Raw genomic sequence first — 50,031 nt, 5'->3', positions numbered from 1 at the left:
GCATGGGCGGGGTTGTGACGCGTACGACGTCGATTGGCAAGAAACTGGCGCTGGCGGACGAGATTTATAAGCCCGGCACTGCAATGAGGCTTGTGGGCGCGGGAGCCGCGGCGATCAACGCGGTCTCGATGCTGCACCAGTACGATGAGCTCAAGAAGCTCGGAGATCAGGCAAGCGGGTATCAGTGGGCGCAGTTCCTCACATCGGCCGGCTCGATGGGCGTGGGCATCGCGGTAGCCAAGTTGCGGCCGGAGAAACCGCCGCAAGGTAGCGGCACCGAAGTGACGTCCGCCCCGGTAACCGGTGGCAACGCAGCGGGCAGTCGCACCGGTCAGGGCGGCGATAGCGCAGGCAACGAGGTCCCGACACCGAACGGCGCCGCAGCCGCCGCAACCACCGTTGCGAACGCCGCGTTTACGTCGGACGGCTCGGGCAAGTCGGCTACCACGACCGGCGCGACCGGCACGACCGGCACCGCGCCGAGTCAAGGCGTAACGAACAACACGAACCTGGACGGGGCGGCTACCGACCCCGCAGCCGGCGAGCCCCAAACGGCGGCGCTCAACTTTGCGACGACGAACCCCGGCAGCGCTCTTCAAAACATTAACGGCGATTCGACCGTGATCGCCGACGGGCCCGAGGAAGGAGACAGCGCCGCTGGCAAGATCGTGATGCCCCCCTTGTCCACTGCGTCGAATCCGGTTCCACCATCTGGCGGAACGAGCGGTTCGGGTGCGAACACGGCCGTGCCCGCTACCGGTACGAGCGGTGGCACGGGCGCAAGCGGCGGTGGTGCAGGAAACCAGGGAGGACAGACGGGTGGATCCGGCACCCAACAGACTGGCGCCGGGCAAGGCCCCGCAAGCGGGACCGGCACGCCTGCATCGGGCGTTGCCGGTCCGAACTCGAACTCGCAGCAACAGGCAGGGGCGGCCCAGGCCGGCGGGCCACAGACAAGCGCAGGCACCGCATCGGGAACAGGGCAATCGACGGTCGGAGGGGCGGCCCAGGGCAACGGCACGGGCGGAGGCCAAAATCAGAGCGATCCCAACGACCCGAGCTCCATACCTAACGGATTCGATGGCACAGGCCCGAACTCGAGAGCCGTAACATTTGCGGCATTCAGCGGCCAAGGTGAGGCACCAACTGTGCCTTCGGGAAAGACGACCGCGACGGGTACGCCCGTTGGCGGCAGCGCCGATGCGCCTGAAACGCAAGCCGCGAGTCCTTCGACCGCGGGGACTAATCCCATGCCTGCAGGAAGCACGAGCGGTTCAGCGGAAGGGGCCGCCCCGGCCGGGGAAGGGAATGTGTCGGCGGCGCCGGGAAATGAATCCGCTGCGTCGGCGTCGCCGAATCAGGCTACGGGCGGACGCCCGCTGTCCGCGTCGAAGAGTGGGCCGCAGTCCGCCAACGTTGGTGGAGCGGAGCCCGGCAGCGCTGGGCAAGGTTCGGAGGTCAATGGCGGCAACACGAACCAACCGGCTGCGCCCGCACAAGTCACGACGGCCGGTGCACAGCCCCGGGTTCAGTCGCACGGCGGGAACGGTGGAACAGAGCCCGTCACGGGGCGGCAAAGTGCGGATGGCAGCGGCGGCCAGACGGAACAAGGCGAGCCGAGTGTGCCCGCCGCGGCAGCGGCACACGCCGCGCCCGGCGGCGTGACGGGTACGCCGCGTCCTGCCCAGGCTAAAGGCGCGGCAGGGGCGACGACCGCAGATTCTGGCAAGCTTGCCGGCGAAGGCGCGAACGAGCAGCACGGGTCGGCCGCGAGTGGCAACGCCGAGGCGAACAAGGCAGGAGAAAGCGCGCCTGCAGTCCTGCCCGAACGTGGTGGACAGAATATGGCGAGCGGTGCGGACCGCGGCAATGGCCTGCCCTCCAGCGGTCAAACCACCGGTAGCCATCCGGCCGCTCCGGCCGTGAGCACCGCGTCCCGGGGGGCCGGCGCCGGCACGGATGAGACTGCGCCCTCCCAGCAGCGGCAGGGCGTGATAAGTGGTGCCGGACAGAACCCGCAGAAGCCGAGTTCGGGGCAGCCCCAACGTGTGACTGGGGGGGCTGAGCAGGGTGAAGGGCGGCGCAGTTCGAACGGCGATGGCGGTAAAGCACAAGTAGGCCAGTCGAGTGCAGCGGCAACCGCGGTGCCTGGCGGCGGAACGGGCGTGCCCCAGCCTGCCGCGCATCAAGACTTGTCCCGTTTTGTGACCAAGAACCCCGGTGAGGTCGATATCCGCAGCCCCGGTCAACAACACCGAGCGTCTGCGAGCAGCAACTCCGACCCGAACAAGGCGGCTCAAAGCTCGCCTGCGCCGCAACGGCAGAGCGGGCTCGGCACCACACAGCGCGGTCAAAGCCAGTCCTCCAGCGGTCAACACCGCGGTAGCGATCCGGCCGCGCAAACTCAGGCAACGCCGACCGGAATACCCATCGGCAGTCCGGCAACCGCGGCGCGGCAAGGCTCGGCCCCCGGCGCTGGGCAGGACCCGCAGAAGCAAGGTTCGGGCGAGCCGCAACGTGCGACGGGCGGCCCTGACCAGGGTCAGGAGGAGCGACGCTCACGTGGGGGTGCCGGCAACACGGAACAGGGCAAATCGGCGACAGCGGCAAAGCCGAATGCGGTGCCCGGCAGCGGAACGGGCGCGAACCATGGTGTCCCGGCCCAAGGCCCGGTGAGCTTTCTGACTGCGGATCCCGGCAAGCTCCCCAACCTCGGAGGTGCAAGCCCACAACAGCCGGCGACCGCGAGCGGCAACCCCGACGCGAATGCGGCGAGCTCGTCTTCGCTCCAAGGCCATTCTCAGAGCGCACCCGCCGCGACGACCACTTCGGAACACGGCAATGGCCAGAACGCCGGCGGCCAGAACGCCAATGGCCAGAACGCCGAAGGCGGAAACGGCCGCAAGAACCGCGGCGGCAAGAACCGGCGTGCCAAAGTTGCACCGGCCGCCGCGGCGGCATCGGGCTCTTCAAGCGAGAGCAACCAGGCTGTTTCGCCTGTCAGTGCTGCAACAGCCCCGGCCAAGCCTGACCCGGCGACGCTATCCACTACGGCAGCCAGCCGCCAGCGGATCGTCAGCATCGAATGGCTGAAAAACTACGCCTCGAGTAGCCGCAAGCATGTGGTCTACGTGAGCGGCTTCTACAGAAGGGGTTACGCACAGCCGGACGCCGCGGCCGCCGATGTGCTCGCCAAGCTGACCGACATCGTCAACCAACACGGTGCGCAGAACGTGCTCGTCGTGTCTCGCGCAAACGACGGTATCGGGTCGATGGTGTACGACGCCGCCCATTCATTGGGCGTCGAGACGGCCGGCTTGGTCCCGGATCAAGTCCGCGGCAGCATCACCGCCAAGAGCAACTACGTCGTGCGCGTGTCGGGCGACGCCGCGCCGGCGCACATCTCCGACATCGCCGATCAAGCGCTGTACTTTGGCGGCGACGACAATGCGGTGCAGGAAGTGCAGGCCCTGGGAGCAAAGCACGTTCCGGTTCGCACCGACACGTCCTACGAACCCGATCCGGTACTCGCGGGCGACCGCGCGCGGCGCACACCGGGCTTCGACCCGACGCCGCTGCGCACCTACGAAACACAGCAGGCGATTGCGAAGGCCGAGGCCGAGGAAGCGGCGGCAGTGCAAGCATCGCTTGACGGCTTGCTCGGCCGGGTGCTGAAGGCGAGCGCCTCGTCGCCCGACGACGTCCATGCTCTGATGCGTCAGTCGTCCAAGGCGCCGTCACGCAAGGCGCGGGTCGCCGGCATCTCGCCCAAGCGATACCTGCGCAACCTTTATAAGCTTTCGCAGTATCGTCCAGACGGTGCAGAGGCTACGGTGCTAAGGCCGAGCGGTGAGCGCCAGCCGTTTTTTTCCAGTCTCGACGCTAAATTGTCCAAAGACCCATCGCTGGGTACGGCGGACTATCGTTTGAGCCGTCGCACGGCAGTGAGTCCGACGCCGCGAGCGATCGGACATCGGATCTTCGTCAACCCACGCCCTGAACACGTTCTCGATGTCGCCAAGCATTTGGTCGGTGTGGTCGATAGCAACCCGCTGGACCACCCGGGTGTAGCCGATCTGACGGTCGCGGGCCCCACGTCACTCGCAGCGCGCACGGACAGACTCTCGGTTTCCGTTGTTACGCCCGAAGACCGCGACCGCGTAATCGACGCTTTGCACGAATATCAGCAAGCGCATCCCGATCATTTCGACGACGTTCAACCGCCGATGGCTGCGCCGCACATGCGCGGCGTATCGAGCATCGAAGAGCCGACCGACGAGCAGATCGCCAAGGCACAAGAGCTTCTTGCCGGCCTGGCCGAGACGGACCCGGACCGTGTTGCTGCGCTCGGGCCCGTCGGCGATCACGGTGACGTAAGCGGGCTTCACTTGCGGGCATTCGCGATCGCACTTGCGCATCAGGATGCGCTGGCCGATGTCGCAGCGGCGGGACCCGATTTCGATGTGGCGGGTGCGTTGCGCACGCATACGAAAACGCGGCTGGGCGAGTTGGGGATCGACTCATCCAACCCTTCACGCAACGCGGATAGTCCTTTGCCGGATAAGGTAAATCCGGACGACAGCAAGCCCTATCGGCGAGTCAGCCCGGACGGCGAGCCGGAGTTTGCTAGGTTCGCGGACGCTCCTAGCCTGTTTTGGCGGGCGAACGGCGATGACCACGTCGTTATCGGAGCGAACGCTTGGTCCACGGCTCGGTCGATGCTCTATGTCGGCGATTTGAACGAACCGGCGGACGCCTATGTGTACGTGGTGCAGGTGCCGAGCAAGAAGGCGGGCGATGTGCTCACTATCGCCGACGGGGACGTCATCGCGCACGGATGTATCCCCGCGGGTGCGCGCGAGGTGGACTGGCGCAGCGGACGTCCGACACAAGTTTCCGACCCGATCCATCGGGACGAACACTTTGGCGCCGCACCGGCCGGCTACGAACACGCTGTCGTCGTTTCGACGCGCCCGCGCGAGGATCTCGCCAACGGCGACACATTCACCGCTCGCCATTGGTATCTCGACTATCACGAACTGCCGAAACCTCCGGGCGCCGAGTACGTCGACCCCGAGTACGCGAACCACGACAATGAAAATCCGGATCTGCGCTATAGGGCGCTCGGGTTGTTGAAAACGGTAATGGACCTGAGCGACAGATTCGGATCGAAGAAGGACCCGGGCATCTACCCGAACAAGAACGTGCTGGACAACTCGCGCCGCGTGGACATACCGATGACGGACGCCGCGGAGGGGCGCGAAGACGCCGTCATGGGCCACGAGCACTGGCAGACGTTCGCCAAACTAGCTTCAGGCGGGCCGGAAGCTTATTGGAAGAGATCGCGCATCGGAGCGATGGACCCGTCTCTTGTAACCGGGAAGACCCGCATCCGGAAAAGGCTGGTCGGGCTACCTTACGGCACGAAGAACTTGTCGGGCAATCAGGCTGGTTACACCAAACACAGCGCCCTGGATGTTTCCCCGACGCTGGCACAAGACGAGAAGCTACTGCACGAAATCTACAACATGCCGGAGGAACAGCGCGCGGATTTCATCCCATGCCTCTCGGGTCTCGAGCCTGCCGCCTATGGGCGTGTGAAAACGAAGGACGGCGTGACCCTTTCGGTCTCGCAATATATTGCGAGGTTGAAGCTGAAATATCCGGACCTTCACTTGGAGGGCGGCGAGGTCAACCCTTGGGCCAAGGAGGTGATGTTCGCGTTGCGAGGGCGCCCACGGCGGCGCTTTTGGAGACCGGTCGGTTATGGTGAAACGGGGATGGACGGTCGGCGTCCGGCAAGCATCAATTTGATGAATGGCATCCGCGATGCTGGCCTTCACACCACTGTACATTGGGACGCGGGAGATAACGAATTCGGAAGCGACGCACATCCGATTAGGTCGCCGAGCGGTGTGCACCACATGTCGGAAGCGATCAAGATGTTTATGCGCGTGGGGGCTTACGACCTGACCGGTTATGACCTCGATAACCCGGACTTCGTCCTGACCGACGCCGACGTACGTGCGATTATCAATGACCCCGCGCGACGTCAGATTCCGGTTCCCGTTACCTGGGCTCACTTTTTCGGCCTGGGCAATTGGGGGGAGCAATTCAAACTGCACATGGAGTTCGTACAGTGGGTCTCGACGCATCCGCTGCTCGGCCACGTCGGGATGGATGCCTCGTGGGCGCCCGCTCAAGCCGATTTCTTCAGCGATCCAAAGGCTGCTGCGGAATTGATCGCGATGGGGATCGGCGGGCAGGGCGGCGATACCTTGAACATCCAGACGCATGCCCAAATGGTGGCCCCTTGGTACGGCCCTGAGCACCAGGCGATGCTGCGCGAGTTGCACAAAATCGATATCGAAGCGTTCAACCGGTACGCGGGGGGCTATTTCGCGGATATACATGAAAACACGAAGCCCGCGCAGGATTGGTTTACGTACCGCATGGCGCATAGCGATGACCCGGTTCTTCAGCAGCACATCCAAGAGATGACGGACGTCGAGCGGAATCGGTTGGACGCATGGGTCGCAAATTACGAGCTTATGCACCCCGGCGTGACGCCCGATGGTCCGCCTCCGTCGGATGTCTATTCGGGGAACGACATTGCGCGCGGCAAACTGTGGGTACCGCCGGGCGCCAATACCGGCCATCGATTTGCCCAACCGGCCGAATCGCTGCCTCGCAGCCTGCAGTTGCAGTCATCGTCGCTGGATCTCGCTCTCTTGGCTATGCGCCTGGAGAAGGGCCGGTCCGTGTCGCCGGTGGACGTGGCGAAGGCGTCCGGCCAAGATCGCACAGGGTCGCTCGTCGCCAGTAAATACGGCGTCGACGAGGCCGACCCTCCAGCCGCTGTCAATGCGCCGGCAAAATCGAGCGCGGCTGGGCCCGATCCGGTGACGCAAACGGGCGCGCAGAACGTGGCCAACGTTGGCACTTATCTGGAGCAAGCGCGCGCCAAAGCGCAGGAGTGGTTCAATGGACCGGCCCTGTCACGCGCGGATCTGGAGCGGATAGCCGAGCAGCAAGCGGCAAATGGCGGCCTCGTGTTCACGGAAGGTGCGATGCAGCAGGGGCTGCAAGCAGCGAATATCGGTAAGACACGGGGGCAGCAGCTTTGCGAGATGAGCGTCCGTACGCTCATCGACAGGCGCCAGGCGGACAACGAGGCGTTCAAGAATGCTCGAAACACAAAGCGCAACGTGATGATTGCGGCGACGAGTATGGTTGGCGCCGCCGCCAGTTGGGTGGCCATGACGGCGCTTGCGGCGGCCGGTGTACATAATGAAATGATCATTCCGGCAGCGAGCACCGTTGCGCTGTTATTGCGCGCGGTCTACTCGACTGGACGCGTCGGGAGTACGCAACTGAACCGGAAGGCGGTGGAATTCACGCTCGAGCAAATCCTCAGTAACAGCAGCGTATTCAAACTGCAATCGCAGCGGTTCAAGCACGCGGTGACGGCGTCGGGGGCGATCAACTCGGCCCGGCTCGAAGGCCCTACGGGCACCAAAACCGTGTTTGGCCGAGCGGGCGCGGATATGGACTTCCTTAGGAACATTACGGTTAACTGGATGGTGGGCGAGTCCGGTCAGATGCGCCAAATGAAGATCGCCGGTGCCACGGCCAACACGATTGCGAAGTCCGATCAGGCGGCGGGAGGCGCGGTCGCTTCGTTCGAGCTAACCAATCCGATGACTTATCCGGGGGCCGTGGCCTCGCTGCTCACGTCCGCGGCTTATAGCGCTAGCGTCTTATCGTCCTTACATGGCATCGGGCAAGACCCCTTGACCCATCTTTACGGATTCCCGCTGATATTCGGCAATGGTCTGTTCGCGGGCTACCAATTACTCGCAGGCTCGAGTGGCCTATTCGGCAAGAACCTTGCCGAAGCGCAGGGCGTACGCGAGTTTATGAACTACGGCGCCTGGCCGAGTATTGCAATCGGTAATCTGATGCTTGCCGGGCAGTCGGTATACAACCTGGCGACCGGTACGGGTTCGATCTTGGCCGATGCCGTCTTGACGGTCGGAGCGGCCGTTACAGGCGCCGCATCTACCAAGATCGCCTGGACCGCGGTGGGCGCCGAGTCCGATTGGTGGAGCGCGAGAAAGGTGGTGCCGATCAGAGTCAAGACCGCATCGATCCTTGCCAAAGGCGCGGATCTCATGGGAGTGAAGAATGCGGCGCAGTCCAAACTCGTGAAGAAGGTCGGGGTTAAGGACAATAACCCCGTCTATGCCGAAGGGCTTGGTGCGCCGCGGAGCATTCCGAAGGCGACCTTGTTGGCCGCGGCTGGTCTTGCGACGCTGTCGCTGGGGACCTGGTTGGCTGCTCAGAACCAACCTAAGAAACATCCGCCGCAGCGGCCCGCCACAGGGCCCGGCAACGCGCCGTCGACGACACCGACGAACTCGCCCGGGTCATCGGTGAGCGCTTCGCCATCCGCAACGCCTACGCCGTCGGCGAGCGCTTCGCCATCTGCGACTCCATCGCCGTCTACGACCCCGGCTCCCGGCTCGTCCACGCCCCCAACTCCGTCGGCAAGCCCGACCACGGTCACAGTGAAGCGCGGCGATACGCTCGCTGGGATCTTCGACGAGTACGAAAGCACGATCGTCAAGGAGATCGACACATCGGGCATGGATGCGGTCCAGAAGGACGAGCGTGCCTGGAAGCGCTTCGAGCTGCTCAACCCGGAGTTCGACTTCAGCTCGCTCGATGGCGGCACCCCCGAACCCGGCGCGACTGGCGACCCGAATCTCATCTATGTAGGGGACGTGATCCGAATCGGCTGACGGCGCGCAAGCGTGACTGAACGCCGCCCTTGGCCGAGACAGCGGCAAGCGAATCGCAGCCGTCCACGAAGATGGCTGCGATTCGTCACGTCTGCCGCCGGGAAGGGAGGGGTACAAATTTTTTTGATGGCCGAATTTTATTTTTCTAGCTCGCTTACTCGCATTCCCCCATCGAGAATCAATCCCAGCAAACATGGGTAAGCAACCGTGCGCCGGCGGTCCGTCCGGCGACGGCTCAGATGATGGGGACGCAACGATGAACGACGCAACGCAACAAGGCAGCTCGATGGGCAACGGCGAATCGGGCAACGGCAAGTGGCAGTTCTGGGTGGACCGTGGAGGCACGTTCACGGATATCGTCGCCGTCCGTCCCGACGGCCGGCTCATCACGCACAAGCTGTTGTCGGAAAACCCGGACCGCTATCAGGACGCCGTCGTGCAAGGCATGCGCGATCTGCTCGGATTGAGCGCGGACGAGCCGCTCCCGCAAGAAAAGATCGACGTCATCAAGATGGGCACCACGGTGGCCACGAATGCGCTGCTCGAGCGTAAAGGGGCGCGCACGCTGCTCGCCATCACGCGCGGCTTCGCCGATCAACTTCGCATCGGCTATCAAGAGCGTCCGGATATTTTCGCGCGCCACATCCAACTGCCGTCGCTGATGTACGAGCGTGTCGCCGAAATCGATGAACGCATCGATGCGCACGGCCGCACGCTCAAGCCGCTCGACGAAGCGGCCACACGCAACATGCTGGAGCAAGCGCGCGCCGACGGCATCACCTCGATCGCGATTGTGCTGATGCACGGCTACCGTTACCCCGCGCACGAGTTGCGCGTCGCCGAGCTTGCGCGCGAAGCGGGTTTCTCGCAGATTTCGGTGAGCCATCAAGTGAGCCCGCTCATGAAGCTCGTGGGTCGCGGCGATACGACCGTCGTCGATGCTTACCTGTCTCCGGTTCTGCGCGACTACGTCGGTCGAGTGACGCGTCAGACCGGCGGCGTGCGCCTCATGTTCATGCAGTCTAGCGGCGGTCTCGCCGATGCCGATCGCTTCCAAGGCAAGGACGCCATCCTGTCCGGCCCGGCGGGCGGCATCGTCGGCGTCGTCAAGACCTGCGAGGCGGCAGGCGAGCGCAAGGTCATCGGCTTCGACATGGGCGGCACGTCCACCGACGTCGCCCACTACGACGGGGCCTACGAGCGCGTGTTCGAAACGAAGGTGGCCGGCGTACGCGTGCGCGCCCCGATGATGGACATCCACACGGTGGCGGCCGGTGGCGGCTCGATCTGCAGCTACGAGAACGGTCGTCTGAAGGTCGGCCCCGAGTCGGCGGGGGCCTATCCGGGCCCGGCATGCTATCGCAACAACGGCCCGCTGACCGTCACCGACTGCAACGTGATGCTGGGCCGAGTGCAGCCCGCTCACTTCCCGCACGTATTCGGGCCGAACGGCAATTTGCCGCTCGATGCCGCGATCGTGCGCCAGAAGTTCGAGGCGCTGGCGAAAACCGTGCGCGAGGATTCGGGCCGCGAGATGAGCCCCGAAGCATTGGCGGAAGGCTTTCTCGCCGTCGCCGTCGACAACATGGCGCAAGCGATCAAAGCCATCTCGGTCGAACGCGGCCACGACGTTGCCGACTACGCGCTCGGCGCGTTCGGCGGTGCCGGCGGCCAGCACGCTTGCGCCGTCGCCGAAGCGCTCGGCATGCGCCGCGTCGTGCTGCATCCGTTCGCCGGCGTGCTCTCGGCGTTCGGCATGGGGCTCGCCGATCAGCGGGCCGTGCGCGAGCGTGCGGTCGAAGCGCTGCTCGATACGGCCGCGGTCAACGATTTGCGCGCCGGCTTCGAGGCGCTCGAACGCGAGGCGACCGCGGAAATCCTGAGCCAGCGCGTGCCGCGCGAGCGCCTGAGCGCCTACCGTACGGCACGACTCAAGTACAAGGACACGGATTCGACGCTCGAAGTGGCGTTCTCGGATGCGGCGGGCATGACCCACGCGTTCGAGTCGCTGCACCGCAAGCGCTTCGGCTTCGTCATGGAGAACCGCAGGCTCGTGATCGAATCGATCGCGGTCGAAGCGGTCGGCGCGACGCAGCAATCGGCCTCGCTGCCGGGCGTGGCATTCGCCGCCTCGGCGACGCCGTCGCGCGGCGATCGCGGGATGGCGCACGAGGACCGCGTCCGAATGTTCTTCGACGGCCATGCGCGCATGGTGCCGCTGTTCGTGCGCAAGGATCTGCGCCCCGGCTCGACGATCCACGGCCCCGCGCTGATCAGTGAAGACATCTCCACGATCGTGCTGCAGGCCGACTGGAGCGCGAATATGCTCGACGACGGCTCGCTGATCCTGCAGCGCAGCGAGGCGGAATGGATCGATTCGGCCAAGCGTCCGCGGCTGACCGAGTCGATCACGACCGAGCGCCACCCGGTGCACCTCGAGATCTTCAACAATCTCTACATGTCGATCGCGCAGCAGATGGGCACGACGCTCGAGAAGACGTCGTACTCGGTCAACATGAAGGAGCGGCTCGATTTCTCGTGCGCGATCTTCGATCGAGCCGGCAATCTGATCGCGAACGCGCCGCATATCCCGGTGCATCTCGGCTCGATGAGCGACAGCGTCACCTGCGTCATCAATCAGCACGGCGGCACGCTCAAGCCGGGCGACGTGTTCATGCTGAACGTGCCGTACAACGGCGGCACGCACCTGCCCGACATCACGGTCGTCATGCCCGTGTACGACCGCGCGGGTTCGGAGCTGCTGTTCTACGTGGCCGCGCGCGGCCACCATGGAGACGTCGGCGGTATCACGCCGGGCTCGATGCCCCCGAACAGCACGACGATCCTCGAGGAGGGCGTGCTGCTCGATAACGTCAAGATCGTCGAGGGCGGCGGTTTCCTCGAAAGCGAGGTGCGCAAGCTGTTCCTAGCCGGCCCGTACCCGAGCCGCAACGTCGATCAAAACATCGCCGACCTCATCGCTCAGGTCGCCGCGTGCGAATCGGGCGCGGCCGAGTTGCTGCGCACGGTGGACCGCTACGGCGCCGGCGTGGTCCTCGCCTACATGCAGCACGTGCAGGACAACGCGGAAGAGGCCGTGCGCCGCGCGATCAGCAAGCTGGCCGACGGCGAGTTCAGCTACGAGATGGACGATGGCGCCGCGGTGCGTGTCAAGGTGACGATCGATCGCGAGCTTCGGCAGGCTCGCGTCGACTTCACGGGCACGAGCCCGCAGCGTCAGACGAATTTCAACGCGCCGCGCTCCGTCTGCAAGGCTGCCGTGCTCTACGTGTTCCGCACGCTGCTCGACGAAGACATTCCGATGAACGAAGGCGTGTTGCGCCCGATCGATCTCGTCGTGCCGCACGGCTCCATGCTGAACCCCGCGTATCCGGCGGCGGTCGTGGCCGGTAACGTCGAGGTGTCGCAGACGGTCACCGATGCGCTCTACGGCGCGCTGGGCGTGATGGCGGCCTCGCAAGGCACGATGAACAACTTCACGTTCGGCGACGACACGCATCAGTACTACGAGACGATCGCCGGCGGCTCCGGAGCGGGTGCGGACCACCCCGGCACCTCGGCCGTGCAGACGCATATGACCAACTCGCGGATGACCGATCCCGAAGTGCTCGAATGGCGCTTCCCGGTGCTCGTCGAACAGCATGCGATCCGCCCGGGCAGCGGTGGCATCGGCAAGCAAAGCGGCGGGGACGGCGCCACGCGCCGCATTCGCTTCACCCGCCGCATGACGGCCAACATCCTCGCCAACCGCCGTCGCGTCGCGCCGTTCGGTCTGGCGGGCGGTAAGAGCGGCGAAGCCGGTCGTAATTGGGTGGAGCGCGCCAACGGCGCGATCGACCGGTTCGGCGCGACGCACACGACCGTGGTCGAGGCCGGCGATGTATTCGTCATCGAAACGCCGGGAGGCGGTGGGTATGGTTTCGCGGAGTGACGTGAGTTCGCTCCATGAGGGGTAGGTCGTTCATTTTGTCGTTCGAGCCAATGGCTGGCCGGATGCGACGCATATCGCACCGGCCAGATGAACAGGAGGAGATCAAACCATGCATACAGGGGTCAATTTATATCCGTTGATCGGCGTCGCCGTGATCGTCGTGGGCTTCGTGTTGCGCTTCAATCCGATGTTGATCGTGGCGGTATCGGCCATCGCCACGGGTGCCGCGGCCGGTTTTCCGGTTCAGGCGATCCTCGCCGCGCTGGGAACGGGCTTCATCAAGACGCGCATGATTCCGCTGATCATTTTGCTGCCGTTGGCCGTCATCGGTCTGCTCGAGCGGCACGGGCTGCGCGAACGTGCACAGATGTGGATCGGCAGCATCAAGGCGGCTACGCCGGGGCGCTTGCTGATCGTTTATCTGTTTGCGCGGGAAATTACGGCCGCGTTGGGCCTGACGGGCCTGGGCGGCCATCCGCAGATGGTCCGGCCGCTCGTCGCACCGATGGCCGAGGGCGCGGCGCAGTCGCGCTTCGGGCCGCTATCGGACGCCGTGCGCTATCGCCTTCGCGCGTTCGCGGCGGCAACCGACAACGTGGGCTTGTTCTTCGGCGAGGACATCTTCGTCGCGTTCGGCGCCATCGTGCTGATGGTCACGTTCCTGAAGGAAGCGGGCGTCGTCGTGGCGCCGATGCATGTCGCGGTGTGGGGGATGCCGACGGCCTTGGCGGCGTTCATCATCCATGCCGCGCGCCTGTACCGTCTCGATCGCTCGCTCGCCGCGGAACTCGGCGGACGCACCGCCGGTAAGCCCGATGCGCCGCCGAGCCCGACGGCTCAATCTTCGGCCGTCGCCTCGCAAGGAGAAAACGCATGACGCTCACCATCACTCACTTCTTTTGGATCGTCGGCCTCTTTCTGCTCGTGGTCGGTGGGATGATCGTCACCGATCGCGCGCATCCGAAGCGCTTGCTGGCGGGTGGCTTCTGGATTTTGTATGGCCTCGTGTTCCTGATCGGCGACTGGTTGCCGGCGCCCGTCGTGGGCCTGGCGGTCATCGTGATGGCGCTCGTCGCCGGCTTCGGCGGCGTGACGAGCGCCAAGCCGGTCCAGCGCAGCGAAACGGATCGCCGCGCCAGCGCCGCGCGTTTGGGCAACAAGCTGTTCCTGCCTGCGCTGACGATTCCGCTCGTCACCGTCATCGGCACGCTCAGCGCGAGTCATCTCGTGTTCGGCGGCAAGCCGCTCTTGCAGCCGAGCTCGACCACGCTGGTCGCGTTCGGCATCGGCTGCATCGTGGCGCTGATCGTGGCCTGCGTGCTCACGCGTGACTCCGTCGGTCAATCGATGAAGGAAGGACGGCGGCTCGTGGACGCGCTGTCGTGGGCCGTCGTTTTGCCGCAGATGCTCGGCATGCTGGGCATCGTGTTCGCCGACGCGGGCGTCGGCAAGGCCGTGGCCCATCTGACGACGTCCTACATCGACCTCGACTCGCGGTTCGTGGCCGTCGCGGTCTATTGCATTGGCATGGCCCTATTTACGGTGATCATGGGTAACGGGTTCGCCGCCTTTCCGGTCATGACCGGTGGGGTAGGGGTGCCGGTGCTGCTCGGCGTATTTCACGGCAATCCGGCGCCGATGGTGGCGATCGGCATGTTCTCGGGTTACTGCGGCACGCTGCTCACGCCGATGGCGGCCAATTTCAACATGGTGCCGGCGGCGCTGTTGGAACTGCCCGACAAATACGGCGTGATCCGTGCCCAAGTACCGACCGCGATCTTGCTCTTGACCGTCAACATCGTTTTGTTGAACATCTTCCTGTTCTTGTAGCATGGCCGAGCGCCGGCGGTTTTTCGCCGGCGCCGCGCCGGTGAGGCCTACGCAGGGGAAGCGCAATGAATCTGAGGTTCTTGGAGACGTTCATCTGGGTCGCCCGGCTGCGTAGCTTCAGTCTTGCGGCCGACAAGCTCCACTCCACGCAAGCGGCGATCTCCAGCCGCATCTCCGTGCTCGAGCAGGAGCTCGACGCCAAGCTCTTCATCCGCGATCCCAAGGGCGTCGTGCTCACGCGCGAGGGTGAGCGCGTGCTTCACTACGCGGAGCACATCGCGGAGACGATGACGCGCCTGCGCACTTCGATCCGCGACGAAAAGCTCGCATTCGGCACGATCCGCATCGGCGCGATGGATAGCGCCGTCCATTCGTGGTTCATCGATTTCGTGACCGATGTCACGCGGTTGTATCCGAATCTGGATATCGAGGTCACGGTCGATACGGCCTTGAACCTGAACGAGCAGTTGCGCCGCGGCATGCTCGACATGGTGTTCCAAACCGATCTTTTGCGCGACGAGACGATCCGCAGCATCGAGCTGCTGCAATTGCCGTACGGCTGGATCTCGGCGCCCGAGCCGCTGGCCGCCCTGCAACTGGGCGACGCCGCGGCGCCCGTCACGCTGCGCTCGTTGGCGCGGGGGCGGATCATCACGTTCTCGCGTCATTCACGGCCGCACCAGGACCTCATGCGGATGCTGGAGGCGCAGGGCATCAGCGAGGCATGGATCAGTTGCGTCAACTCGGTCGCGGCGATGACCAAGCTGACTCACGACGGCTTTGGCGTGGCGGTCATGCCGCTCGCGCTCGTGCAGAACCTGGTGCTCGACGGATCGCTGCAAGTCATCAATTGCCCCGACGTGCCGCCGCCGATGCCTTTCGTCGCGGCGTGGCGTTCGAGCGTGGAAGTCGCGTGGCCGCAGCGGCTCATCGAAATCGCAACGGAGGCCGTGGGCAAGTACGTCGACGGGTTGCAGAGCGCAATGGACCGAAGCTTCGGCTTGCGCGGGGGCATGGCGGCGCCCGAGCGTTGCGCCGCCTACGCGGTCCATCGAGAGGCAAAGGACGCCGCTCAGCCCACGCCGCGGCGCGATGCGGCCGCCACGAAAGCGCCGCGAACGGCGGCGAGCCGAACGGACGGGCTCGTGACGACGCCCGAGACGGACACCGGTAGCGATTAGGGCGATTAGGGCGAGCAGGCCCTAATGCAATATCTTGATGGAGCCGTTGTTCCGCAGTCCGTCGCTTTCGCAATCGGATATCACGACGATCCCGGGCGAGCAGCGCGACCGCCCGGGCCCGCGCGACAGGGCCAGCGCCGTATGAGTGCTCTTGCCCCCGGCCGCGCGCGCATCGTCCGTGCTGCCACGCGAGGCCGCCGGCCGCCCCGGCGAGCTGCCTCGCGCAAGCGGGATCGGGGCGACCTCCGTGCTGACGTCGGTACCCGCATGGTCGACTACGCGCTCGACATAGCCTTGCGTGAAGCCGGTGGAAAAGTTGCCGCTGTAGTAGCACGAGATCGCCTTGCGAAGCGCGGCTTGTTCGTTCACGTCGACATGAACGGCGCGGGTGAAACATTCGCTGAGGATCGCGGCGGCTGCGCGTAGATTGGCGCACGGCTCGAAGATCGTTTCGACCGTCTCGCCGTAGCGTGCCAGGTTGTAGCGGTTCACTTGCGCGAGCCCGAGGCTGAAGTTGTAATTCAGCCGCGTGAGCATCCGGACGGTGGCCAATGCCTCGGCTTCGCTCGCCGGTTGCCGCACGAGATGACCGCCGACCACGCCGATCGCATAGGGGTTATAGCCCGACTCCACGCTGACGATGGCCGCCATCGTATGCGGGTCGACCTGCGGCGCGCAACGCTGCGCCAGCGAAAGAAAATCGGCGGCATGCGCGGCACCGGCAAGGAGCGTCGCCTGCAATGCGAGCAACCACAGCCATCGACGCATGGTCCACTCCTCTCGTCAGTGATACGACATCACCAGCCCGTGCACGAGCAGCGACCAGCCGTCGAGCATCACGAACAGCAGCAGCTTGAACGGCACGGAGATCGTGGTGGGCGAAATCATCTGCATGCCGAGCGCCAGCAGCACGTTGGCGATGATGAGATCCGTGACCACGAACACGACGTAGATCACGAAGCCGATCTGAAATGCGCGTGTGAGCTCGGATAGCATGAAGCTCGGCACGAGCACCATCATGTCGTCCGATTTGAGCGTTTCCGCGCGCGCGGAGGGCCAGATGGCCGTCGCCGAACGTTGAAAGAAATTGCGTTCGGCCGGCACCGTATGCTGCTCGAGGAATTTCTTCAAGGGCGGGCCGATGGCCTGACCGATGGACAGGACGTCGTCGACACTCATCGAACTACCCACTTGCACGTGCTGCTGTTGCATGTTGTCGAAAATCGTCGAGGCAACGGGCGACATGATGTAGATGGTCAGGATCAGCGCGATACCGTTCAACACCGTGTTCGGCGGTACCTGCTGCAAGCCGAGCGCCGTACGAAGCAACCCTAGGACGACGACGAGCTTCGTATAACTCGTGACCATGAGCGCCGCGAACGGCGCGATGCCGATCGCGACGATCAGCGCGATCATCGAGACGGGACTCGGCAGACTACTCATCTTTGCCCTCGGCGAAGCTGGCGATGCGAATGCCGAGGCGATTGCCGACGGCGATCAGGTGGCCATGACCGACCAGCGCGCCATTGGCGCGGATATGCACGGTGCTTTGATTCAGCGGTTGATCGAGTTCGAGCACGTAGCCGCTTTTGAGCGCCTTCAGCTCGCGTAGGGACATCGAGCGCTCGTCCAGTTCGAACGTGACGCGCACCTCGAGACCGTCGATTCGAGTCAAAACCGGCGGCGCCGCGGCAGCGGGCGGTGCCGCCTTGTCTGCCGCGGCGGCCTGGGCCGCCACGGCGGAGACCGGCGTTGCAGCCGGCCGGCGCGGTGCGGCGGCATCGCCCTGCGGGTTGTCAGCCACGGAATTCTCCTCGATGTGTTCAATGACGATGCGTGTGCCGGCCGCCTTGCCGGACAATGTCATGCGCCCGTCCGGCGTCGTGGCGGTGCAGCGCAATCCCGCTCCGGCGGCACTCCACTTCTCGATACTGACGATGTCGCCGGGGGCAATCACGCACAATTCGCCCACGGTCAGGACCGAACTGCCGATACTGACGCGAAGCGCAATGGGCAGATCGTCGAAATCGTCGGCTGCGAGCGCCGGTTGCGGCGGATCTTGCGGGCAGGCGATCCCGAGATAACGTTCGTCCGCGAAGCGCAATGCACCGTGGCAACACCAGTTGCCGCCGATTTTCGTCACGCGAAAACGCAAGGCCGCGCGCTCGTGCGACACGTCGTCGACGACGGACTCGTCCGCCACGCCGATATCGAGCGTCTGCCGCGTCATGCGCTCGAGCGCATCGATGACGGGGGCCAGCGCATCGGCCATCAGCGCGGCGCGGACGCCGGCCGGCACGCGGTCGCTCGCGGCCTCGCCGATCAATTCGCGCTCGCCGATCGCATCGAGCACGAGCCGGCCTTCGGCGGGGCCGAACGTGAACGGATACACGCGCGCGGGCCCGTTCACTTGCGCTTCGGCATCCCATCTGAGCTCGTAGCGGCCCTTTTCGAGCGTCAGCGCGAACGGGGAGGGCCACGCATAGGCGCGATTGAGCGCATGCGCGGCTACCGGCGCGACGCGCGGCAGCGATGCGGCATTGGTCAACGACTGCGCGGCGCTTGACGAGGCATTCGACTGAGCGGGCGCCGCACGCGGCGAGTGAAGCGCGGTGGCGGACACGATCGGTCAGGCGACGAGCAAACGCCCGGCAAGATACGCGAGCTGTACGCGGTTGAGCACGCCGTACTTCTTGCGGATCTGCCGCATGTGGTAGTCCACGTTGCTGATCGACATGTTCAACTGGGTGGAGATTTCGCGGTCGCTCATGCCGCTTGCCGTAAATTTCAGGATGCGCCGCTGCACTTCCGAAAGAGCGGGCTCTTTTTCGGCTTCCCATACTTTCCCGGCTAGGAACGCATGAATGCCGAGCCCGACCGCATAGGCCTGGCCGACCGTGTGGTCGTTGATCCATCCGCGCGTCGGGTTGGCCGAGCTGAAGATCATCACGCTGTGTTCGCGGCTGCCCGGATCGACGAGCCCGAACGCGATGCCGCTGCGCATACCGCTTTCCTGGAGGTCGTCGAGAAACTGCTGCAAGCGTTCGCCTCGCTCGTCGGCGCCGCCGTCGTGCGCCAGCATCGTATGGTCCCAGACGAGCGGCCAGTCGTGCCGGCAAACGAACGCCATGCGTGGATCGATTTCGAAGTAGCGCTTGTCCACATAACGCTGCGCCCAGCCGGGCGGGGAGCAGGGGTGGAAATATTGCACGCGGTTGACGAGCTCGCCCAGCCGTGTGAGGCGGCAGTAACAGAGCCAATCGAAGCCGATCGTGCGCAAGGCTACGTGAATCAACTGCCTTCGCTCGTCGGGCGACATGGCGCCGGCGAGGTCGTTCGCAATCTCGGACCCGCGGTCCCCGCCGGACGGCTCGCCGGGTGGGCTGACGGCCTCACTGACCAAAAGCTGGCAATCCTCGAGCTCGATGATGTCGATCCCTCGTCTGACTGCCCGCTCATCGCCGACCTTCGATACGCCTTTGCGGGGCACGGGACGCGACATGCGGATCTCCTCTATGGAAGTGCGTAGTCGGGAGGATGGAGCGCCCGGTACGCGGCAATTTGCATGGCAACCACTATATCTGTCCCTTCGCGGCCCTAAAACCGGCCAGTTCAGTAGTCTTCACCCTACTCATTTGCGTGGATGCGTCGTTGCACTACGAGACTCGCGCTTGAGACAGGGAGTAGCGAACTTTTAAACTGACTGTCGAATATCCACGAATGTTCAGGGCAAGGGCGAGCTATGGCGGGGCTTCAAAAACGGTTGCTGCAGTGGTGGCCGGGCGCGGTCGGCGGCGCCGACGACGTGCGTCGTCCTACGAGGCCCTACGATCTTGCGTTGGCGGCTTTCGTTGCGATCGTCGTCTCTTTGTTCGTCTTGCCGCTGCCGACCGCGGTCATGGACGGGCTGATTTCCTTGAACCTAGCCGTCAGCATCGTTCTGCTCACGGTTTCCACGTATCTGCCCTCGGCCGTCAGCTTTTCGTCGTTTCCGGCGCTGTTGCTCTTCACGACGCTGTTGAGGCTGTCGCTGAACATCGCATCGTGCAAGCTGATCTTGCTCAACGCGCAGGCGGGCCACGTCATCGATGCATTCGGTCACCTCGTCGTCGGCAACAACATCGTCGTGGGCGGCGTCGTGTTTCTGGTCATCGCCATCGTCCAGTTCGTCGTCATCGCGAAGGGCTCGGAGCGCGTGGCCGAAGTCGGCGCCCGCTTTTCGCTCGATGCGATGCCGGGCAAGCAGATGAGCATCGACGCCGATCTGCGCGCGGGCATCATCAATTCGGATGAGGCCAAGCAACGACGCGAGCGGCTCGAGCAGGAATCGCAGTTGCACGGCGCCATGGACGGCGCGATGAAGTTCGTGAAGGGCGATGCGATCGCCGGCGTCATCGTCGCGTTCATCAACATCCTGGCCGGTATCGCGATCGGCACGTTGATGAAGGACATGAGCATCGGCGATGCGTTGCATCGATACGCGATTCTGACCGTCGGCGATGGCATGGCATCGCAGATTCCGTCGCTGCTCGTTTCGATCGCCGCCGGTATCGTGACGACGCGCGTGGCGACGCGCGATGCCAGCGAAAGTCAGCTCGGCGAGCAAATCGGCAAGCAGATCACGGCGCATCCGCGCGCCTTGCTGATTACCGCGGCGGTGCTGCTTGCGTTCGCGGTCGTGCCGGGCTTTCCGACGTGGTCGTTTCTGGCGTTGGCGGCGGCGATCGGCGGTGGCGGCGCATTGCTGTTGCGCCGGCGTAAAACGATGCCGCCGCTGAAGTTGATCTCGCTCGCGGAGCCGCCTGCCGACGACGGCGAGGAAGCGAGAATCGATCTTCACACGTCGGGGATTACCGCGCCGCTGGCGATTACGCTCGCACGCGGGCTCTCGTCGCATATCAATCTGGTGCGCTTGCAAGAGGCGTTTGCACAGGCGAAGACGAGCGTCGACGCGGATATCGGGCCGATTCTGCCGCGGGTTCACGTGAGCTTCGATGGGTCCCTGCCGGAGAACGCTTACCGCGTGTTCGTGCAGGACGTGTTGGCGTCGTCCGGTTATGTGCGCCCCGACAAACGGCTGTGGGACGGGGTAACGCCGCTTCCCGAACACATCGAGCGCGAGCCGGGCGAGGCGTTCGGGCCGTTCCAGCAAGTCGTGTGGTTGCCTGCGCAGGCACTGACGGCGCCCGCCAAGGGTAAGGCCGGCAGGGGCGCGAGTGCCGAGGGCGCGTCATCGACCGACGAGATCGGGGCCGCCGGGCTTCGTTCCGAGACGATCATCGCCGAGCACGTGGAGAGCGTCGTGCGTAAGCACGGGGCCTCGCTGATCGGCATTCAGGAGGCGCAGCAACTGATCCGCCTGGTGCGCCGCGATCACGCCGAACTCGTCAGCGAGTTGACGCGTGTCGTTCCGCTGCAGCGTGTGACCGAGGTACTGCGTCGTCTGTTGCAGGAAGACATTCCGATCCGGAACCTGCGCATCATTTTCGAAAGCATGATCACCTGGGCCCCCAAGGAGCCCGACGACACGATCGCACTCGTCGAACTCGTGCGCGTCGACTTGAAGCGCATGATTTCCGATCGCTATGCGGGTAGCGGCCGCAAGCTCGACGTGATTCTGTTCGAGCCGAAGCTGCAGACGCGATTCGAAGAGGCGGTCGTGCGCACGCGCACGGGCAACGTCCTCGGGCTCGCGCGTGGGATCAAAGAGAACGTCTGCCAGCAGGCACGCACGATTTTCAACGGCCGCGCGGGCCTCAGCGAAATGCGGCCGCGCGGCCGTAAGGCCGACGGTGCGGCCGATCGCGTGGCGGTGGTGGTATCGCTCAACGTGAGGCGTTACGTGCGCACCACGCTCGCGGCCGTGTTGCCCGACGTTCCCGTGTTGTCGTACCAGGAGCTCGAGGAAGACGTGCAGCTCAACACGATCGGCTGGGTGTCGAACCCGGCTGAATGAAGCCCGCGGCGCGGGCCGGACGCAAGCTCGAACTTAAGCATCGAATGACTACTGAGACGATTCTCGACATCACTCGCCAGGCATTGCTGCTCGTGTTGATGCTGTCGTTGCCCGTGGTGCTCGTGGCCGCTTGCGTGGCGCTCGTGACCGCGGTGGCGCAGGCGATCACGCAAGTGCAGGACCAGTCGATCGGGATGGCCGCAAGAATGATCGCGGTGATGGTGACGTTGATTTTGGTGGGCGGCTGGATCGGCCGCTCGGTGTTGCTGTTTGGTCAGCAGTCCTTTGCGAGGTTGTTTTGAGAATAAGAACACTTGCTGTGCTGGCAAATCTCATGCGCGCCACGCTGCCGCGGCACGTTGCGCTCGTGCCGCTCGTCGTCTGTGCGGCGAGCGCTTTCACCAGCACGAACGCCGCCTGGGGGGCGGAGCTTCAGTGGCGCGAACGGCCTTATACGATCGTCGCGGATGGCAAGAAGGTGTCGGACTTCATCCGCGAACTCGCCGCCGCGCAAGGCGTGACGGCCGTCATCGACGACAAGGTGGAAGGCACGATCAGCGGCAACTTTTCGGGGACGCCGCTTGCCACGCTGCGCACCGTGTGCGCGACTTACGGGCTAACGTACTACTACGACGGTTCGCTGCTCTACATCGGCCGCGCGACCGATGCGCAGACGCAGGTGTTTCCGATTCCGAGAGGCAGCGCGGGGGAGCTCTCGCGCACGCTGCAGGCGATGCGGATTCCCGACAAGCGTTTCCCGCTCATCATCAGCGATCGGGAAAATACGATCTACGCGTCCGGCCCGCAGCGCTATATCGAACTCGTGAGGCAAGCGATCCAGACGTTGGCGGACCCCTCGCGCGGGCTCGATCGTGCGGAAATCCATGCCTTCCCGCTGCGCTATGCGTTTGCGTCGGACTTCGATATCAATCGCTCGGGCAAGGCGGTGAAGATTCCGGGGATCGCGACGATTCTCTCGCAGCTCTACGGCAAGAACGGCGGCCGCAACGGCCTGCCGGGGGGCGGCCGGATAACCGACGCGACGCGTCAGGTCAAGCTCGCTTCGGGCGACACCATCGGGGTGCCTCGCATCGGTATGGGTGGCGCCGCGGGTAGCGCCATGAGCAACGGCGGCTATGACGGCGGCGTCGCGGGGGACGATACGTCGAGTTCGACCGGCGGCTTGAGCTTGAGCCCGTCTTATGCGGGCGCGCCGGTATCGCTGCCGCAGATCGTGGCCGATTCCGGGACGAACTCGGTGCTGATCCGCGACGTGCCCGAGCATATGCCGCAGTACGCGCAGTTGATTTCGACGCTCGACGCCCGCCCGCGCCTCATCGAGTTGAGCCTCACGATCATCGACATCGACGAAAACGCGCTCGATTCGGTCGGCGTCGACTGGCGCCTGCACACGAAACATGGCGACCTTCAATTCGGCAACGGCACGAACCCGCCGCTCACGTTCAACAACACGACGGAAGCGGGACAAACGGGCGCGACCGTGCCGGCGGGCCTCGCGTTGACGGCCTCGGTGGGCGGGTCGATGCTCAATTACTTCCTCGCCCGCATCAATGCACTGGAGAACAAGGGCCAGGCGAAGACGTTGTCCAAGCCGCGCGTACTCACGCTCGACAACAACGAGGCCATCCTCGAAAACTTGACGGAATTTTACGTTCAGGTCGCGGGGTACCAGGACTCCTCCCTCTATGGGATCACGACCGGCACGAGCGTGAAGATCACGCCGCGAATCGTGACCGATGCGGGTCGTCCGAGCGTGATGATGTCGATCAACATCGACGATGGCCAACTGAACCCGAATATCACCGTGACGAACGTCCCCGCGGTGACCGAACGTAACATCGTCACCAAAGCGATGATCGACGAAGGCAAGAGCTTGCTCATCGCCGGCTTCAACAACGAGGACGAAAACGTCACCAAGAGCGGGATTCCGTTCCTCAAGGACATCCCGTGGGTGGGCAATCTGTTCAAGTACACCACGAAGACCGGCGATCGCACCGACCGCTTCTATCTGTTGACGCCGCGCGTCGTGGAGTTGGCGAACGCCTACGAGCCGGGCGCCGCGCCGCTCGACGGGCAGACGACCAATCCGGGCGCGCCGTACAACCCCTCGGCGTCGCCGGGCGGCGGCGTGAACGATCGCACCGTCGTGCCCGGTGCGTTGGACGATACCTCGCCGGGCGCAGGGACGGTACCGGGCAGCGCGCCCGCTCGAGGCAAGGCGCCGGCGGCCCGCCCGCAAGCGCCCGTTTCCGCCGCACCGAATCGCCCGTCCGCAACCGCGGCGAATGGACCGCTTGGGAACGGCGGGCCGAGCGCGCCGGTCTCGCCGGTCACGCACACGCAATTGGCCGATGCCGACGTGCGTGAGCCGCGGGTCCCGGCGGTGGGGCGTTGACGAGGACGACATAAATGGACACCCCGGCCCCTTCCGCGAGTCCCCTCAAGGCCCCATGGAGCCTCTCGTTCCTGAGCGGCCCGCTATACGGCCGCACGATCGCGCTGAAGCTCGGCGACAACTGGGTGGGGTCGGGGGCCGACTGCGATGCGATCGTGGCCGACGGGGAAATTTCGCCGCGGCAACTGCGGCTCTCGGTGGGGCAAATCGCCGTCACCGTGCAGAACGTCGGCGAAGCCGAGGCGTCGCTCAACGGCGCACCGCTCGACAGCGCCCGGCGCGCGTTGAGGCATGGCGACGTGATCGAAATGGGCTCGATACGCCTCGGGATCGTGCCGGCGCAGCAACCGCGCGAATTGCCGCCCGAGGCGCCTGCCGCGAAGCGCGGCGGCGCGCTCGCGCAGTTGGCCCAGCACCCCTGGACGGCCTGGGCGGCGAGCCGCCGCGTACTGGTTACGTTGGCCGCGCTTTGGGGCGTCATGGTGCTGGCCGGCGGAGCGTATCTGGCGATCGGCGCGACCAATCCGTTCTGGTTCCAGGCGAGCGCGACCGAGCGGCTCGACCAAGTCGTCGAGGCGCTGCACGACTACCCGGAGGTGAAGGTCGTGCCGACCGGAGAAGGGTTCGTGGTGTTCGGCTATGTGAATTCGCTGTCGGATCGAGATCGTGTCCAACGTCTCGTGCAGAGTTTTCCGCAGACGACGGTCGGCGACGTGTACGTGATCGACGAGTTGCTCGGATCCGCGCGCCTTTACTTCAGCGATACGCCGCTCACCGTCGCCTACGCGGGGCACGGCAAGGTCGTCGTCGGTGGCACGGGGGCGCGGTCGTTGCAGCAGCGCGTCGCGAATTTTTCGAAGGACGCGAAGCCCGCGTTGCAGGTCATCGATCGCGTGGCTTACGAGGATACGGGAGCAGCCCCGCGCAAGCCGAAGCCGAGTGCGGGCGAAGTGCCGGACATCGTCGGCGTATACGACGACGGTACGGGTACGCGCTTCATCGAGACGGCGGACGGTGCGCGTTATTTCGAGGGATCGCACTTGCCCGGCGGGCTCGAGCTTCAGCATGTCGGCGCGGATGGCGTGGTGTTTTCGCGCGGCAGCGATCGGTTCTTCATGCAGGTGAGCGGTGCCGCGATGCATGCCATCGCGCCGCCGCCGGGCTGAACGAAGCGGGGACGGCACGCAGGCAATTGGTGCGGTACCCGAAAGTAGGCTGGCGTGGCGCGCGGGCGCCGCGCGGGCATTGGAGCGCGGCGACGCGCATTGGGAGCGCGCTACCCGGGAACGGGTTGCGTATTTTTACGCAGTATCGGAAAGGAGAGTAAGGATGAGCGGAACACAAAACGTGAGCGGCACCGCCAATCAGTCCATCAACGATATGAACCAAGGAACGATCGACGCGCAAGCGATGGAAGGTGCGCAAGCGAAGTTCACCGAGGCGATGCAAGCCCTCCAAATCGATTCGTCGACGAACACGGCGAGGGCCGATCTAAGCAAATCGGAAGGCGAAGACATGAAGGATCTGTCGAGGGCCTGATGATGGCAAGGACGTTGAACGCGTCCCTGGGGGCGCCGCTTGGCGGCGCCCTCCGAGCGCTTTTCGGTGGAAATACGCCGTCGATTAAGAGAGATCAACATGACCGTCCCAGCGATAACTGCAATCGAGCCGTCTGCCGTCCATAAGCCGTCTGCCGTGCATCAGCCGGCCGCCGAGCACGTCAATGCGGCATCGGTGATGCCGGCCGCCCCCACGCAGGCGCCGAGCGCCGCCGACGCCAAGCATTTCGACCATCAAGTGGCGGGAAGCGATGCCGCCAACGTCGGTACGGTCCAGATGCACCATAGCGTGAACAAGCCGCACGGCATCGAGGAGGTCGTCACGCATTTGCGCACCGAGACGGCCGCGCTCGACGCCAAGTTCGATAAGACGTTCTCTCAGGGCGTGCATGCGACGTCGTTCATCGATTCGAGCGATCCGATGATGTCGATGGTGCGGATGGCCGATTTCAGCTATTCGGCGACCACGATGCTGATGCAATACCAGTTCAGCTTGAACATCGCGGATGCGTCGACCGGCACGACGAAGTCGCTCATCAAGAATGACGTCGGCTGATCGCGCCGCGATGCCGTCAACCAGCGAGGCTGGGATGCAAATCATGAGAAAGCTGTTGCGCACCGGCGCTGTGCTGGCGTGTGCGTTGCTGCTGGCCGGATGCCAGCAGGAACTCTATATGGACTTGTCGGAGTCGTCGGCGAACGAGATGGTCGCCGCGCTGGCGAGCTCGGGCATCGATGCTTCGAAGTCCGAAGTACCGGATCACGGATGGCAGGTGACCGTCGAAGGCCACGACGTGGCCGCCGCGCTCAATGCGCTGCACGCCGACGGTTTGCCGCGCCCGTCGCTTGAAAACCTCGGCGATTTGTTTCGCAAGCAGGGGCTGGTCTCGACGCCGGCCGAGGAACGCGTGCGCTACATCTACGGTGCCGAGCAGGAACTCGAAAACACGCTGCTCGACGTCAATGGCGTGATCGTCGCGCACGTGCACGTCGTCATACCGGAGAACGATCCGCTTGCCGACAAGATCAAGCCATCGTCGGCCTCGGTCTACATCAAGTACCGCTCCGGCGTCGATCTGAAGATGATGGCGCCGATGGTCAAGGATATGGTCGCCCACAGCATCGAAGGGCTGTCCTACGACAACGTCTCGCTGTTCCTTCAAAGCGCGCCGCCTCGAGCGGCGGGTCCGCGAGACGACTGGGCCATCGGCTCGCGCATCCTGCCGTGGCTCGGTTTGGCGCTCGCGCTGCTCACGCTGCTCGTCGGCGCCGTATTCGTGCTGCGACGCGGCTTGTTCAAATTGCCCGGGGTGGTGGCGGGCGATGCGCAGCGCCATGCCAACTGAGGAGACCCAACGTGCCGGCCGCTTCGCGCGGCTCGTGAGCGAGTTCAATCTGCGACCCGACCGTTACGTCGATCCAAGCTGGCCGGCCGGTATCTGGCCTGCGCCGTGGAACGACATCGCGCGCTTCGGCGAACGCGGTAGACGGGTGCTGGCGAACGCACTGCTGGCGGCAGTGGATGTTCCGGTGGACGACTCGGGCGGCATGCGGTGCGAGTTCGAATTCGCCGCACGAGAAGGCCGCCTTGCGTTGCTACCTCGCGAGCCGTTGCTGGAGCTGGCCGAACTGTGCGGGCTATGTTTGCACAAGGCGTGGTTGAAGAGCGAGGTGACGCGCGGTGTCGAGAAGGCGTTGCTCGCCGAGTTCGGTGCGCAGACGCTGGCGTTCGTGCGTGAGCGCACACCGCTTTTCGACGCGGTCAGCGAAACGCTGGAGCCCGTGCAGCGCTATCCGAAGCTCGTCGTGCAAAAGATTCGCGCACGCGGGGGGCGAATCTTGCTCGACTTCGCCGCGACGGCCGGACGACCGGTGCTCGCGCGCATGCGTTTGAAATTGCCGCGCATCGCCGACGTGCAGCCCGCGTACCGGCTCAACGACGCGCAGCGAGACGAGCTCGCCGAGCTGCTCTACCTGTGTTTGATTCCCGAGAGGTTGCAGGCATGGGACTGGCTTTTCTGATCACGAGCGACAATCTGCAAATTCTCTCCGAGCGCAAGGTGCTCAAGGAGCACGAGTATGCCGCGCTGCTCGACGCGAACTCGATCGTCAGCACGGCGAAGCAGGAGGCCGAGCGGATTTTGGAAGCCGCGAACCTGCGCAAAGAAGCGCTGTGCGAGCAGGGCTACCAGGAAGGTTTCGCACGCGGCGAGCGCGAAGGGGCGCAGCGCGCGTTTGCCGCTACGCTCGATACGGCGCATGCCTTGGCGTTCGCGCGCAATACGATGGCCGATCTCGTCGTGCGCGCGTTGCACGAGCTCATCGGAAGTTTCGATCGAGAACGGATATTCGCGCGGGCGCTGGACAAAATCGATGCGCTCGTGCGCGAAGAGGCGTTCCTCATCGTGCGCGTGGCGCCCGATGCCGTCGAGTCGATGCGCGAAGTGCTGGCCGCGCATCGCGACGCGCATGCAGGCGACGGGGAGACCGTGCTGCGTACTCAGGCCGTGCGCGTGGTCCCCGATCCAACGCTCGGTGCATCGGACTGTGTGGTCGAAACACCCGCGGGCAGCATCGATGCCAGACTCGGCACGCAGATCGACGCGATTCGTGCCGCGATCCTCGATCGGAGGGCACCTTGAACGAACCTTTCCCGTCTTCTGGCGGCGCGAGCTGGCGCGACGCACTGGCCGCGCAACTGCGCGGCGACGGACTGTCGGGCGGTTTCGCGCAGTCGCTCGACAGCCTGGGCGGACTTCGCATGCGCGGGCGCGTCACGCAAACGGCTGGACTGTTGATTCACGCCTCGGGCATTCAGGCTCAGCTCGGGGAGGTTTGCGAACTGCATACGCCGGGCTTGCGCCCGATGTTCGCCGAAGTCGTCGGGTTTTCTCGCCAAAGCACCGTGCTCACGCCGTTGGGTTCGCTCGCCGGATTGTCGATCGCGACCGAGGTGGTGCCGACCGGGCGGCAGCATACGTTCGACGTGAGCGATGCGCTGCTCGGCCGGGTATTGAACGGGCTCGGCGAGCCGATGGACGGTAAGGGCTCGATCGTGCAAGGCGTACGCGTCAGCGCATTGGCCGAACCTGTCGGCGCGCTGGAGCGCGCCATGATCGACGAGCCGCTGTCGACTGGCGTGCGTGCGATCGATGCGTTCCTCACGACCGGCATCGGGCAGCGCATGGGGATCTTCGCGCCGGCCGGCGTAGGCAAGAGCACGCTGCTCGGCATGATCGCGCGCGGCGCGGCCTGCGATGTGGCCGTCGTTGCGCTGATCGGCGAGCGCGGTCGGGAAGTGCGCGAGTTCATCGAACACAATCTGTCTCCCGAAGCGCTGGCGCGCACGGTACTCGTCGTATCGACGTCGGACCGGCCGGCCATGGAACGCGTGAAATCCGCCTACGTCGCCACCGCCGTGGCCGAATACTTTCGCGACAAGGGGCAGCGGGTCCTGCTCCTCATGGATTCGCTGACGCGATTCGCACGCGCGCAGCGGGAAGTGGGCCTTGCGTCGGGCGAGCCGCCGACGCGCCGAAGTTTCCCGCCGTCGACGTTCTCGGTATTGCCGCAGTTGCTGGAACGCGCGGGGCAGGGCGTGCGCGGGTCGATCACGGCGTTTTACACGGTGCTCGTCGAAGGCGAGGACGATAGCGACCCGATCGCCGAGGAGGTGCGCTCGATCCTCGACGGCCATATCGTGCTATCGCGCAAGCTCGCCGCGGCGGGCCATCATCCGGCGATCGATCTGCTCGCGAGCGCATCGCGCGTGATGACGCGAGTCGCATCGGAAGAACATCAGGCGGGCGCCGCGAGAATGCGCGAGTTGCTCGCCAAGTATCAGGAAATCGAACTGCTGGTGCAGATCGGCGAATATCAGGCCGGCAGCGATCCGCTGGCCGACACGGCATTGGCGGCGCGCGGCGCCTTGCGGGAGTTTTCCGTGCAGCGCGGCAATCAGCTCGAGGCTTATGACGACGTTCTCGCGAAACTCGGCGAATTGAGAGGGAAATTTGGAGAAGACCATCGGGAAGATCGCCCAGCTGCGTGAAGTCCGGCGCGAAATCGAGCTCGCGCGGTCGATTCGTCAGCAAGCCGAAGTGGACCGTGCCAGAGAGGCGCTCGAGCGGGCGCGCCGGGCACTCCAGCAACTCGAAATCGACAAGAGCGAGCATCTGCAGAGGCTCGCGCAGCGCTGGCGTGGGAGCGCGTTTCCGGCGTCGGATCTCGCCAGCGCCGGCATCGACGTGCTCGTGTACGACCGGCAAGCCGAGGCCAAGCGCGAAAGCATCGAGGAGGCACTGAAACGGCTGAGGGAAGAAGAGGCGAAGCTCACGGAAATTCAAAAATCGTTGCGGCGTGTCGACGCCAAGTGCGAGGCGTTGAAGCGCACGGGAGAGCGGCTCGAGCGCGACGCGGCCCGCCGCGCCGAAGCCGCGGAGGAGGCGCTTGCCGACGAGGCCGCGCTCATCGGCATCAGCGCGGCTCTGATTCGCAACGGCGGTGTGCCAAGCTGACCATGGTCTCGAGCTTCGACGACATCTACAACATGTTGCGTCCGATGACGCTCGTGTTTCCCCGCGTCATGCCGATCATGCTGATCGTGCCGGCGTTCAGTCCGACGGTGGTGACGGGGCTCGTCCGTAACGGATTCCTTGCGGTGATGGCCATGTTCATTGCGCCGGCGCTCGACTTTCACTCGCTGATGTCGGTGCCGCCGCTGGTATGGGTCGCGGTCGTGCTGAAGGAGGCGCTGATCGGCGTCCTGTTGGGCTTCGCGTTCAGCACCGTCATGTGGGCCATCGCGGCGGCCGGATCGATGATCGATTTTCAAACGGGGTCGGGCAACGCCTCGTTCTTCGATCCGATCGGCGGGCACGAGGGCGGCCCGACGGCGGGATTTCTCAACCTGCTGGCGGTGACGCTGTTCGTCACGGGCGGGGGGCTCAACCTCATGCTGGCGGCGTTGTTCGAGTCGTATCGCGTATGGCCGGTCGATTCGTTCGCGCCGCATTTCGGCAACGCGCTCCTGCCGTTCGCCGAGCGCGGCATGACGGCCGTGATGCTGTGGACGGTGAAGCTCGCGGCGCCCGTCGTCATCGTGCTCGCCGTCGTGGAACTCGGCTTTGGACTGATCGGGCGCTCCATGCCGCAGTTGAACGTGTTCACCATGTCGCAGCCCGTCAAAAGCGCGGTTGCCGTGCTGATGATGGCGCTGTTCCTGCCGTTCGTCTATTCGTCGATGCATGGCTTCCTCGGTCCCGACAGCGGTCTCGTCGGGCTGCTGAAGTCGATGCTGTGACCTCGATCGCCGTGGTGCCATGAGCGAAAAAAATCAACCGCCCACCGCGAAACGTCTACGCGATGCGCGTAAGAAGGGCGACATCGCGCGCAGCACGGAACTCGTCGATGCGCTCGTTTTTATCGCCGTGATTGCCGCGCTGGCTACCCAGGCACCGAATTTCATCGCACTCTTGCGCGAGCTGTTCGATGTCATGTTCGAGGCCGTCGCGTCGCGGGACCCGGCTGCCGCCGTACACGCCGTGCTGGCGCGCGCAATGCGTGCCTGGTTCATGGTCGGCATCGGCATCGTGGCGTTGGGCGGCGTGGTGGCAGCCGCGGTGGCGCTCGCCCAGACCGGCGGTCTCGTGGCGTTCGAACGGATCATGCCGAGCATGGACAAGCTCAATCCCGCGAACGGCATGAAGCAGATGTTCTCGATGCGCAGCCTGATCAACCTCGTCAAGATGACGGTCAAGACGACCTGCCTGGCGGGGGCGATCTGGGCGCTCATTCACAGCTCGCTCGATGCGCCGCTGCAGGCCGGCTATTTGACGCCGGCGGGCATGCTCGCTGTTACGGGGCGCATGCTTTCGCTGCTGCTCGGCTGGGCGGCGGTCGTCTTCATCTGCTTCGCGGTGATCGACTACGTTCACCAGCAGTTCGAATACGTGAAAAAGCTGCGCATGTCGACAGAGGAAGTTCGCCGCGAATATCGCGAGATGAACGGTAACCCGCAGGTCACATCGCGCCGTAAGAGAATGGCGCGGGAGCAAGTGTTCGATGCGATGCAAGACCGGGTGAAAGGGGCGTCGGCGGTCGTCCACTCTTCCAGAATTGCCGTCGCGCTGCAGTACACGCAAGGGTCGGTGCCATGGGTTTCGCTGCGTGCGGAAGGAGAAACCGCGCTGCGCATCGTGGAGTTGTCGCGCGAATTTCTCATTCCGACCGTGAACGACCCGTCACTGGCCGAGGCGCTCTTCGACGGCGTGCCGGAGGGAAAGTACATCGACGAGGCGTTTTTCGACCGCGTGGCGAAGCTGCTGCGTTGGGCGCGAGGCAAGGAGGAGACGCCGGCGCCGTGAATCGACGCGATGCCGGTGACGGCGGCGCTGGGCCTGCAATCGTTTAGACGCTCAGGACCGATTCGAGCAATCGTTCGATATAGGCGAAGTCGTGGCACGCGAGCGCGGTGAAGCCGTCGCAAGCCGCGAAGTAACCCATGAACGCGACGACACTGCAGCGCAGGAGAAAGCGCAGGCAAGCGTCGAAGCTGCGTGCCGTGAGATAGGCGTACATGAGGTAGAGCATCGCGAGCAGTAAGGCGGCGAAACCGGCCACCGAGGCGCAGCTCGTGGCGAGCGGCAGCAAACTGTCGGACCAGGTCGGCCATCGATCGAGCGGGGGCAGCCCGCCGTAGCGCAATTGGGCCGTCAAGGCATAGATTCGCCGGGCACTATGCGCCGTGTTGCGCAGATAGGTGTCGCTGCATAGCGCAAGCCAGCAGGCGAGCGTGGTGCCGAGCAGATAAAAGCCATCGGGCAGCCGCGAACGTCCGTAGACACGCAGCGTGACGATCAGCGAGACGAGCGTGAGCGGCGTACCGATGACCGCCAACGCTTCGAGCACGCTGTTGTAGCTCGGGCCGAACGCCGGATACGTGACGGCGACGGCGAGGACGAGCAGGCGCCACAACGATCGAAAGGTTCGTTGGGCCGGCCCGAGCGCTTCATTGACGACGAATACGTTACCGAGCCCTGTCGCGCTCACTCGACGTTTGGCGGCAAGACTCGTCTGCAGCGCGACGATGGACACGGCGCCGGCGATGCCGATTGCGACGATGCCGTTGGTGCCGAGCAGTTGCTCCATGTTCAGACGACTTGCATCTTGCCGGCGAGATAGGCGAGCTGGCTGCGATTGCGGGCGCCGAATTTTTCGCGCAACTGGCGCAGATGGTAGTCGACGTTGTGGACGGTGGTATTGAGCCGCGCGGCGATGGCCTTGTCCGGCATGCCGACGACGACGGCGCCCAGGATCTGCTGCTGCAACTGCGACAGACCGTTTGCGTTGTCTTGACGGCAGATCGCCTGAACATGCGCTGCGCAGCGCTGATGCAGCGAGAGGCCTAGGCCGAGCGCCTGTGCGATGACGCTGTCGGTGATCCATTCGCAGTGCTCGGGGGGGCCGGCGAACAGAATCAACGCGCGCAACGACGTGCGCGCGATCGGCAGGCTGAAGGCCAGCCCGCTCGCGAGCCCGTTTTCACGCATGCCGTCGAAGAACCGGCGCATCGGCGGATCGATGCCGTCCTTGCGCGATGCGTTCACGAGCGAGCGCATGTCCCATACGTGAGGCCGGCTCGATTCGAAAGCGCGCCGCATATGCGGATCGCGCAGCAGATAGCCGCCTTGGAGCGATTGCGGCAGCAAATCCGTGCGCAGGTAATTGCGCAGCAGGTAGGCGTATTCGGGCTGCTTGTGCGCATCGAGCTTCAGGGCGGCGTAACCGAGGCCGGAAAAACCCATGATGTTGAGAATGCCGCGAATCATGCGGACACGTTCGTCCGCCGTGCGCGCCGCGCCCAGTTCGGCGGCGATGAACGTCGCATCGGCGGTTTCGTCGGCGCGCAGGAGCGGAGCCACCTCCAGCTCGTCGATATAGCGGATCTCGCAGGATGCGCGCGCAGGCAAGCCGGAAGCCGGGCGGGGGGAAGGTGCCGCCGGATTTTGCAGGTCCTCGAGTTCTTCGACCACGTCGATATAAGACATGGGGGTGTCCTTTCTTTCGTTGTTTTAGGAAGACGTCCACGGCGCCTATGACTTGCGAGAGGCGATGGGAGGCGGCGGTGCGATCGAGGGTGCACCGACCGGGCGGCACCTGACGTGTCTGAGAGGATTCTATTGAGGGCGCCGTATGCGTGCCGCATGGCATTCCGTAGTTCCATGCGTCGGCAACTACGAAGATATGAGGAATTTACGAAATCTCGGGGGCGCGCGCGAAAGCGAGGCGCAATCTTCGCGGGATAAAAAGTTCCAGTTCACTACGCTTCGATTACGTGTAAGATCCTGTATGGATATACAGTATTTGTGGTGCTCCGATGCTTGCCGCCTCTGTTCGTGCAGAAGACCTCCATCCGTCGCTGTGGCGCGCCTCGCAGCTAGCGCGCGGTCGCGCGCGCGTATTGGAAACGGGGTATCCGGCGCTGGCGGCCGAGTTGCCCGGCGGCGGTTGGCCACTCGGCGCGCTGGTTGATTTGCTCGTTCAGCAGGCGGGAATCGGCGAGATGCGGTTGTTGCAGCCTGCGTTGAGCGCGTTGAGCGAGCGGCCGATCGCCTTGCTGCAGCCGCCGCAAGTGCCGAATGGCTTGGGGTTTGGGTACATCGGGTTGCCGCTCGATCGGCTGTTGCACGTCAAGGCCCCGAAGACAGGCGATGCCCTGTGGGCCGCCGAGCAAATCTTGCGGGCCGGCAGTTGCGGGGCGTTGATTTTTTGGGCTTCGCATGCGCAGTCGTCATCGCTGCGCCGTCTGCATCTGGCGGCCCAGTCGAGCGACACGCTGTTCGTGATGGTGCGGCCCTTAACGGTCGCGCAAGAGGCCTCGCCGGCGCTGTTGCGGTTGGCGCTGCGGCCTTCCTCCAGCGGGTTGGTGGTCGATGTCGTGAAGCGACGAGGGCCGTCGTGCACGGAGCCTTTGTCGATTCCTCTTCAACCTACCCCTGTTTTGCTGTCTCGCCATGCGCGTCTTTCTCGCCGTCCATTTGCCGAAACTGCCGCTCGAAGTGTTCCGGCCGAAGTGGCTGCCTGAGCCGGCGGCCGGTAGCGTCGTGTTCGAGAAGGACAAGGTGGTCATCGCCGATGCGCCCGCGCGTGCGGCCGGCATCCGGCTCGGCATGAAGCGCGGTGGCGTGCTCACGCTGTCGGCCGGCGTGCTCATGGTCGAGCGCGATATGGCGCGCGAGGCCGCGGCGCAGCGCGAAGCCGGTGTCGCGCTGATGCGATTCTCGCCCGACGTGGCGCTGGCCGAGGAAGCGACGGTCATCGTCGAAATCGGCGCGAGCCTTAAGCTGTTCGGCGGGGTACGGGCATTGTGCCGGCAAGCGCGTGCGATTCTCGAGGCGCTCGGCTTCACGGCGCGCATCGGCATCGCGCCGACGGGACAAGGCGCATGGCTGCTCGCGCGCTACGGTAACCGGCGCGTGCTGCGGCTCGGCACGCTCGAGCGTGTCTTGTTGCCGTTGCCGATGCACTCGGTGCCGCAAACGCGGCCGTTCGTCGATTGGTTCGCCGGTCTGGGCTGCGCAACGATCGCCGATCTTCGCCGTTTGCCGCGAGCAGGGCTGCAGCGCCGCTGCGGCGAACACGTACTCGACTCGCTCGATCGCGCATTCGGTACGGCACCGGAACTCTTCGATTGGCTCACGCTGCCGTCCACGTTTTCGGCGCGCCTCGAATTGCCCGATCGCATCGAGCATGCGGACGGCGCGCTATTCGCCGCGCATCGGCTGATCGTGCAGTTGTGCGGTTGGCTGTGCGCCAAGCAATTGGCGGTGACGGCCATCGTGCTTTCTCTCGAGCACGAGCGGGGCAGGCAAGCCATGGCGCCCACCATTCTTGAAATCGCGCTCGGCGAGCCGGCATGGCAGGAGACGCACCTGCTGCGTTTGCTCAAGGAGCGGTTGCATCGGATCGAATTGGCGGCTCCGATGATCGCGGTGCGGCTCGACGCCACGAAGGTGGAGGCGGCGGCTCCGCCGGCCGAGCAGCTTTTTCCCGAGCCGGGTGGTTCGGCGCAAAGCCATGCGCGTCTACTCGAGTTGCTGGTGGCCCGGCTCGGCGAGGATCATGTTTTACGCCCCGCTCCGACAGCCGATTACCGGCCCGAGGTGGCGAATCGATGGGTGCCGCTCGGCGAGCAGCATGCGAAGGCAAAGGGCACGCTGCCCGAAGGGCTGCCGCGGCCGACATGGATGCTCGCCACACCCGTACGCTTGCTCACGCGGGCCCATCGGCCGTTTTACGGATCGCCGCTACGCGTCGTGTCGCCGGCCGAGCGCATCGAGGCCGGCTGGTTCGACGGCGAGCTCGTCACGCGCGATTACTTCGTCGCCGAGGCCGACGATAAAAGCTATTACTGGATTTACCGCGAACGCGTGAGTAGCCGCGACGCGGACGAAGGGCCGCGCTGGTTCCTTCACGGCTTATTCGGATGATGCGATGGTTCCCGGTTTCAATGGGCTGCCGGCGTACGCCGAGCTTTTTTGCCTCTCCAATTTCACGTTCTTGCGCGGCGCATCGCACGCGCAAGAACTCGTCGCGCGCGCGGCGCAACTCGGCTACGCCGGTATCGCGATCACCGACGAATGCTCGCTCGCGGGCGTCGTGCGCGCTCACGACGCGGCCAAGGAAGCGGGGCTGCCGCTCGTCATCGGCTCGTACTTCCGCTTGAGTCACGCCGACGGTTCGCCGTCGTTCGGGCTCATCTTGCTCGCGCAAAACCGCGAGGGGTACGGCAATTTGTCGGAGCTCATCACGCTTGCGCGCACTCGTTCGCCGAAGGGTGAATACCGGCTGACGCCGTACGATCTCTCTCGGCCCGAGCCCGAGTACGCGCATTTGCGCGGCATGCCCGATTGCCTGGCGATTCTCGTACCCGATTTTCCGGCCAAGGAAGAGGCGCTTGCCGCGCAACTCGAATGGCTCGACGAGACGTTTCCCGACCGCGCTTGGGCGGGGCTCGTGCTTCATCAACGGGCGATGGACGACATTCACCGCGGCGCGATCGAATATGTCGCGCGCTGCCAGGGCCTGCCGGTCGTCGCGCTCGGTCAGGTCGTCATGCACGTCCGTTCGCGCAAGCCGCTGCAAGATACGATGACGGCGATTCGTGTCGGCAAGAGCGTGCACGAGTGCGGCTACGAATTGGCGCCCAATGCCGAGCAGCATCTGCGTTCGCGCCTGCGTCTCGTCAATCTCTATCCCGACGAAACGCTGCGCGAAACGATCAATATCTTGTCGCGCTGCACCTTCTCGCTCGACGAGCTGCGTTACGAGTATCCCGACGAACTCGTGCCCGAGGGCTTCACGCCCACCGCCTATCTGCGGCAAGAAACCTATGCGGGCGCGCGGCGGCGTTTTTCGGCCGGCATTCCTCATGCGGTGCAGCAGCAGATCGAGCACGAACTCGGGCTGATTGCCGAACTGCGTTACGAACCGTATTTCCTGACGGTCTACGATATCGTGCGCTTTGCGCGCAGCCAGAACATCCTGTGTCAAGGTCGCGGGTCGGCCGCCAATTCGGCCGTTTGCTACTGCTTGGGTGTCACCGAGGTGGACCCGGCGCGCGGCAATATGCTTTTCGAGCGCTTTATCAGCAAGGAGCGCGGCGAGCCGCCCGACATCGACGTCGATTTCGAGCACCAGCGGCGCGAACTCGTCGTGCAATACATCTACCGCAAGTACGGCCGCCATCGAGCGGCGATCGCGGCGGCCGTCTCCACGTACCGCCCGCGCGGCGCATTGCGCGAAACGGGCAAGGCGCTCGGCGTCGATCCGCAAATCGTCGATGCGGTGGCCAAGTCGCATCATTGGTTCGATACGAGCCATGATTTGCTCGCGCGTTTCGAAGAGTCGGGGCTCGATCCCAATCAGCCGTTGATCCAAGCTTGGGCACGGCTGGCGGCGCAATTGCTGAACTTTCCGCGCCATCTATCGCAGCATTCGGGCGGCTTCGTCATCAGCCGCGGCAAGCTGACGCGGCTCGTGCCGGTGGAGAACGCGGCGATGCCCGATCGCTCCGTGATTCAATGGGACAAAGACGATCTAGAGTCATTAGGATTGCTGAAGATCGACGTGTTGGCGCTCGGCATGCTGTCGGCGATACGGCGCGCGCTCGAACTCGTGTCCGAGCGGCGCGGCGAGCGCTTCGAGATGCAGGACATCCCGCCCGAGGACGGCAAAACCTACGCGATGATTTCGCGTGCCGATACGGTCGGCGTCTTCCAGATCGAATCGCGCGCGCAGATGAGCATGCTGCCGCGGCTGCGGCCGAAAACGTTCTACGACCTCGTCATCGAAGTGGCGATCGTTCGACCGGGTCCGATTCAAGGCGGTGCCGTTCATCCGTATTTGCGCCGGCGTCAAGGGTTCGAACCGGTGACTTATCCGAGCAAGGCCTTGGAGTCCGCATTGGGTCGTACGCTCGGTGTGCCGATTTTCCAGGAGCAGGTGATGCAGGTCGCGATTCTCGCGGCCGGGTTCAGCGCGGGCGAAGCCGATCAACTGCGCCGAGCGATGGCGGCCTGGAAGCGAAAGGGCGGTTTGCAGCGCTATTACGACCGCATCGTGAACGGCATGCTCGAGCGCGGGTACGAACGCAGTTTCGCCGATGCGATCTTCGAGCAGATCAAAGGCTTCGGCGAATACGGTTTTCCCGAAAGCCACGCGGCGAGCTTCGCGCTGCTCGTCTACGCGAGCAGTTGGCTCAAGTGTCATGAGCCCGAGGCGTTTCTCGCGGCGATGCTTAATAGTCAGCCGATGGGTTTTTATTCGCCGTCCCAACTGGTGCAGGACGCGCGCCGGCATGGCGTGAAGGTGCTGCCCGCCGACGTGATCATCAGCGGGTGGGACGCCGTGCTCGAACCGATCGCGGGCGCGGCCCGCCCGGCGGTGCGTCTTGGCCTGTCGCTTTTGCGCGGGATGAAGCAAGACGTGGCCGAGCGCATCGAAAACGCGCGTGCCGTCCGCGCTTTCGAGAGCGTGCACGATCTCGCGCGCCGCGCGCAGCTCGATCGGCGCGACTTGCACGTGCTGGCCGATGCGAACGCGCTATCCGCGCTCGTCGGCAATCGGCGCGAAGCGCTTTGGCATTCGGTGGCGGCCGTGCCCGAGCGCGATATGCTGGCCGCGGCGGTCGAGGCAGACGACACCCCGTTGCTGGGCGCCCCGACGGAAGGACAAAACATCGTGGCCGATTACCGCTCGTCGGGATTGACGCTGCGCCGCCATCCGCTTGCGCTGCTGCGCGCGCAATTGCTCGAAAAACGGCTGATGCCGGCATCGAAGCTGCGCGGCTATCGCGATGGCCAGCCGGCGCGAGGCTGCGGCATCGTGACGGTTCGTCAACGGCCCGGCACGGCCAAAGGTGTGATCTTCGTGACGATCGAAGACGAAACGGGCAACGTCAACGTCATCATCTGGCCGAGCTTGCTCGAAAAACAGCGCAAGGAAGTGCTCGGTGCTTCGCTGCTTGCCGTCTACGGTGTGTGGCAGTGTCAAGGCGAAGTGCGCCATCTCGTGGCCAAGCGGCTCGTGGACTTATCGCATCTCCTAGGCGGCCTGCAATCGGAAAGCCGCAATTTCTGCTGAACCCGGCCGCCAGCCGCCGACTTCCCGACGATCTTCTCAGGACGATGGAGTGGGCGCCGGCCAGGCGCTCAGCACCTCGCCGATCGCGACGTCGAACGGCGTGCGCCGGCCGATCCCGAGCGCGTCCAGCTGGCTCGAGTCGAGATGACAGTCTCGCGGACGCGGCGTAGCATCCGCGCTCGCGGTTTGCGCCTCCAGGCGAGCGTCGATCGACAGCGCGCGCGCGATACGCACGGCAATGTCGAACTTCGTCATGGGCTCGTCGCCGGACCACTGCGCGATGCCGCACACCGCTTGCCCTTTGGCATGCTGCTCGAGCATCGCGCGAATCACGTAGGCCACGTCAGGGGTATAGGTCGGATAGCGCGTCGCCCACGCGTCCATCGGAGCGGGACGCGCGCCCGCTGCTTGGGAAGCGACGACGGCGGGCACGAGGCTCGTCACGGCCGACTCCGACCAATCGAGCACCGGACCGTACAACAGCGGCAGTCGCAGCACGCAGCCGAACGGGTTCGACTGGAGGAGCGCGCGTTCGCCATCGAGCTTGCTCAGACCGTAAGCATTGAGCGGAGCGGGTGGATCGTCGATGCGATAGGGCGGTGCGCTGCCGTCGAACACGTAATCGGTGGAAATCGACAGGACCCACGCCCCGCATTGGCGCGCAGCCGATGCGACGGTACGTACCGCATCGACGTTCAACGCACGCGCGGCTGCGGGATCGTGTTGACAGACATCGGGCCGGCGCTCGGCCGCCGCCAAGACGATCGCGTCGGGACGCACGCGCTCGACGAACGCCGCCACGGCCGCGGCGTCGCGAATGTCGAGCGCAACGGTATCGCCCTGGACGCGGCGATACGCCGTGGGCACGATACGCCAGCCGGCGCACGTGCCCAGCTCCCGGACCAGCGCGCGCCCGAGCAGGCCGGACGCACCGATGACGGCGACAGTCGACATCGCGCGGCGGCCCGTCAGGCGTCGACGATCGTGTGGCTACCCTTGACCTCGTAGCCCGCTTCGACGATCGCGCTGCCGAGCCGATCGGCGTTCTCTCGCGACTGCACGCGTACACGCCGTTCGTCGAGATTGACCTCCACGAGCGCTGCCGCATCGACTGCCCGAATCGCTTTCGTTACCGCGCCCACGCAGTGCTGGCAGCTCATGCCTTCGACTTGGAATTCGATCATTGCAAGGTTCCTGTTCAAAAAGGTTGAGTGGCATCGATCATGGGCCGCGCGGCGTTCGCCGTCGGCCCGCTTCATTCAAAGCGTATACCTTCCCGCCGTGGGAAGGTATACGCTTTTGGTCGTCGACGGGAGATCGGACATGAATATTGGGGAAGCGGCCCGCGAATCCGGCGTGACGGCCAAGATGATTCGCTACTACGAGAGCGTCGAGTTGCTAGCGCCCAAGGGCCGGACGGACGCGGGCTACCGCGTATACGGCAAACAGGAAATCCATACCCTGCGCTTCATCCGTCAGGCTCGGCACCTCGGCTTTTCGATCGAGGACATCCGCAAGCTATTGGCGCTGTGGCAAGACCGCTCGCGCGCCAGCGCCGAGGTCAAGACGATCGCGCTCCAGCATGTGGCCGATCTCGAGCGGCGCATCGCCGAACTGTCGGAAATGCGCGACACACTGACTCATCTGGCCGATCACTGTCACGGCGATACGCGTCCCGATTGCCCGATCCTCGAGGGATTGGCCAGTCCGCAGGCGTGCGTGGAGGACCCGCACAGCCAATGCCCACAAGGCTGAGCAGCCACCAGCGTCACGTTTGCACGCAATTGGTGCATTCATGACGCTTTCGCGGCGTTGGCTGCACCATTCCAAACCGGAATGCACACCATTCGAGCATTTCACTCGCAATTTTCTACAAGGTCTCTATAATCCGGGTTAACCCTTTTACGGGAAATCCCTGATGCGCGATCCGCCGGGGACGAGACCCGACCCTTGGAGAACATCATGTTTGCCTACATCCTCGAAAAGCTCAGCAACTGGTTCGAATCGGCCGAACGTAGCCGTCGCGAAGCGTATCTCGCCTCGTCGTCGGACATCGTCGATCTGGAGCGCCGTCTGCGCTCGCTCGAGGCACACGGCTACTCGATCTAAGCCGAGCAAAGCCCGGCGGCTCGAGGCCGAGCGCCCGCGCGCACCCGCGCGCCGAAGTTGAAGTGACTGTTGCAAGCCTCGCTGCATTGGCGAGGCTTTTGTTTGTGCGCGGTATCGGCGTAATGACGCGGCCCGGCACGGTCCCGCCCGTTGCGACTAGCGCGAATATCGCCGCCGCGCTAAGGTGTGAGCATTCGCTGCTCAGCTATTGCTCGGACCGTCGCCATGCGCTCTCTCGCCACCCTTCGCTTGCACCGCGCGATCCGCGCAGCGGCTTATGCCGCGCTCATGGCCGCCGCCTCGCACGCGGTGGCCGGCAGGCAGGCCTTGGAACTCGGCACGCAAACGGGCATCAACGATGGCCAGAGCGGCATCGAACTCGACACCCGGACGGGCATTCACGACGGGAAGAGCGGGTTGATCCTCCAAAATGCGCCGCTCTCGCCGGCGCCGATGGTGCCGGCTAACCGGCTTCCGACGATCGACCCTGTAGACGCGGGCGCCGAGCAGCCGCCCATCGTCGTCGCCCCCTATATCGCATTGCCCGGCTCCAACGGGACGGTGCCCGCCGGCGCGGCCGGGTATCGGATGGTTCCGGGCAATCGCCAGTGAACCTTGCGCTCCGGCGCCGACGCCCCCGCCTCCGCCTCCGCAGGCTAGGGGCTAGGGTCGAGCGCGTCTCCCGCCGCCTCTAGGCAATGCGCGATTCCAACTTGAACTGCGCGTTCGCGTCCTGTCCCAACACGTCGACGAGGTAGGGGAGCGTTTCCTTCAGCGCGGCTGCGAGCGTGTAGGGCGGATTCAGAATGAACATGCCGCTGCCGTATAGCCCAAAACCGTCCGAAGGCGGTTCGCTGACGGTCAACGTGGCATGCAGCCAATTCGTCTGCTGCAACTGCTTCAATTGCTCGGGAAACCGTTGCGACTCGGGCCGCGTGACCTGCGGATACCAGACCGCGTACATGCCCGTGGCGAAGCGCTTCAGGCTTTCTTCCAGACAGGTGATCGTGCGAGCGTAATCGCGCTTGTCTTCGAACGACGGATCCACGAGTACGAGCGCGCGGCGCGGCGGCGGGGGCAGCAGCGCCTTGATGCCGTCGAAGCCGTCTCCGGCATACAGCATCGCCCGGCGGCCCGCGTCGCGGAAATTGTGGCGCAGCACGTCGATCTCGGTGCTGTGCAACTCGAACAGCCGCATCCGGTCCTGCTCTCGCATGAGCCGCCAGGCGAGATAGGGCGAGCCCGGGTAGTAACGCAATTGGCCGTCCGCGTTCAATGCGCCCACTTGCTCGACATAGTCGCGCAGCGCGGCGGGCAAATCCGTGCGCTCCCAAAGTTTGGCGATACCGGTTTGAAACTCGGCGGTCTTGGTCGCATAACCTTCGGTGAGCGAGTACACGCCCGCGCCCGCATGCGTGTCGATGTACCAGTAGGCCTTGTCCTTCTGCGCCAGATAGCGAAGCAACTGCACGACGACAGTGTGCTTGAGGACATCGGCGTGATTGCCTGCATGAAAGGCGTGGCGGTAGCTGAGCATACGGACGAGACTGGTGGGTGCTGGGGAATCGGGTGATTTCGCGCGCCGGCGCTCAGGCGCCGGTGCGGCCGCCCGGCGCGCGGGCACGCGAACGCTCGGACGGGGCGCGTATTGTACGGTACGGCACGACCGCGCCCCGCATGATCAGTGCGCCGCGTCGCCGGTGATATCCTCGATCGCTTGCTGGATTTCCGGCGTAATGCGTGTGGCCACCTCGACTGATTTCATGTTTTCCGCGATCTGCTCGACGCGCGATGCACCGGTAATGACCGTGCTCACGTGCGGGTTCGTGAGTACCCAGGCGATCGCCAACTGGCCGATGCTGCAGCCGAGTTCGCGCGCGAGCGTTTCCAATTGCGCCACGCGTTGATTCTTATCGGCATCCGTTAGTTGCGTGCGCAACCAATCGTAGCCCTGCAATTGCGCGCGGCTGCCCGCCGGCACGCCGCTCCGATACTTGCCGGTCAGAAGCCCCGAGGCGAGCGGGCTCCAGGTCGTCAAGCCGAGCCCGATGTCCTCGTAAAGGCGTGCGTATTCCTCTTCCACGCGTTTGCGGCAAAACAAGTTGTATTGCGGCTGCTCCATCACGGGCTTGTGCAGATGATGCCGTTCGGCAATCTCGTACGCCGCGCGAATTTCGTCGGCGCTCCATTCCGACGTGCCCCAATACAGCGCTTTGCCCCGCGTGATCATGTCGCTCATCGCCCATACGGTTTCCTCGATCGGCGTGTTCGGATCGGCGCGATGGCAAAACACAAGGTCCACGTAATCGAGTTGTAGGCGCGCGAGCGAGCCGTCGATGGCGTTGTGCAGGTATTTGCGGTTGAGCGTGTGATATTGGTTCGGCGCCTCGCTCAAACCCCAATAGAACTTCGTGGAGACGACGTAGCTCACACGCGGCCAGGCGAGTTCCTTGAGCGCCTGGCCCATGATCTCCTCGGATTTGCCGCCCGCGTACACTTCGGCGTTGTCGAAGAAATTCACGCCGGCATCGCGCGCGGCGGCGAGCGATTCGCGTGCGGCGTGCCGGTCCACTTGATTGCCGTAGGTTACCCAAGAGCCGAGCGAGAGTTCGCTGACTTGCAGGCCCGAACGGCCCAATCGCCGGTAATTCATGCATGCCTCCTTGGCGCTTGCCAACACGGTAATGAACAACGAAGCTTAATCCCATTCGCCGCGAGTCGCGCTGGCGTCGAACGTTGGGGCACAATAGCGGAGTCGGTCGTGGCGGGCCAATTCGGCCGAACGGCATATGAAGATCTGCCAGGTTGCCAGGCGCGGCCCGCCATGATGTCATTGTCCACGCACGCTTGAGAGGTGACGAATGTCGTCGTTGAATACGAGTCTGAACGGGAAGGCCGCGGTCGTAACGGGAGCGGCAAGCGGGATCGGCAAGGAAATCGCGCGTACCCTGGCGGCCCAGGGCGCGGCTGTCGCGATCGCCGATTTGAATCTGGCGGGCGCTCAGGCCGTTGCCGAGGAAATCCGGGCGCAGGGCGGCAAAGCGCTCGGTATCGCGATGGACGTGACCGATGAAGATGCCGTCAATCGCGGTATCGACGAGGTCGCGGCGCAGTTCGGCTCGGTCGATATCCTCGTGTCCAACGCCGGCATCCAGATCGTCAATCCGATCGAGAACTACAGCTTCTCCGATTGGAAGAAGATGCAGGCCATTCACGTCGATGGGGCCTTCCTCACCACGAAGGCGGCGCTCAAGCATATGTACAAGGGCGATCGGGGCGGGGTGGTCATCTATATGGGTTCCGTGCACTCGCACGAGGCTTCCCCGCTCAAGTCGGCTTACGTCGCGGCCAAACATGCGCTGCTCGGTTTGTCGCGTGTCCTTGCGAAGGAGGGCGCCGCTCACAACGTGCGTTCGCACGTCGTATGTCCCGGGTTCGTGCGCACGCCCCTCGTCGATAAGCAGATCCCCGAGCAGGCGAAGGAACTCGGTCTTACCGAGGACGAAGTGGTCAAGCGCGTGATGCTCGGCCAAACGGTCGACGGCGTGTTCACGACGGTGGAAGACGTGGCGCAAACCGTCCTGTTCTTGTGCACGTTCCCGAGCGCCGCGCTCACGGGGCAATCGTTCCTCGTGTCGCACGGCTGGTGCATGCTTTAAGGAGGCAAGATGGGGGAGCGCAAGGGGACGCGCGTTCGCGCGAACGCGACGGTGACGGAGGGCGGCGAGCAACATGCGGCAGGCCGAACGGCGCGCTTCGCGCCGTCGCTTGCCTTGCCTCCCTATCAAACGGTCGCGCTCGTGTTGCAAGGCGGCGGCGCGCTGGGCGCCTATCAGGCCGGTGTCTACGAGGGGCTGCACGAAGCCGGGATCGTGCCGAATTGGATCGCCGGGATTTCGATCGGCGCGCTGAACACCGCCATCATCGCCGGGAATGCGCCCGAGCATCGCGTGGCGAAATTGAAGGCGTTCTGGGACACGGTGTGCCAGCCCGCCTATGGCTTTTCGCTACCGCCCTCGGTGGAGAACGCGTTTTTCGACTCGCCCGCGCCCGTGCGCACCGCGTTCACGACGATGCAAGCGTTCAGTGCACTCGTAGACGGGCAGCGCGGTTTCTTCGTGCCGCGCGTGCCGCCGCCGTTGCCGTTTACGCCGAGCACGCCCGGCACCGCGAGTTGGTACGATACGGCGCCGCTCAAATCGACGCTCGAGCGTTTGTGCGACTTCGACCGGATCAATTCGGGCGAGACGCGCGTTTCCGTTGCGGCCGTGAACGTGGGCACGGGCAACTTCGAGTACTTCGACAACCAGCACAAAACGCTGCGGGCCGAGCATTTCATCGCGTCGGGTTCGCTGCCGCCCGGGTTTGCCGCAACGGAAATCGACGGCGAGTTTTACTGGGACGGCGGGCTCATGTCCAACACGCCGCTCTCGGAAGTCATTCAGGCCAGCCCGCGTCGCGATACGCTCGCATTTCAGGTCGATCTATGGAGCGCGCGCGGTCCCGTGCCGACGAACCTCACGGACGTGCAAGGGCGCATGAAGGACATCCAATACTCGAGCCGCACGCGCATGGTGACGGACATGATGCAGCACTCACAGCGTTTCCGGCATGTGCTGCGCGAAGTGCTCATGCGCGTCGCGCCCGAACACCGCGACGACCCATGGTGCAAGCTGGCCGAGGAGCTTTCGTCGTCGCACCGTTACAACGTTTTTCAACTCGTCTACCGGGACAAGGAATTCGACGGCAATTACAAAGACTATCAATTCGGCGTATCGACGATGAACGTTCACTGGCAATCGGGCCTGCGCGACATTCGCGATAGCTTGGCGCAGCCCGGGTGGCTCGATATGCCCGATAACGACGCCGGATTCGTGACGCACGATATTCATCGCGACCAGCGCTGAAGCGTAAGCGCAGCCAAGGGCGGACGGCGTAAAAAAAGCGCCTCGCGAAACCGCGAGGCGCTCTTCGGTATTGCATGCGTCGCGTGGCCGCGCTCGAGGCGCGGCCCGCGCGAGCGTTACTTCAGCACGTGCGCGATGGCGTTGGCCACCGTATCGAGGTTGCGCGTGTTGAGCGCCGCGACGCAAATGCGGCCCGTGCCCACGGCGTAGATGCCGAACTCTTCGCGCAGACGATCTACCTGGGCCGAGGTCAGGCCCGAGTAGGAGAACATGCCGCGCTGCGCGTTCACGAAGCCGAAGTCGCGCGCGACGCCGGCGTTCTTCAGGCGTTCGACGAGGCCGCCGCGCATCGCGCGGATGCGGTCGCGCATTTCGCCGAGTTCTTGTTCCCACATCGCACGCAATGCCGGTGTGCCGAGCACCGTCGCGACGATCGCGCCGCCGTGCGTCGGCGGGTTCGAATAGTTCGTGCGGATGACGCGCTTCAGTTGCGAGAGCACGCGCGTCGCTTCGTCCTTGCTGTCGGCGATGATCGACAGCGCGCCGACGCGCTCGCCATACAGCGAGAACGACTTCGAGAACGACGACGAGACGAATACGTTCAGTTCGGCGCCTGCGAACAGGCGCACGGCTGCCGCGTCGGCGTCGATACCGTCGCCGAAGCCTTGGTAGGCGATGTCGAGGAACGGCACGAGATTGCGCGCCTTCACCACTTCGACGATCTGCTTCCACTGCGCTTCGCTCAAATCGACGCCCGTCGGATTGTGGCAGCAAGCGTGCAGCACGACGATCGTGCCGGCCGCGTAGCTATTGAGCGCGGCGAGCATCGCCTCGAAGTTCACGCCGTGCGTTTGCGCGTCGTAGTACGGGTAGGCGAGCACCTCGAAGCCGGCGCTTTCGAACAGCGCGCGGTGGTTTTCCCAGCTCGGATCGCTGATCGCGACCTTGGCGTTCGGGTTCACGCGCTTGAGGAAATCGGCACCGATCTTGAGGGCGCCGGTACCGCCGAGCGCTTGCGCCGTGACCACACGGCCCGCGGCGATCAGCGGCGACGCATCGCCGAGCAGCAGCTTTTGCACGGCCGCATCGTAGGCGGCGATGCCTTCGATCGGCAAGTAGCCGCGCGGCAGTGCCTGATCCACACGGGCTTGTTCCGCTTCGCGAACGGCGCGCAGCAACGGGATCTTGCCTTCTTCGTTCGTATAGACGCCGACGCCGAGATTGACTTTGGTCGGGCGCGGATCGGCATTGAAGGCCTCGTTGAGGCCGAGGATCGGGTCGCGGGGCGCGAGTTCGACTGCGGAGAACAGGGACATGATGTCTTTCGGCGGTAGTGGAAAACTTGAAAGCGAGCACGTGCTGCAAGCGCGGAATCCGTAATTGTAGCGAATCCCGCTCGCGTGTTGCCGCGCTTTTCGCCCGCAATGAGCGAATTAGTCTGAACGATCGTGCACTTTTTTGCTCGCACGCGGCGCCTGGGCCGCGTGCGAGCTACGATGCCGCGCGCTGCCTGGGCGAGCGCGAAACGCTAGAATGGTTGTTTTGTCGGCGAAGGAAGCGCCATTTCCATGTCCGAAGCTAAGTCCCACGCAGCCGAAGCCCTCGACGAATCGAAGTTCGTCGAATTCGAGGGTTCGCCGTTCCATCTGTACCAGCCGTATCCACCGGCCGGCGACCAGCCGACGGCCATCGCCCAACTCGTCGAAGGTATCGAGGACGGCTTGTCGTACCAGACGCTGCTCGGCGTGACGGGCTCGGGCAAGACCTTTACGATGGCGAACGTCATCGCGCGGCTTGGCCGGCCGGCGATCGTCTTCGCGCCGAACAAGACGCTCGCGGCGCAGTTGTACTCGGAGTTTCGCGAGTTCTTCCCGCGCAATGCCGTCGAGTATTTCGTTTCGTACTACGACTACTACCAGCCGGAAGCCTACGTCCCGCAGCGCGATCTGTTCATCGAGAAGGACTCGTCGATCAACGAACACATCGAGCAAATGCGGCTCTCGGCGACCAAGAGCCTGATGGAGCGGCGCGACGTCGTGATCGTGGCGACCGTCTCCGCGATCTACGGTATCGGCAATCCGAGCGAATACCACCAGATGATCTTGACGCTGCGCACCGGCGACAAGATCGGTCAGCGCGACGTCATCGCCCGCTTGATCGCGATGCAATACAACCGCAACGAGGCCGATTTTCAGCGCGGTGCGTTCCGGGTGCGCGGCGATACGATCGACGTGTTCCCGGCCGAGCATGCCGAGATGGCACTGCGTATCGAACTGTTCGACGACGAAGTGGAGTCGCTGCAGTTGTTCGATCCGTTGACGGGGCGGGTGCGGCAAAAGATTCCGCGCTTTACCGTTTATCCGTCCTCGCACTACGTCACGCCGCGCGAAACGGTCATGCGCGCCGTTGAGACGATCAAGGACGAACTGCGCGAGCGCCTCGAGTTCTACTACGCCGAGGGCAAGCTCGTGGAGGCGCAACGCCTCGAGCAACGGACGCGCTTCGATTTGGAGATGCTGCAGGAGCTCGGTTTTTGCAAGGGCATCGAAAATTACACGCGGCATTTTTCGGGCGCGGCGCCCGGCGAGCCGCCGCCGACGCTCGTCGATTACCTGCCGCCCGATGCGCTGATGCTGCTCGACGAATCGCACGTGCTGATCGGGCAATTGAACGCCATGTACAACGGCGACCGCTCGCGCAAGGAAAACCTCGTGCAGTACGGTTTCCGGTTGCCGTCGGCGCTCGATAACCGGCCCCTGAAGTTTCCCGAGTTCGAGCGCAAGATGCGTCAAGCCGTTTTCGTTTCGGCCACGCCGGCCGATTACGAAAAGAAGAAGACGGGTCAAGTCGTGGAGCAGGTGGTGCGGCCGACGGGGCTCGTCGATCCGCTGATCCAGGTGCGGCCGGCGCGTTCGCAGGTGGACGACGTGCTCAGCGAGATCCATGCGCGCGTGGCCGTGAACGAACGCGTGCTCGTGACCGTGCTGACGAAGCGGATGGCCGAGCAACTGACCGAGTTTCTCGCCGATCACGGCGTCAAGGTTCGCTATTTGCACAGCGACATCGACACCGTGGAGCGCGTGGAAATCATTCGCGACCTGCGGCTCGGCGCCTTCGACGTGCTGGTCGGGATCAACTTGCTGCGCGAGGGGCTCGACATCCCCGAGGTGTCGCTGGTCACGATTCTCGATGCCGACAAAGAAGGCTTTTTGCGAGCCGAGCGTTCGCTGATCCAGACGATCGGCCGGGCGGCGCGCAACGTGAACGGCACGGCGATCCTCTACGCCGACAACATGACCGATTCGATGCGCCGCGCGATCGACGAAACCGAGCGGCGGCGGGCCAAGCAGATTGCCTACAACGAGCGCATGGGCATCACGCCGCGCGGGGTCGTCAAGAAGGTCAAGGACATCATCGACGGCGTCTACAGCGCCGACGACGCGCGCGCGGAACTGAAGGAGATGCAGCAGCGTGCCAAGTTCGAGGACATGTCGGAGAAGGACCTCGCGAAGGAACTGAAGCGCCTCGAGAAGCAGATGATGGAGCACGCCAAAAACCTCGAGTTCGAAAAGGCGGCCGCGGCGCGCGACCAACTCGCCGTGTTGCGCGAACGCGTGTTCGGGGCCAACGTCGGGGATTCGGTGTCGAAGGCGGGCTGACGCCCGGCAGGAAG

At 64.5% G+C, this 50,031-nt stretch carries 38 protein-coding genes; 27 read left to right on the top strand and 11 right to left on the bottom strand.

Annotated features, from left to right (window positions below; translation table 11 throughout):
* Nucleotides 1-14: 14 nt before the first annotated feature.
* The 5 genes from C0Z18_RS18315 to C0Z18_RS18295 all read left to right on the top strand — a co-directional run bounded on the left by C0Z18_RS18315 (nucleotide 15) and on the right by C0Z18_RS18295 (nucleotide 15,767).
* Nucleotides 15-8,804: a hypothetical protein gene (locus C0Z18_RS18315; RefSeq protein ID WP_146014040.1), complete on the top strand. Its 8,790-nt coding sequence runs from the start codon at nucleotides 15-17 to the stop codon at nucleotides 8,802-8,804.
* Between the two features lie 256 nt (nucleotides 8,805-9,060).
* A complete protein-coding gene (locus tag C0Z18_RS18310) occupies nucleotides 9,061-12,756 on the top strand; it encodes a hydantoinase B/oxoprolinase family protein (RefSeq protein WP_102646852.1) in 3,696 nt (1,231 codons plus the stop codon).
* A 109-nt stretch (nucleotides 12,757-12,865) separates the two neighbouring features.
* Complete coding sequence (locus tag C0Z18_RS18305; RefSeq protein WP_102646832.1) at nucleotides 12,866-13,633, top strand: DUF969 domain-containing protein; 768 nt, start codon at nucleotides 12,866-12,868, stop codon at nucleotides 13,631-13,633.
* Nucleotides 13,630-14,586, top strand: a complete 957-nt coding sequence (locus tag C0Z18_RS18300; RefSeq protein WP_102646831.1) for a DUF979 domain-containing protein — start codon at nucleotides 13,630-13,632, stop codon at nucleotides 14,584-14,586. The genes C0Z18_RS18305 and C0Z18_RS18300 overlap by 4 nt, the downstream gene beginning before the upstream one ends.
* 65 nt (nucleotides 14,587-14,651) lie before the next feature.
* Nucleotides 14,652-15,767, top strand: coding sequence for a LysR family transcriptional regulator (locus C0Z18_RS18295; protein WP_102646830.1), 1,116 nt, complete (start codon nucleotides 14,652-14,654; stop codon nucleotides 15,765-15,767).
* Between the two features lie 21 nt (nucleotides 15,768-15,788).
* On the opposite strand, the gene C0Z18_RS18290 is transcribed toward C0Z18_RS18295, so the two are convergent.
* The 4 genes from C0Z18_RS18290 to C0Z18_RS18275 are packed head-to-tail and all read right to left on the bottom strand — an operon-like array spanning nucleotide 15,789 to nucleotide 19,269.
* A complete protein-coding gene (locus C0Z18_RS18290) occupies nucleotides 15,789-16,535 on the bottom strand; it encodes a lytic transglycosylase domain-containing protein (RefSeq protein WP_102646829.1) in 747 nt (248 codons plus the stop codon).
* 15 nt (nucleotides 16,536-16,550) lie between these two features.
* Nucleotides 16,551-17,210: a type III secretion system export apparatus subunit SctR gene (gene sctR / locus C0Z18_RS18285; protein WP_102646828.1), complete on the bottom strand. Its 660-nt coding sequence runs from the start codon at nucleotides 17,208-17,210 to the stop codon at nucleotides 16,551-16,553.
* Entirely contained in the window at nucleotides 17,203-18,390 is a 1,188-nt protein-coding gene (sctQ, locus tag C0Z18_RS18280) for a type III secretion system cytoplasmic ring protein SctQ (RefSeq protein ID WP_158244260.1), read from the bottom strand. The genes sctR and sctQ overlap by 8 nt, the downstream gene beginning before the upstream one ends.
* 6 nt (nucleotides 18,391-18,396) lie before the next feature.
* Entirely contained in the window at nucleotides 18,397-19,269 is an 873-nt protein-coding gene (locus C0Z18_RS18275) for a LuxR family transcriptional regulator (protein ID WP_102646826.1), read from the bottom strand.
* A gap of 240 nt (nucleotides 19,270-19,509) precedes the next feature.
* Here C0Z18_RS18275 and sctV point away from each other — a divergent pair, with 240 nt between their 5' ends.
* From sctV to C0Z18_RS18210, 13 genes are all read left to right on the top strand, one after another.
* Entirely contained in the window at nucleotides 19,510-21,723 is a 2,214-nt protein-coding gene (gene sctV, locus C0Z18_RS18270) for a type III secretion system export apparatus subunit SctV (RefSeq protein WP_102646825.1), read from the top strand.
* A 44-nt stretch (nucleotides 21,724-21,767) separates the two neighbouring features.
* Nucleotides 21,768-22,025, top strand: a complete 258-nt coding sequence (locus C0Z18_RS18265) for an EscS/YscS/HrcS family type III secretion system export apparatus protein (protein ID WP_102646851.1) — start codon at nucleotides 21,768-21,770, stop codon at nucleotides 22,023-22,025.
* Between the two features lie 32 nt (nucleotides 22,026-22,057).
* Nucleotides 22,058-24,139 carry a type III secretion system outer membrane ring subunit SctC gene (sctC, locus tag C0Z18_RS18260; RefSeq protein ID WP_102646824.1) on the top strand — a complete coding sequence of 694 codons (2,082 nt, stop codon included), beginning with the start codon at nucleotides 22,058-22,060 and terminating at the stop codon, nucleotides 24,137-24,139.
* A gap of 14 nt (nucleotides 24,140-24,153) precedes the next feature.
* Entirely contained in the window at nucleotides 24,154-25,305 is a 1,152-nt protein-coding gene (locus C0Z18_RS18255) for an FHA domain-containing protein (RefSeq protein ID WP_102646823.1), read from the top strand.
* A gap of 163 nt (nucleotides 25,306-25,468) precedes the next feature.
* Nucleotides 25,469-25,678 (top strand): hypothetical protein, encoded by a 210-nt coding sequence (locus C0Z18_RS18250; RefSeq protein WP_102646822.1) that lies wholly within the window; start codon nucleotides 25,469-25,471, stop codon nucleotides 25,676-25,678.
* Between the two features lie 99 nt (nucleotides 25,679-25,777).
* Nucleotides 25,778-26,254: a hypothetical protein gene (locus tag C0Z18_RS18245; RefSeq protein ID WP_146014039.1), complete on the top strand. Its 477-nt coding sequence runs from the start codon at nucleotides 25,778-25,780 to the stop codon at nucleotides 26,252-26,254.
* Nucleotides 26,255-26,297: 43 nt separating this feature from the next.
* Nucleotides 26,298-27,044 carry a type III secretion system inner membrane ring lipoprotein SctJ gene (sctJ, locus tag C0Z18_RS18240; RefSeq protein ID WP_233217374.1) on the top strand — a complete coding sequence of 249 codons (747 nt, stop codon included), beginning with the start codon at nucleotides 26,298-26,300 and terminating at the stop codon, nucleotides 27,042-27,044.
* On the top strand, nucleotides 27,034-27,720 hold the full coding sequence (locus C0Z18_RS18235; protein ID WP_158244259.1) for a SctK family type III secretion system sorting platform protein: 687 nt from the start codon (nucleotides 27,034-27,036) through the stop codon (nucleotides 27,718-27,720). Before sctJ ends, C0Z18_RS18235 begins: the two co-directional genes overlap by 11 nt.
* Nucleotides 27,702-28,340, top strand: coding sequence for a type III secretion system stator protein SctL (gene sctL, locus C0Z18_RS18230; protein WP_102646819.1), 639 nt, complete (start codon nucleotides 27,702-27,704; stop codon nucleotides 28,338-28,340). Before C0Z18_RS18235 ends, sctL begins: the two co-directional genes overlap by 19 nt.
* On the top strand, nucleotides 28,337-29,749 hold the full coding sequence (locus C0Z18_RS18225) for a FliI/YscN family ATPase (RefSeq protein WP_408647040.1): 1,413 nt from the start codon (nucleotides 28,337-28,339) through the stop codon (nucleotides 29,747-29,749). Before sctL ends, C0Z18_RS18225 begins: the two co-directional genes overlap by 4 nt.
* Nucleotides 29,712-30,215 carry a hypothetical protein gene (locus tag C0Z18_RS18220; RefSeq protein ID WP_102646818.1) on the top strand — a complete coding sequence of 168 codons (504 nt, stop codon included), beginning with the start codon at nucleotides 29,712-29,714 and terminating at the stop codon, nucleotides 30,213-30,215. The genes C0Z18_RS18225 and C0Z18_RS18220 overlap by 38 nt, the downstream gene beginning before the upstream one ends.
* Nucleotides 30,216-30,217: 2 nt before the next feature.
* Nucleotides 30,218-31,000: a type III secretion system export apparatus subunit SctT gene (gene sctT, locus C0Z18_RS18215; RefSeq protein ID WP_102646817.1), complete on the top strand. Its 783-nt coding sequence runs from the start codon at nucleotides 30,218-30,220 to the stop codon at nucleotides 30,998-31,000.
* A 19-nt stretch (nucleotides 31,001-31,019) separates the two neighbouring features.
* Complete coding sequence (locus C0Z18_RS18210; protein WP_102646816.1) at nucleotides 31,020-32,063, top strand: EscU/YscU/HrcU family type III secretion system export apparatus switch protein; 1,044 nt, start codon at nucleotides 31,020-31,022, stop codon at nucleotides 32,061-32,063.
* Between the two features lie 43 nt (nucleotides 32,064-32,106).
* On the opposite strand, the gene C0Z18_RS18205 is transcribed toward C0Z18_RS18210, so the two are convergent.
* Together C0Z18_RS18205 and C0Z18_RS18200 are read right to left on the bottom strand one after the other, a co-directional pair.
* On the bottom strand, nucleotides 32,107-32,847 hold the full coding sequence (locus tag C0Z18_RS18205; protein WP_102646815.1) for a hypothetical protein: 741 nt from the start codon (nucleotides 32,845-32,847) through the stop codon (nucleotides 32,107-32,109).
* A 2-nt stretch (nucleotides 32,848-32,849) separates the two neighbouring features.
* On the bottom strand, nucleotides 32,850-33,746 hold the full coding sequence (locus C0Z18_RS18200) for a helix-turn-helix transcriptional regulator (protein ID WP_102646814.1): 897 nt from the start codon (nucleotides 33,744-33,746) through the stop codon (nucleotides 32,850-32,852).
* 329 nt (nucleotides 33,747-34,075) lie between these two features.
* Between C0Z18_RS18200 and imuA the strand changes: the two genes are divergently transcribed.
* Genes imuA through C0Z18_RS18185 form a run of 3 tightly spaced genes read left to right on the top strand, consistent with a single transcriptional unit; the run spans nucleotide 34,076 to nucleotide 39,342 of the window.
* Nucleotides 34,076-34,783, top strand: coding sequence for a translesion DNA synthesis-associated protein ImuA (gene imuA, locus C0Z18_RS18195; RefSeq protein ID WP_102646813.1), 708 nt, complete (start codon nucleotides 34,076-34,078; stop codon nucleotides 34,781-34,783).
* Nucleotides 34,713-36,188 carry a Y-family DNA polymerase gene (locus tag C0Z18_RS18190; RefSeq protein WP_102646812.1) on the top strand — a complete coding sequence of 492 codons (1,476 nt, stop codon included), beginning with the start codon at nucleotides 34,713-34,715 and terminating at the stop codon, nucleotides 36,186-36,188. The genes imuA and C0Z18_RS18190 overlap by 71 nt, the downstream gene beginning before the upstream one ends.
* Nucleotides 36,189-36,192: 4 nt before the next feature.
* A complete protein-coding gene (locus C0Z18_RS18185; RefSeq protein ID WP_102646811.1) occupies nucleotides 36,193-39,342 on the top strand; it encodes an error-prone DNA polymerase in 3,150 nt (1,049 codons plus the stop codon).
* 36 nt (nucleotides 39,343-39,378) lie between these two features.
* Here C0Z18_RS18185 and C0Z18_RS18180 read toward each other — a convergent pair whose 3' ends face one another.
* Nucleotides 39,379-40,296 carry a dTDP-4-dehydrorhamnose reductase family protein gene (locus C0Z18_RS18180; RefSeq protein WP_102646810.1) on the bottom strand — a complete coding sequence of 306 codons (918 nt, stop codon included), beginning with the start codon at nucleotides 40,294-40,296 and terminating at the stop codon, nucleotides 39,379-39,381.
* A gap of 14 nt (nucleotides 40,297-40,310) precedes the next feature.
* Nucleotides 40,311-40,526: a heavy-metal-associated domain-containing protein gene (locus tag C0Z18_RS18175; protein WP_102646809.1), complete on the bottom strand. Its 216-nt coding sequence runs from the start codon at nucleotides 40,524-40,526 to the stop codon at nucleotides 40,311-40,313.
* A 139-nt stretch (nucleotides 40,527-40,665) separates the two neighbouring features.
* On the opposite strand from C0Z18_RS18175, the gene cueR reads away from it, so the two are divergent.
* The 3 genes from cueR to C0Z18_RS18160 all read left to right on the top strand — a co-directional run bounded on the left by cueR (nucleotide 40,666) and on the right by C0Z18_RS18160 (nucleotide 42,063).
* Nucleotides 40,666-41,097 (top strand): Cu(I)-responsive transcriptional regulator, encoded by a 432-nt coding sequence (cueR, locus tag C0Z18_RS18170; protein ID WP_102646808.1) that lies wholly within the window; start codon nucleotides 40,666-40,668, stop codon nucleotides 41,095-41,097.
* Nucleotides 41,098-41,304: 207 nt separating this feature from the next.
* Entirely contained in the window at nucleotides 41,305-41,451 is a 147-nt protein-coding gene (locus tag C0Z18_RS18165) for a DUF3563 family protein (RefSeq protein WP_102646848.1), read from the top strand.
* Between the two features lie 225 nt (nucleotides 41,452-41,676).
* Entirely contained in the window at nucleotides 41,677-42,063 is a 387-nt protein-coding gene (locus C0Z18_RS18160) for a hypothetical protein (protein ID WP_233217373.1), read from the top strand.
* A 79-nt stretch (nucleotides 42,064-42,142) separates the two neighbouring features.
* On the opposite strand, the gene C0Z18_RS18155 is transcribed toward C0Z18_RS18160, so the two are convergent.
* Both C0Z18_RS18155 and C0Z18_RS18150 read right to left on the bottom strand, forming a co-directional pair.
* Nucleotides 42,143-42,988 carry a 23S rRNA (adenine(2030)-N(6))-methyltransferase RlmJ gene (locus tag C0Z18_RS18155; protein WP_102646807.1) on the bottom strand — a complete coding sequence of 282 codons (846 nt, stop codon included), beginning with the start codon at nucleotides 42,986-42,988 and terminating at the stop codon, nucleotides 42,143-42,145.
* 144 nt (nucleotides 42,989-43,132) lie between these two features.
* On the bottom strand, nucleotides 43,133-44,104 hold the full coding sequence (locus C0Z18_RS18150; protein WP_102646846.1) for a potassium channel beta subunit family protein: 972 nt from the start codon (nucleotides 44,102-44,104) through the stop codon (nucleotides 43,133-43,135).
* 208 nt (nucleotides 44,105-44,312) lie between these two features.
* Between C0Z18_RS18150 and C0Z18_RS18145 the strand changes: the two genes are divergently transcribed.
* On the top strand, nucleotides 44,313-45,110 hold the full coding sequence (locus tag C0Z18_RS18145; protein ID WP_102646806.1) for a 3-hydroxybutyrate dehydrogenase: 798 nt from the start codon (nucleotides 44,313-44,315) through the stop codon (nucleotides 45,108-45,110).
* A 9-nt stretch (nucleotides 45,111-45,119) separates the two neighbouring features.
* Nucleotides 45,120-46,358, top strand: a complete 1,239-nt coding sequence (locus C0Z18_RS18140; protein WP_102646805.1) for a DUF3734 domain-containing protein — start codon at nucleotides 45,120-45,122, stop codon at nucleotides 46,356-46,358.
* A 116-nt stretch (nucleotides 46,359-46,474) separates the two neighbouring features.
* On the opposite strand, the gene C0Z18_RS18135 is transcribed toward C0Z18_RS18140, so the two are convergent.
* Complete coding sequence (locus C0Z18_RS18135) at nucleotides 46,475-47,674, bottom strand: amino acid aminotransferase (protein WP_102646804.1); 1,200 nt, start codon at nucleotides 47,672-47,674, stop codon at nucleotides 46,475-46,477.
* Nucleotides 47,675-47,926: 252 nt separating this feature from the next.
* On the opposite strand from C0Z18_RS18135, the gene uvrB reads away from it, so the two are divergent.
* The gene (gene uvrB / locus C0Z18_RS18130; RefSeq protein WP_102646803.1) at nucleotides 47,927-50,017 is read left to right on the top strand and encodes an excinuclease ABC subunit UvrB; all 2,091 of its coding nucleotides are present in this window, start codon (nucleotides 47,927-47,929) and stop codon (nucleotides 50,015-50,017) included.
* Nucleotides 50,018-50,031 lie beyond the last annotated feature (14 nt).

It is taken from the genome of Trinickia dabaoshanensis (assembly GCF_002879885.1).
Classification (GTDB): Bacteria; Pseudomonadota; Gammaproteobacteria; order Burkholderiales; family Burkholderiaceae; genus Trinickia; species Trinickia dabaoshanensis.
The sequence above is the reverse complement of the archived record's forward strand: the minus strand, read 5'-3'. Positions and strand labels throughout refer to the sequence as shown.

Excerpts from the sequence above, each read along its gene's own strand:
- C0Z18_RS18300 (WP_102646831.1), top strand. The coding sequence starts at position 13,630 with ATGACGCTCACCATCACTCACTTCTTTTGGATCGTCGGCCTCTTTCTG.
- C0Z18_RS18155 (WP_102646807.1), bottom strand. The coding sequence starts at position 42,988 with ATGCTCAGCTACCGCCACGCCTTTCATGCAGGCAATCACGCCGATGTC.
- imuA (WP_102646813.1), top strand. The coding sequence starts at position 34,076 with ATGCTTGCCGCCTCTGTTCGTGCAGAAGACCTCCATCCGTCGCTGTGG.
- C0Z18_RS18310 (WP_102646852.1), top strand. The coding sequence starts at position 9,061 with ATGAACGACGCAACGCAACAAGGCAGCTCGATGGGCAACGGCGAATCG.
- C0Z18_RS18275 (WP_102646826.1), bottom strand. The coding sequence starts at position 19,269 with ATGTCGCGTCCCGTGCCCCGCAAAGGCGTATCGAAGGTCGGCGATGAG.
- cueR (WP_102646808.1), top strand. The coding sequence starts at position 40,666 with ATGAATATTGGGGAAGCGGCCCGCGAATCCGGCGTGACGGCCAAGATG.
- sctC (WP_102646824.1), top strand. The coding sequence starts at position 22,058 with ATGCGCGCCACGCTGCCGCGGCACGTTGCGCTCGTGCCGCTCGTCGTC.
- C0Z18_RS18200 (WP_102646814.1), bottom strand. The coding sequence starts at position 33,746 with ATGTCTTATATCGACGTGGTCGAAGAACTCGAGGACCTGCAAAATCCG.
- sctT (WP_102646817.1), top strand. The coding sequence starts at position 30,218 with ATGGTCTCGAGCTTCGACGACATCTACAACATGTTGCGTCCGATGACG.
- C0Z18_RS18145 (WP_102646806.1), top strand. The coding sequence starts at position 44,313 with ATGTCGTCGTTGAATACGAGTCTGAACGGGAAGGCCGCGGTCGTAACG.
- C0Z18_RS18205 (WP_102646815.1), bottom strand. The coding sequence starts at position 32,847 with ATGGAGCAACTGCTCGGCACCAACGGCATCGTCGCAATCGGCATCGCC.
- C0Z18_RS18175 (WP_102646809.1), bottom strand. The coding sequence starts at position 40,526 with ATGATCGAATTCCAAGTCGAAGGCATGAGCTGCCAGCACTGCGTGGGC.
- C0Z18_RS18250 (WP_102646822.1), top strand. The coding sequence starts at position 25,469 with ATGAGCGGAACACAAAACGTGAGCGGCACCGCCAATCAGTCCATCAAC.
- C0Z18_RS18235 (WP_158244259.1), top strand. The coding sequence starts at position 27,034 with ATGCCAACTGAGGAGACCCAACGTGCCGGCCGCTTCGCGCGGCTCGTG.
- C0Z18_RS18190 (WP_102646812.1), top strand. The coding sequence starts at position 34,713 with ATGCGCGTCTTTCTCGCCGTCCATTTGCCGAAACTGCCGCTCGAAGTG.
- C0Z18_RS18295 (WP_102646830.1), top strand. The coding sequence starts at position 14,652 with ATGAATCTGAGGTTCTTGGAGACGTTCATCTGGGTCGCCCGGCTGCGT.
- C0Z18_RS18165 (WP_102646848.1), top strand. The coding sequence starts at position 41,305 with ATGTTTGCCTACATCCTCGAAAAGCTCAGCAACTGGTTCGAATCGGCC.
- C0Z18_RS18150 (WP_102646846.1), bottom strand. The coding sequence starts at position 44,104 with ATGAATTACCGGCGATTGGGCCGTTCGGGCCTGCAAGTCAGCGAACTC.
- C0Z18_RS18140 (WP_102646805.1), top strand. The coding sequence starts at position 45,120 with ATGGGGGAGCGCAAGGGGACGCGCGTTCGCGCGAACGCGACGGTGACG.
- C0Z18_RS18245 (WP_146014039.1), top strand. The coding sequence starts at position 25,778 with ATGACCGTCCCAGCGATAACTGCAATCGAGCCGTCTGCCGTCCATAAG.
- sctV (WP_102646825.1), top strand. The coding sequence starts at position 19,510 with ATGGCGGGGCTTCAAAAACGGTTGCTGCAGTGGTGGCCGGGCGCGGTC.
- C0Z18_RS18180 (WP_102646810.1), bottom strand. The coding sequence starts at position 40,296 with ATGTCGACTGTCGCCGTCATCGGTGCGTCCGGCCTGCTCGGGCGCGCG.
- C0Z18_RS18305 (WP_102646832.1), top strand. The coding sequence starts at position 12,866 with ATGCATACAGGGGTCAATTTATATCCGTTGATCGGCGTCGCCGTGATC.
- C0Z18_RS18255 (WP_102646823.1), top strand. The coding sequence starts at position 24,154 with ATGGACACCCCGGCCCCTTCCGCGAGTCCCCTCAAGGCCCCATGGAGC.
- sctR (WP_102646828.1), bottom strand. The coding sequence starts at position 17,210 with ATGAGTAGTCTGCCGAGTCCCGTCTCGATGATCGCGCTGATCGTCGCG.
- C0Z18_RS18265 (WP_102646851.1), top strand. The coding sequence starts at position 21,768 with ATGACTACTGAGACGATTCTCGACATCACTCGCCAGGCATTGCTGCTC.
- uvrB (WP_102646803.1), top strand. The coding sequence starts at position 47,927 with ATGTCCGAAGCTAAGTCCCACGCAGCCGAAGCCCTCGACGAATCGAAG.
- C0Z18_RS18160 (WP_233217373.1), top strand. The coding sequence starts at position 41,677 with ATGCGCTCTCTCGCCACCCTTCGCTTGCACCGCGCGATCCGCGCAGCG.
- C0Z18_RS18135 (WP_102646804.1), bottom strand. The coding sequence starts at position 47,674 with ATGTCCCTGTTCTCCGCAGTCGAACTCGCGCCCCGCGACCCGATCCTC.
- C0Z18_RS18290 (WP_102646829.1), bottom strand. The coding sequence starts at position 16,535 with ATGCGTCGATGGCTGTGGTTGCTCGCATTGCAGGCGACGCTCCTTGCC.
- C0Z18_RS18185 (WP_102646811.1), top strand. The coding sequence starts at position 36,193 with ATGGTTCCCGGTTTCAATGGGCTGCCGGCGTACGCCGAGCTTTTTTGC.
- sctJ (WP_233217374.1), top strand. The coding sequence starts at position 26,298 with ATGAGAAAGCTGTTGCGCACCGGCGCTGTGCTGGCGTGTGCGTTGCTG.
- sctL (WP_102646819.1), top strand. The coding sequence starts at position 27,702 with ATGGGACTGGCTTTTCTGATCACGAGCGACAATCTGCAAATTCTCTCC.
- C0Z18_RS18210 (WP_102646816.1), top strand. The coding sequence starts at position 31,020 with ATGAGCGAAAAAAATCAACCGCCCACCGCGAAACGTCTACGCGATGCG.